Below are 57671 nucleotides of genomic sequence, written 5' to 3'. Positions count from 1 at the left end.
AATCGCTAACAGTTCCATAAAACGATCTACGTGCTCAACAGCGTTGGCTTCACCGGATTCATTAGCCTTGATAATATCAATCGCTTTCTTTTGCTCGCCATAATAATGCGCGTAAAGTAACTCAAAGCCACGGCCAGAAAGATAGTTATCAATACAGCCTTTATTACCGCAACCACATTCAAGCAACGGGGCTTTGTCACCTAAATGGAACCATGCATCTATTGGCAAACGAGAATGCCCTACCTCCCCTGCAACATGGCTGTAACCAGAGAATGCTTTACCATCAAAGATCAACCCACCACCAAAGCCTGTACCTAAGATTAGCCCCATTACTGACGGTGAATCTTTAAATTCTTCATCCCACGCTTCTGATAAAGCAAAACAGTTGGCATCGTTATCAATTTTTACTGAACGACCGATTTTTGCTTCTAAATCTTTTCGTAAAAATTGGCCTTTAGCAGCAGGAACATTACTTGTTAATAGCGCCCCTGTCTTAGCATCTTCCATTCCTGGAATACCTAAACCAACCTTGCCTTCAACACCAAATTCAGCGTCATATTTTGCAATTAAGCCTGCAATGTCATCAACTAATAATGCGTAATTTTCTGTTTGTGTTGGTATTCGTTCAGTAGCAACGCGCTCTAATTTCTCATTAAACGCACCAAACTCAATCTTTGTGCCGCCTACATCAAAACCGTAGTACATAAGGTATCCTTGTCCTAATCTATTTAAATTTTCATGGTGTTATTTTACCTAATTTATATAAATACAGACTGTGACCTAGGCGGAATTACCCTTTATTTTGTGTGAAATGAACCTCAAAATCCCATTAGATTTGGTTGCTTTCTTTCAGTTCTGTACGAAACTCCATCAGATTTTTTAAACCCATTCCTCGTTCAGCCCCTTTTACTGGTCGCTTACTGTAAAGATAATGCTCTCGGAATAATTCAAACCAGCACTCAAGGTGTCTTGCGTTCTCTTTTTCACCAAATAAATCCAATACCAAACTTGCCACTTCAACCGTTGATAGCTGGTGATCTTTTGAGGCCTTACGCATAATGTAACTAGATAAATGCTCACGATTAAAAGACAAGACAGGTAATTGATGTAGGTAAGTGCTTTTACGATACATGCGCCCTGCTTCACGCCAACTTCCATCAAGTAAAATGAATAAAGGCGTTTTTCCTTCTGTCATCACTATATCATTAGTGACCAGCGCTTTATTTTCAATCTGCTCTTCAGGGAAAATAACAAACGCTTGGTATGATTCATCTTGCAATAACGCTAACATATCTGGATTTGGCTCTGTACGAGACCAAAGATAAGCATGAGTTTCAGGGACTAAATCAGCAATGAGTTTGCCAGTATTACTTGGCTTTAGCACTTCGGTATCAAACATGATCAGCAAGAAAGCAGCATTAGAGTTAACTGCAGGCTGATGCTCACAAATACAGTAATCTTTATGGACTTGGCAATACTCACAACGGTTTACATTAGCACCACGCGCATTAAAGGGTTTTGTAGAACGTGCTAATCTTTCTTTATGTAATTGATGAACTTTGTGAATACGCATTTGCAATAACCAAGCTATTTATATGGAAAAAAAAGCGCATTTTACTTACAGTATAAGTAATAACAAGTTCTATAAGAGAATTCCTAATGGAAATTAACTGGATTGAATACAGTGATCCCCTTCGTTTAGGGTGTTTTATCGTTGCATTCATCATTTTTGCTGTGGCTGAATACCGATGGCCGCGCAAACCTTTGACTCAAAAAAAATCGACTCGCTGGTTTAATAATATTGGCTTAGTCTTTTTTAATAGTTTAATTCTACGCCTAGCTCTGCCCTTATTAGCGGTTGATGCTGCTGTAATTGCAAATCAAGAACAGTGGGGACTATTTAATTATTTAAACACGCCATCATTTTTAACTGGGCTCTTATCCATCTTACTGTTGGATTGGCTGATCTATTGGCAGCACCGTGCTTTTCATCGTATCCCTCTATTGTGGCGATTACATCGAATGCACCACTCAGACCAAGATATTGATGTCACAACAGGCACACGCTTTCATCCTGTTGAGATAATTTTCTCTATGCTTATTAAAATTGCAGCCATTGGATTATTAGGCATCCCTGTTGAGGCCGTGATCTTATTTGAAATTATTCTAAACGTAAGCGCTATGTTTAATCACAGCAATTTATTTATTCCAAAATGGTTAGATCGCTATGTACGAGTATTATTAGTGACTCCTGATTTTCATCGGGTGCATCATTCCGTTCATATCTCTGAAATGCATAATAACTATGGATTCTTTTTATCCATTTGGGACTATTTTGGTAAAACCTATTTAGTAAAACCGCAAGATGGTCATGAAGAAATGAAAATTGGCCTTGGTTTTTTCAGAAAAGAAAAAGAGCAACGCCTAGATAAAATGCTGACGCAACCATTTAGAAATAAATAAACCATCGTAATGAGGTGTTCATCGCACCTCATTCTTATTTGCTAAATTGAGTTTACTTCTTCTTTAGTTAAGTAACGCCATTGACCTTCGTTTACATCAAGCCTGATCGATCCAATCTTCTCGCGGTGTAAAGAGACGACTTTATTACCAATCGCTGAAAACATTCGTTTTACTTGATGAAACTTACCTTCCGTAATAGTAAGTAGAACCTCTTGGGGTGTAATAACATCAAGCTTTGCAGGTCGCGTAAGTTGTAATTCACCTTGTAACTGCACTCCGGCTGCAAATTGTTTCTCTGCCTCTTCTGCTATTGGTTTACGTAAACCCACTCGATACACTTTTTCACATTTTTTATTTGGTGTAATTATATTGTATGACCAACGTCCATCATCAGTGATCAACACTAATCCTGTCGTATCTGCATCCAAGCGCCCTGCAATATGCAACTCTGCATTATTCCCTTCTTTTATATAGTTAAATAAAGAGGGGTACGCTTCATCAACATTAGAGCAAATCGTATTCGCAGGCTTATTGATTAATAAATAACGAAAAGGTCGAGCCAGTAGCTCTTTTCCATCCAGTGTAACTTGATTATTTTCATGAACTTGGATCGACTCAAGTGTGACAACGTCACTGTTTACTTTTACCCTTCCCTCAAGAATCAACTCAACCGCTTGAGTTTTCGTTAATTCTGTACTTTTACAAATAAACTTATCAAGGCGCATAGAACCACACATCACCATTCATCATGCTGCCATTATCCTTGCTCTACTCAAATAAGCAATCGCATTACAAAAACCAACGTTCAAAAAAAGGCGACCCGAAGATCGCCTTTTAATTTATATATACTTAGAACTCATTATGTACTCAGTGCTAAGTGCTTATTCGATTAACCGTTATGGCGTGTAGTATGTTGCAGCTCCTGGGCCAACAGGGAGACCAAATACGAATACCCATAGGTAGAACAAGAGGCTCCAACCAAACATAAAGCAGATTGAATATGGCAGCATAGTTGCAATCAGAGTGCCGATACCCAAATTCTTCATATAACGAGTTGCTACAGCAAGGATAAGACCAAAGTAGCTCATCATTGGTGTGATGATGTTCGTTGTTGAATCACCAATACGGTAAGCTGCTTGAATTGTCTCTGGTGCGTAACCTACTAGCATTAACATTGGAACAAAGATTGGTGCGGTTACTGCCCACTGTGCAGATGCAGAGCCGATCATTAAGTTAATGAAGCCACACATTAAGATAAATGCGAAGAACAACATAGGACCAGTAAGACCGATATCTTGTAGGAAGTTCGCACCACCAACCGCAATTACCTGACCAAAGTTAGTCCACTTAAAGAAAGCAACAAACTGTGCAGCAAAGAACACAAGAACAATATACATGCCCATTGAAGACATTGATGTTGCCATTGCATTGATCACGTCACGGTCATTCTTCATCGTGCCTACGACTTTGCCATAAACAAACCCAGGAATAGCGAAGAATACAAAGATAAATGCCACAATACTCTTAAGGAATGGAGAGCCTGCAACCGTACCTGTTGCTGAGCGTAATACGCCATCTTCAGGAACAATCGTCCATGCAAGTAATGCACTCACAATAAGAACAGCCACACCTGCGAATTTAAGACCTTTCTTCTCAATGGCAGTTAGCTTACCCATTTTATCGTTTGATAGATCTTCAGACGCTTCTTCATCATTGTATTTACCCAATTTTGGTTCAACAATTTTCTCTGTGACAAAAGCACCAATGATTGCGATAAAGAAGGTTGATACAAACATAAAGTACCAGTTTGCTTCAGGACCAACCGTATAAGTTGGATCAATCATTTGTGCTGCTGTTTCTGTAATGCCAGAAAGCAGTGGATCAACCGTACCGATGAGCAGGTTTGCAGAATAACCACCTGATACACCAGCGAACGCCGCAGCAAGACCCGCTAACGGGTGACGACCTAGTGAGTGGAAAAGCATTGCAGCTAATGGGATAAGCACTACGTAACCAAGCTCAGATGCGGTATTAGAGATAATACCTGCAAATACAACCGTTACTGTAACCATGCGCTTAGATGCGCCCATTACCATGCCACGCATAGCAGCAGATAACATGCCTGAGTGCTCTGCGATTGCAACACCAAGCATTGCTACAAGAACAGTACCTAATGGGGCAAAACCAACAAAGTTTTTCACTAAGTTAGTAACGATAAGTTGTAAGCCTTCAGCATTAAATAGGCTAACCACGTGGATCATGCCATCAGCAGCACGACCTTTTGCCCCTTCAGGACGAGGATCCATTACTGATACATCAAAGTAACCCGCAATGCCTGATGAAACTAAAATTGCCACACAAAAGATTGCAAAAAGGGTAATTGGGTGTGGTAATAGGTTTCCTAAATATTCTACCGAATCAAGAAAACGTGTGAACAACGGCTTTTTAGGCTGTTGTTGATTCTGTTGTTGCGATGCAGACGAACTCATCTGTAACTCCTTGTTTTTGTCTTTCTTTATAATTAAAACACCCCATTCTGTATTAAATGGTTAAAAAGCAAGTGATTTAGTTAAAAGTAAGTACTTCCAAAATTCACACAAAGGTTACACGATTGTAAAAATCATTAAAGAGTCAAAATGTCACAAAATATTTCATTTGCAGTATTTATAACCACTTTTTAACTAAAATGTAAAATTTATCGCTAACATTAAACGTAAGTCATTCACAACACCAATGATTGTATAATCTTGTTTTTATTAAAATTGCTTTTAGCTATAAAAATAAGTCAGAATAGTAAGGTTGGTTTTATTATCTAGGATTGAACATGACTCGCCATTTTATCTCTATTTTTGCCTTACTCACTTTATTTGGTTGTGCCTCCCCTTCTGAGCCGCAGCTTACAAAACAAGAAATTAGTACTCAACACCCTCAATTATCGACATCTGATGGGTATCAAGGCTATTTTCAAGAATGGCAAGGTGTTCCATACAAATATGGCGGTACAAGCAAGCAAGGCGTGGACTGTTCGGCTTTCACACAAGATGCACTAGCTAGTTTGCATCAACAATGGCTTCCAAGAACAACGCAGTATCAAGTTGAAACTGGCGTAAAGATCCCGTTATCGAATGCAAAAAAAGGCGATCTTATTTTCTTTAAAACTAGCGTAAAAGTAAGACATGTAGGCGTGTATATTGGCAATCGAGAGTTTATGCATGCATCTACATCGAAAGGTGTGATCATTTCAAGCCTAAATAACCCTTATTGGAAAAAAGCATTCTGGCAAGTAAGACGAGTTCTGTAAGGCGTTATTGAAAAGATATAAGTAAAAAGCCAAATAAAACAATGACCATTTTAGTCTTATTTTATTTGGCTTCATAATCAATGCATTTATGCGATTAAACGTTATTTGAAAGCGCTATCAAATAGATTTTTAATCAGGCCGATGTAATCATCGAGAAACATCACTTGCTCATTAGTCGCTTTTTGAACCCAAGCACCAGCAAGTACTTCACCTAAATCTGCTACTACCGCATCAGCTTCACGTAACAACGTAAATCGTACACCTGGATCCAATTCTGGATTTTGTGAAAATACCGTCATTAAATTAGAAGCAATTAAATCGGTTACAATATCTTCCACTGTCTCTTCACCAGTATCACCTTGCTGATTTGCAAAAATCGCTAAATGTTCTGTTAGATACTCGATAAGAGCATGGTAACCTTCTGTATTGACAATCATTATCTGTCCGTTAGTAATAGTTCGTTATAATTATAAATGCTTATTTTTCACAAGCTCTTATTGGTAATTTATCAAAATAGAGAATAAGTCTCAAATACTTTCCTTTTGCATTGACAATCAAAACCCAAACATACCGACAGTTACCTTCCTTGCAAATTTATTGATTTATCTTATTACTATAATATTGAAAGTGATTTTTTGCCTTACTTCACAGATATTAATTAAGAATACACTATGCTTAGTTAGATAATTTTCAGATATTCAAGAGAGGCAATTATGTGGCAAGCTATCGCTCAACAAATCACTGATGTGACAGGTCGCCCTTTTATCATTTCTGAACGCGAAGCTGTAAATGGTGGAGAGATTAATGATTGTTACATGATCAGTGATGGTGCTCAGCGCTACTTTATTAAAGTCAACGAGCGCGCAGAACTTCCCATTTTTGAAACCGAAGCGGAAAGCCTCAATCAGCTTGACCAATCAGACCATATGCTTGTGCCATCGCCCCTTCATGTTGGCACAACAAAGGAGCACTCGTTTTTAGTTCTCAACTTTCTACCTACAAAGCCTATGGATCAACTCACCTCATTTGCTCTCGGCGTTAATCTTGCTAACCATCATTTATGGGGAGATCAGCTTGAATACGGCTTTGATTGCGATAATTACCTAGGAAATGTATTACAGATTAATACTTGGCACCGCCGATGGGATTGTTTTTTCGCCGAGCAACGTATTGGCTGGCAATTGCAACTCTTGCATGAAAAAGGCATGGCGTTGGGTGATATAGAAACCTTAATTAAAAATTCAAAACACATATTACGTAATCATCAACCTAAGCCCGCATTATTACATGGTGACTTTTGGCACGGTAATATTGCACTGAGTGTTAAAGGCCCAATCAGTTATGATCCTGCTTGTTATTGGGGAGACCCTGAATGTGACCTGGCAATGGCTAAGTTATTTGGTGGGTTCCAAGACAGTTTTTTCGAAGGCTATCAATCTATCACCCCTATAGCAGAAGGCTTTGAAACTCGTCAGCATTTATATAATCTTTACCATGTACTAAATCACTGCTCTATGTTCGGTGGAGAGTATATGATCCATGCTCAGCAGCTGATTGACAAACTTGACCTAAATAAAAAATAGACCATGCAATACATGAGATGGTACTCGCCATCTCATTTTTTATTAATCTAAACTAAAAAAGGTCGATATCATCAATCTTTTTACTTAATTCACTTCAAAAAACAACTCTCTTTTCTACTATGAATGAAGATACACCAAAGTACATGTTCGTAATTGCTGAACAATAATAAGGAGTTTGTTGTGAATAATTACACAAATCAAAATATACAGTGCCCAAACTGTCAACACGCTATTAATATGCTTATTGACCAAAAGCAATCAAATAAAACCGTTTATGATGACTGTCCATCTTGTCACCGCGCAATTGAATTCACGATGGAGGTAAACCCTCACAATCAATCTATAAATCTAATGACGAGTAATGAGGAAGATGGACTGTTTTAAGTTATTTCCAACTCATTATTGATTCGCTAACACTCGCTCTACGGTGTCTACTATTGCTTGTGTTTGCGGATCGATTTCTAAATTAATTTTATCACCAATACTGCGCTGGCTTAGATTGGTTCTTTCTAACGTTTCAGGGATCAAATTAACGTTAAATCCTTTCTCATCCACATCACCAATAGTTAAACTAATGCCATCAACGCCAATATAGCCTTTATGCAATATATATTTAGTCCACCGTGGTGCGACATCAAACCAAATTTGGCAATTTTCGGTGGTCTGGTTAATCTCCCTCACTGTCATCACATCCACAATATGGCCAGACATTGAGTGACCACCAATTTCATCACCAAAACGAGCTGCTCGTTCAATATTAATACGCTGCCCTACTTCCAATAAACCAAGATTGGTTAAACGTAGTGTTTCTTCGATTAAATCAAAAGAGATAAGATGCCCATTAATATTGGTTACCGTTAAACAGCAGCCATTATGAGCAACAGAAGCACCAATTTCTAAACCTTGATGATATGGCGCAGGTATTTTTACCACATGAGTTTGAAATCTATCTTTCTTTGTTATTTCAATAACTTCTGCCGTTGTCGCAACAATCCCAGTAAACATCATTCACTCCTATCAATACCATCAAATACATTGAATCGTTTAATTTCATTTTAGCTATTTTAAAAATAGCTACGATACGTTGAATATTTCATTTTGTGAAGTGCCTCTTATATCTATATACTGTCCACTTTCTGCTTACCTTTAACAGTTTTCTCTGTTCAAAGCACTCAATCAGACCCCATTTTCTTTTGCGATAGCTACTAGCGCAGAATGAACTCGCATTTATGCTCTTTAATACATTAATGCCCTTTTTATACTAAAAATTTGTACGGTGAATCAGTGCACAGATACCAAAAAGAAATCGTTCGATTAATTAAATTATCAACACCAGTCCTAATTGCGAGTGTCGCTCAGACAGGCATGGGGTTTGTTGATACCGTTATGGCTGGTGGCGTCAGTGCGACCGACATGGCAGCCGTTGCTATTGCTGCTAGTGTTTGGCTTCCATCTGTCTTATTTGGTGTCGGGTTATTAATGGCGTTAGTGCCTGTTGTTGCTCAATTGAATGGCTCAGGAAAATCTAAAAAAGTTCCATTTGAAATCCATCAAGGTATTTACTTAGCGTTAATTGTTTCTGTACCAATTATGCTTATCCTCTATAACGCGGGCTTTATTATTGCGGCTATGGATGTAGAACCTGAGTTATTTGAAAAGACCCAAGGGTATTTACATGCGGTGCTATGGGCCGCTCCTGCGTTTTTATTATTCCAAGCGCTACGTAGTTTCTGTGAAGGCTTGTCTTTAACCACGCCAGCAATGATTATCGGCTTTATCGGCCTTGCAGCTAACATTCCGTTAAACTGGATGTTTGTCTATGGTGAAATGGGTGCGCCTGCATTAGGTGGTGTGGGTTGTGGGGTTGCAACGGCAATCGTATATTGGTTAATGTTTATTAGCATGGTTATTTATACGTTTATTGCCCCTAAATTACGTCGTGTGAATTTATACGAAACATGGAATAAACCACAAGCGAAAGAAATTTATCGTCTTTTCAAATTAGGTTTACCTGTTGCTCTTTCTATCTTCTTTGAAGTGACATTATTTGCCGCGGTTGCCCTACTTGTTTCACCATTAGGATCAATCGTTGTTGCTGCGCACCAAGTCGCAATTAACTTCTCATCGTTGATCTTCATGGTGCCAATGAGTATCGCCATTGCCGTTAGTATCCGTGTAGGACATAAACTCGGTGAAAACGATCTTGAAGGCGCTAAGATTGCAAGCTTCTGTGGACTGGCTTTTGGTTTACTAATGGCATGCTGCACTGCCATGTTAACTTTATTGTTCCGTGAGCAGATCGCATATCTATATTCTGACAATAAAGAAGTAGTAGAATTAGCGGTAAGTCTTATGCTTCTTGCTGCTATTTATCAATGTACTGATGCTGTACAAGTGGTCGCCGCTGGTGCACTTCGTGGCTATAAAGATATGACGGCTATCTTTAAGTGTACGTTTGTCTCTTATTGGATTGTAGGGTTACCTGCGGGCTACATTCTTGGAATGACCGATTGGGTCACTGACCCTATGGGTGTTTATGGTTTCTGGTTTGGCTTTATTGGCGGTCTAACAACATCTGCGGTTTTATTAAGCTTACGTTTACGTTGGCTACAAAAGAACCCAACTAAAATCAATATGGAAGTGGATGAACTGCAAATAGTGCATTAATTCAAACAAGTATAATCCCGTAGGAGGAGGTCTCGCGGCCTCCGTCCTCTCACACTATCGTACAAGCGTAGGTCGCATACAAGGGTTCCAATTATTCGTTTAATGGGCTTTGTTAGTTGCAAGCATGTGCATCTAGCGACGAATGCACGTAGTGCAACCACTGCACGCTGAACGAGTATGGGGATCTAATCGCCCTCTTTGGATCTTACAATATGCATTTTTAATTGCACGACGAGCCGAAAACCAATCATCAGGCTTAGCAAGCAGTAAGTAACCATTACATCGTTTCATTAATGGCTCTCGATATTCATCAATAAACTTACTGTCAAAACCAATATCAAAATGCTCAAGAAGCTGCTCTACTGAAGTAAAGCTAGCAATGATTTTTTGAATTTCAGCTTGGCTCATCGTAAATCCTAATGCTTAAACATATTCATTTCATTCGCACTGGTTGCAGTAAGATCACCAGTAGGGTTTAATAAATGTGGTAAGATCTTAGGTAAATTTAACGTAATGTCTTTATCTTCTACAGCATAAATCACTTCGTTGTACCAACCTAATAACCCCATTGATGCATAACCAATTGCATCATTATCTTCTCGATGCTCAATGATGATTTGTAGAAAGCGTAAAATCGCTTTGTCGTTTGATCCAGCTTGCTCACGAGTTGAGTGAAAAATCTTTGTTGCTTCAACTACTAACCCTGCATATTCAGTTTCAACTGAAACTTGAAAAGAACCACCATCAACAGAAATTTTCATAAGATTTATTGCCAATTCATTATTCTAATAAAGGCGCATAATATCGAATAAATATCACCTTGTCGTTAGCCACAATAAAAACCACTTGATCTAAATAAAAAAAATACTCTTCATGATTAGTTTTTAATCTTCCCGACACTTGTTATTAGCATATGCCAAAAATAGTTATTGGCATATGCTAATAATGAACTTATACTTTGCTTGTATTTAATGGAGAGCATTATGGCTAGACCTAAAAAGTGTCGTCGTATTTGTAGTAGAGCACCATACAGTTGCTTTAAACCTAATGGCGTACCAACAACAGAACTACCGCAAGTACAACTACTTGCTGAAGAATTAGAGGCATTACGATTGGCTGATTTTGAAGGATTAAGTCAACAAGACGCTGCCGATCAGATGATGGTATCTAGACAAACCTTTGGTAACATCGTTAAACAAGCAAGATTCAAAGTCGCAAGCTGTTTAGTGCAAGGAAAAGCCTTAATGCTTCAAGCGGAGATTGAAGAATGAGTACTCTATTAATAACATTCAGCGTGTTTATACTTGTTATTTTATTAATGGCACTGGGCGTCATATTTGGGCGAAAAGAAATACAAGGCAGTTGTGGCGGGTTAAATACCGTAGGAGTCAATAAAGTGTGTAACTGTGAAACAACTTGCGATGATCATAAGTTGTATCAAATATCTGAGCCTTCCGAAAAATAAATAAAAAAGCATCCATAATTTATGGATGCCCTTTTCTTCGTCTAAAAAGCTATTTAGTCTGGCTTACATTCTCTTCTGGTTGCTCACACAAATAAGCATTACCAAACATAGTCACTGAACTTGAAAAATCCAAAGACTGGTATAGATACAATGTATCCGCCCCTAAAGCCGCGGCTTTAATACGCATTTGGTTTAACGTACCCCAAACCATATCTTTGTCTGCGTGTAGCCAATAATCATAAAAATGGCCTTCTGACCCAAAGACGACACCCAGACGTTGACAGCCTTTTACCACTTCAACCTCATCCCAGATCACATCTACTTTTTCTGATTCTTGTGTGGGGAAAGTTACGCAGCCTGTTAATATCATTGACGATGCCAGCATAGTACTAGCTATTAGCGTTTTCATTAATTAATCACTAAATAAATAAATATTACGCGATTCTAGTGAAAAATTAGCCGCTGGCAAGTAATAATCTAAATATTCTACTCTTTCATTATCGCCACTTATTCACTTTCGCTTCTGCATTAGCACGACGAGCAGCCGCAGCAACTTCTTTATCCACAATTGTCTGACCAATAGGCGCAATTGAGATCACGGCAAGCTTTAAGTGCTGAATCGCAAATGGAATACCAATGATGGTAACAAAGCAAGCAACTGCTGACATTACATGACCAATCGCTAACCAGAAACCTGCAAAAATAAACCACAGAACATTACCAATAAAACCAAGACTCCCTGTGCCTATGTCTTCGTTTTGGGTTAATTCATCACGATAAATCGCTTCTTTACCAAATGGGAAAAAAGAAAAGCCAGCAATAACGAAACACGCTCTTCCCCATGGAATACCGATGATACTAATAAAGGCTAATACGCCAAAAAAGCACCATGCTAGTCCCATGAATACGCCACCAAAAAGAAACCAAATTAAATTACCAATTGCACTCATTTTATTTCCTTATTTTACATTCGATTACTGATAATCGATGAAATCTTAAATAAGATCACAATAATTAGTCGTCAGCACCACACTTTACACAACGATCATAAGTTCTCTCACCTTCACTAATGACTGTGTATTTACCTACACAGTTTTCACACAGTGCAAGTACAGGATAGGCTTCTTTTTGTTTTTTGGAAGAAGTATTCCCTTCCGTTGTATAAATTTTTCTCATATTAGATCCTGATACCAATGTAATTAAATAATTACTGTAATTTGTATAAGCTCAATACATAGAAAAAACACTCAACAAGTTTAATTGTCGAGTGTTTTAATTATATCAATTCAATAAACTTGCTGTGTTTCTTACCAGTTATCTGGGTATTTTCTTTTATTCTTCTTACCAGTACCTTCTGGTTTTGCGACTGGTTTAATCGCTTCTAATAACGCTTCTGTGATCTCTTCATCTACTTCAAAACCCTCTACTTGTTCACGCTCAAGTCGGATCTTGTTTTTCTTTTCAATAATTTTAAAGTGATGGTAATCTTCAAAATCAATTAATGATAATGCTAGACCTACCTCACCAGCACGGCCACTTCTACCAATACGGTGCATGTAATCAGCAGGACTTCTTGGTAAGTCAAAATTAATCACTACAGGTAGCTTTTCAATATCTAAACCACGAGCCGCAATATCAGTCGCGATGAGTACATCAATCTCACCCGCTTTAAAGCCTTCAAGTACACGACTACGAGCGCCCTGACCTTTATCACCATGGAATACTTCGGCAGTAATACCACGTTTAGATAGTTTATCCGCTAAATGATTACAGCTGTTTTTCGCATTAACGAAAATAAGCGCTTGGCGCCACTGTTGTTGATGGATTAAATGCGCTAATACCGCTGTTTTTTCACCTTTATTAACGGTAAATACGCGCTGTACTAACGTACTTGCATCTGCACTTTGTAATTGAAGTTCTACCGGATTATTAAGTAACGCTTGAGTTAATCCCTCAACTTCTTCAGGAAACGTTGCAGAGAATAATAATGTTTGCTTCTGTTTGGGTGCTAACGCAAGTAATTCATTAAGCTCATCAGTAAATCCAAGGCTTAGCATTCTATCTGCTTCATCAAGCACTAAGGTTTTTACTTTATCAAGTTTAATCGCGTTACTTGAGATCAAATCTAATAATCGGCCTGGTGTTGCCACTAAAATGTCTGCGCCACCACGTAGAGCTAACATTTGCTTGTTAACTGAAACACCACCAAACACTGAAACCGTTTTAATCGCACCATTAAAATGCGCAGAATATGATTTAATACTATCAGCAACTTGCTGTGCCAATTCACGAGTAGGAACCAACACTAGCCCCGTAACATAGTTACCTTTATTGCTTTGTGGTTTACCTGATTGCTGTTCAAAAATTTGCTGCAACATAGGTAATGCAAACGTGGCTGTTTTACCTGAACCAGTATTCGCCCCAGCAATTAGATCACGGCCAGCTAATACACTTGGGATAGCTTGTGCTTGAATAGGCGTTGGTTGTTGATATTCCAACTCTGTTAATCGTGCTAACAATGGTGAAATAAGACCAAGTTCTGAAAAATTGGCTGGTGCTGTAGTAGTGGTCATGAATATAAATGGCTCAAAGCTAAAATAATAGCCGACTATTTTATCCTATTTTTGCTTTTTAAAGTGAATTAAATCAGCCCTACGGCACTCTCAATTAATAATAAATAGTACGCTGAATACAACAACGCCCCATTTAAAACGGGGCGTTTAGATAATCAGACAATAAAGTAGGCTTAAAGTAGCTGCCTAAGTTTATGCTCAACTAAAGGATCATTTGGCACTAATTGCTGAGCCATTTCCAACAATTTGATCGCATCTTTAGGGTGATCATCTTGATGTCTAAGTGCAATATCAATCAGTGGCTGCACATTAATTTGTGCTTGATGTTCTTGCACATGCGCCTCTTTCTCATCAATCAAAATATTGTGTGCTTTGCTTAGTAAGCCTAAACGGTGCTCAGAGCTCGCATTCACTTTACTAAGGCGAGTGTAATAATCTTCTTTAAAACGCAATGTTCTCGTTTGTTGACGGAATTGTGTAATATCAATCTGTTGATTACGAATGAAATCTACTGCTACTTGCTTATAAAAGCCAAATTTATTCAAGTACGTAGCATGAGTTCCATGCCCCATACCAAAAACTCGTAAATGGGTCAGTTCTGGATAACGTTTCGCATGCAAACGGTCAATACGATTGGTTGGATCATAAATGATATACCCTTTCGCTTTACCTAAATCGAGATCGTGATAGTCCCCTTCCCAATCAAACTGCTGTGCAATTTCGGTACTAGATCTATCATCCCAAGGGGCTGTTTTTTGGTTTTTAGTGCTCACTGGATGAAACAGTAATACTTGATCAAGCTGCAATAAATTTGCAAAAGCACCAACAGCAAAGCCACCGCGACTTAGGCCATAACCTAAGCGATAACTAAAAGGTTCTAGTAGCGTAGCTAATTGTTCTAAAAAGAAAATTAGATTACGGCTACGAAACCAATTACTTTTTCCTAAGTGTTGAAAAGAGATAACATTTACTTTTTGTTTTTGCGCTAAGTAGTAACCCCAAGGCGCAAAATCTTCATTCAGATCTTGCTCTTGTACGTTAGTCCCAGCTGGTGAAAAAGTGAATAATAGCGGCTTGTTCACATCAACAAAGTTATATTTAACATACACATTGTCTAGCAAGTCTCCGCCAGACATTGGTAACTGTGCTTGTTGCTCTAAACGTGAGTTGGTTAACCACTCATCTAACCAATATAATAATTTCATTTAATCTTCCATCAAAAACAAGCGCGAGATTGTACCAAAGATGGCTGTTAAACGAAAATATTAGTTTGAGTACTAATAATTACAGTTGGAATGAATTCGATGCAAAAAAATGCCAAGTCGTAGTTACAACTTGGCATTCAATTTTATTTATTATTTTCACCATAGTGAATTTAGATTGCTTCTAACTATTATATTAGACTCACCGATGACTATAATTTTTTACTGTTTTTCCAATATAAGTACAAACCAGAGATATCTGACGAACACAGTAAGTCCATTGCACCCTTAATTTTCTCATCACTCCACTGCCACCACTTCATTTCTACTAGTTGAGCAATCTCTGTCTCTGTAAAACGAAAGCGGATATGCTGTGCAGGGTTTGAACCCACAATGGAGTATGGTTCTACATCTTTCGTCACTACAGCACGACTTGCAATGATTGCCCCATCACCCACAGTGACGCCACTCATGATCATTGCTTCTGTACCAATCCATACATCATTGCCAATAACGGTATCACCAGCACGCTCAAAGCCATCTTTGGCATCAGTAAAATTATCGTTATCTTGATAGAAAAATGGAAAGGAGCTTACCCATTTATGTTGATGCCCTTGGTTTCCTGCCATCATAAAAACCGCTCCCGACCCAATAGAGCAATAACTACCAATAATTAGCTTATCAATGTCCGTTCTATCTGGCAGTAAATAGCGAGCACAATCATCAAAGCTGTGATTATGGTAATAACCAGAATAGTAACTGTGCTCACCAACGATAATATTCGGGTTAGTTACTTGTTCTTTTAATGATTTACCAACAAATGGACTTTCAAAATAATTGTTCATAATTGAGTCTCTCTTTGATAGAAAACTAGATATTATCTAACATAAAAAAGCATTATAAATACCTATGCTTAATACACCAAATAATCCCCATTACTTGATGTGTTAAAATTTATCAGCATCAATTTCAAAAAGCATTAAATCACTTCTGATTGGTTTATATTCCACTGGGGGATCAATCAAAAAGACGTTATCAACACCTAATTTATGTAAAGCAGATATTGAGTAGTACCAGCCATCATAATCTTCTTCAAACTGAGAGAAATCATCACTTTGACCTAATGTTGTGATTCTCTGATCAACCTCAATCATGGAATAAAAAGCATCTTCACGTTTTACTGAGTTCTTCATATACTCAGCCATTTCATTTAATGTCGCTTCACGTTGCTCAATGGATACACTAGCTAACTCTTTTTCGAACTCACTATCATCAAACTCGGTACTGCTTGCCCCACCATGAAAACCAATAACAGCACGGTTACTTATTAATTTTCTTTTTCCGCTTGGAAATACATAATTTGCGCATGATGAAAAACAATACTCGTTCACTTCAACGGTTAAGTTATTTTTATAAACAAACTCACCGAGATCCATCCCAAGGTTAATTTCTCCACCATAACTCTTAATTTCTAATGTTTTGATCTGCTCATTATTTTTATATAACGACAACAGTGTTTCATTCGCATCACCAGAGATATCCCCTTCATAGATGAACTTATCTCCCTTAACGACCACCGTCGTCTCTAACTCAGCCATGGCTGAGGGTGCATTACATAAAACAAAACCTAAATAAAGACAATTGGTTACACGCATTATTCAACCTCAATATTTAATATCTAAAATAATAAACGCCAATCTATTCGTTATACTGATGTATAAGTAGTCATTCGATATTTAATTGATGTTTTAGTTCCTAAAGGCGACACATTTAAAGGCAATATCTTTTTCACCCATCATCGAAGCGTAACCAAAGCCAATTATATGTTGATTAAATAGTAATAATTAACCGTCAATAAGAAGCTGACGGCTAGATAATGAGCTGATTCTTGGCGTATTTTTCAGACTCTACACTTGATCCGAAAATTTAGAATACAACTCTGGCTCTTTGCTTAACAAGTTAAGTACCTTACTGGCTAAACCTGTCGGGTTACGTCTTCCTTGCTCCCAACTTTTCACTGTATCAACGCTAACATCAATTGCCATTGCCAACTCTTTTTGCGTTACATGTAACTGTTCTCGGATAGCCTTTACGTCAGCAATTTCATAACGAGTAATGTTACCTTCTAAATTTCCTTTTTTTATTTCAACTGCTTGCTCTAGTGATTTGATGATGTCATCTGCAATACTACTCATGGTTGTACCTCATTTTTCAATATAGAAACTAGCTTCTTCATTTGATTGCATGGCTAATAGCCCTATCCTTCTTGATAGTAAAATGAGGTACATAGTACCCCTTCAATTGTGAGTATACATGAGATTAAAAATAGAGCAATTTAGAGATAATTATCCCATCCACTCTTTGCAAGTTGAGCGTTTAGTAAAAAATGGGTAATTATTGCTTTCTCTTTCTATTCTTCTTTATCTATATTAAAAACTTACGGATAAATGAAAACTTATCTTTTTCAGGTGTTAAAGGGGCATTCGCTGCCACATATTCCCATTCAATACGTAACGTCTTTAATTTTCCTTTAAACTCGGCTTTATCTTGAAGATTAGGACAAGTAACTTGTAAAAATTCTAGTTGTCTACGTAGTTTCCCATAACGACCAGCTGTAATTCGATGCTCATTAGCTCGTTCACCAAAACGCCCAAAAGTCACGATACCTGATAGCGCAGCAGCTATAGCACTGGCAATTCCCATATAGACCTTAATTTGAGCTTCATGCGTTTTCACCTCAGGAGTAAAAAAAATAAAAGCAGTAACTCCTGTTGTTAGAATAATAAGAAGTACACTTAACCAATGATGCACCTTATTCAAATATTCAGTCTCAATATAATGCCCTTGCTGTGCCGCACTTAATTTCCCTAACCATTGCTCAACAAGTTCTTTCGCCATTTCTGAGTCTAAAACTAACTTTTTATCTTCATTTGTATTATTTGTCATTTGATATTTTTCTTTTCCATGCACTTGAGTATTCAGCACTTTTTGATGTTGGTTTAATATTTGGAGTTTTCATTTTCACTGTCATTGGGAATGGGAAATCAATTCCTAATAACAAAGCTTCGCCTTGGCTTAATGTTGGTAGAAAAGAAGCTGAGCGCTGATCCATTGACCCTACAGCTCTTTTTACAACTTCTTGGTCATGAAAGTTTGTTAGTCTATGTACAATCAACGACCCGATCTGGCTTAACACATCTTCTGGAATATCACGTGGGCGTTGTGTTGCAATAACCACATTCAAACCGTATTTTCGCCCTTCTTTCGCTATATTCCCGAAAGAATCTAATTTAATAGTACTCGCTTCATCTCCAACGCTTTTATTCAAAAATTGATGTGCTTCATCTATAAAAACAAGTAACGGATTATCATGGCTAATCTCTCTAGCCCTAGCTAAACCCATTAACTTTCGACCAATAGCATTAACTAGAATTTCACGTCCATTAGCTTCAAAAGAAACTGCTGATAAATCCAACCTTAATATTTTATTAGGAGCTTCATTTTTTGAAAAATTTTCTAATATAGATGGAATATCTTGATGGTCCTTTTCTGGGTCAAAAAGCCACTTTAAGTATGTGTTAGATGAGTAGGACTTTATACGAGAAATTAAGCTTATACAGTAGCCAAGATCTCCCTCATGATAGCCACCAAAGAGAGCTTCATTAAACTTTCCAGTTGGCCAAATACATTCCTGCTCAATTTGAGCTGCTAAATTTTTGAAACTCCACCGTTTACAAGAAGAACTCGATTCTAATAACTTAACAGCACCATAATATGACCTTTTTTCTTTATCTGCTTTAACTAGCGAGTGACTCTCATTAAGAGTTAAGTTCATCTCTCTTCTTTTTTTCCAATGCTCAATGACTACTTTTTGACTTAAAATAGCAGCAGATAATTTTGGCATTTGAGTCTGTGCAGACGGACGTAAAAAAGCAACGATATCTGACTCTGGTAGTTTCCAATGCGGGAATGTTACCGTATTTTCATTTGTTGCCTTGTCATGATTACCAACGTAATAAGTCTCACAATCTAAATCAGCATATTCTCCTGTAGGATCTAGCAATAATGCTTTACCACCGTTATCTTGTACTTCTTGTAACAACCTAGACATTGTGTAGCTTTTACCACCCCCTGTCGCACCAAGAACAGCACAATGTCTTGCAAACAACTTATCTGGAGTAACCGTAATATTTACCGTTGAATCATTGGGTAACTCTGCAATATCTAACTTAATGTCATCTTCTTTGGTATCGCCTTCAGCCAAAATCGAAATCAATTTCGGATGAGCTGAGTATATTTGACTACCAAGACGAGGATGATTTGTTATACCTTTTGAGATCTTTCCTGTAGCTGAATTAATACTAGTTAAAAGTTGAATGATACCTATTGGATTATTTAAACCATTAGCCATAGATATCGCATCAACAGATAATCTTTCAGCTCCATCCAGCCAAACTTTAACTAATCGTCCTAATACAGCAGTCTGTCCGCAATCAATAAATACAAATTCATTAACTTCGCCTGCAGCAACTCGATCCCCTAAGTGCCATTTAGCTTCACCAGAACCGGCATCAGACAAATTTGCCGTAATTTCTGTTGGTGAAATATTTATAGTGCTGCCGATACGACGATTTGAATCAAAAGGCGTGAACCAACAATTAGAACTCATCTATAGAATCCTTTCGATTTTGAATTTTTTCAGCTAGTGTTTCAAAGGTTTTAAATAGCGCTTCTTCAGGAGTTTCCTTTCTACGCTCTTGAAGCAAATTAGCAAACTGAGAAAAAACACCATCAATAATAGAGATTCGTCGGTCTCCTCCATCAATTGCAGCTACCAATAAATCTCTAATATCAGTATTAAATGAACCGCCTTTCTTAAATGGTTCTTTTGTTCCGACTAACAGATTAAATTCTGGATTTGTACGTAAAGCCATTGTTACCGCATTATTTATATGCTTATCGTTGAATCCAAAGCCTAAACAAATTAATGCTGTTTTAGGTTGTTGTAGACAATGTAAAAACGATGCCATCATATCCAGGTACGGTGAATCATAAGAGGTTTGATACTTAGAGCTACTAGGATAAATGAAAACTGGTTCACTATTCTTCACTTGATAATCAATCTTTTTAACTCGACCATTTCCTTCGCGGGTCCAGTTTACTGAACCATGCATTTTATAAAGATGGAATACATTCGAAATATACGAACTAGACGTTTTAGATTGATCACTACGATCTACAATATCATAACGATACCAAGCAGGATTAAAATAGCTTGGAGATGAAAACTCAAAACCATCTACTACGACAAATCCTGTGTTCGCAGCTGAACGTTCAAACGCTAAATCGTAGTTAGTTGTAAATAATTTAAAACGTTGTTGCTTTGGACTTCTACGCCCTAGTGTTCTGATAAATTTATCATGAGCGGCCCAATCTCCTTCTTCAACATCATCTGTAAAATTAGTCGCTTTTAAAATCGTTTGTTTTGCTTGATCTATAAAAGAAACGAGTTTTTCTTTTTTCTCAAGATCATATGCTAACGCCTTATGTTGATCACATAACGACAAAAGCAACTCTATATCTTCTTTTGATTGATCTATATCGTAACGAACAATATCTAAAATCTCATTAAACAGCGTTTCATCTTCATTTCTACATTTACTCCAGATATCTTTCATACTCGGAGCGCATTTAAAAGTAAGAGAGGTTCCTGATCCCGCAAGTACGATTAAATTATCAAAATCCAATACATTGTTAATTGTATTTAATAGTGTTTGATAATTAGGATCATCACTAATATTAGAATCATTTAAATCAAGAGATGCTGGCGATTTTTTATCGCCCTCTCTTGTAACAAAAGTAGAAAGAAAATTTATTTTATTAGTCATTATTATGCACCTTTAGCCAACTAATCGTATTCTATCTTATTTGTATATAAGCCACTATTTTTATCTAACACATAGAGCATAACGTCCATTTCCTCCTCTAACCTTCTACCACTAAAATTTGACTAAGATCTCTTATTTAGTCTTTCATCAATTAGATTCCTTCGCGTGGATCACACTTAGTTACATTCCTGGGTGCAACGTGCTATTTATTGCTCTAAATTCACCATCGAAACGTTTACGCAAACGTTTCGATGGGCATTAAACAAGCAGTATGTGTTCATAATTAATTAACTAAAGGTATTCTCATGAAGAAAAATACACTACTAAACGCAGAGTTATCGTATGTAATCGCCACGCTTGGCCATACCGATGAAATCACTATTTGCGATGCTGGCCTGCCGATTTTTGAAGAATCACAACGCATCGATTTAGCCGTAGTTCAGGGAATACCAACCTTTATTGATACCGTAAAAGCGACACTGTCTGAAATGCAAATTGAAGGCGTAATTGTTGCAGAAGAGTTCAAAACCGTTAGCCCACAACTGCACGATGAGCTGATGACACTTATTGCTGCTGAAGAAGCACTGTGTGGAAAGTCAATTACCGTCTCTTACGTGTCTCACGAGGCATTTAAAGTACACACACAGCAAAGCAAAGCGATTGTTCGCACTGGTGAATGCACTCCTTATGCTAACGTGATTTTCCAATCTGGCGTTGTATTTTAAATAGGACACGTTATGACTCAAGCTATCTTAGAATTAAACGGCATTGAGAAAGCTTTCCCCGGTGTAAAAGCACTGGATGGCGCTTGTCTTAATGTCTACCCCGGCAAAGTAATGGCCTTAATGGGCGAAAATGGCGCGGGTAAATCAACATTAATGAAGTCATTAACTGGCATCTACGCAATGGATGCAGGTGAAATCCGTTACGAAGGTAAAGCGGTTAACTTTAATGGCCCTAAGCACTCTCAAGAATCTGGTATCAGTATTATCCACCAAGAGCTGAACCTTATTCCTGAGCTGACCATTGCAGAAAACATCTTCTTAGGCCGAGAGAAAACCAATGCATTTGGTGGCATCAAATGGGCTGAAATGTACAGTGATGCCGACGCCCTACTTAAGCGTTTGAATGTAAAACACCACTCTCGCCAACTATTAGGTGAACTGAGTTTAGGTGAGCAACAAATGGTTGAGATTGCCAAAGCGCTGTCGTTCAAATCCAAAGTTATCATCATGGATGAACCAACGGATGCCTTAACGGATACTGAGACTGAATCTCTATTTAAAGTGATTAATGAGCTTCGTGATGAAGGTTGCGGCATTGTTTATATCTCACATCGTCTAAAAGAGATCTTCGAGATCTGTGATGATATTACTGTCCTTCGTGATGGCAAATTCATTGGTGAACGTGTTGTCGCAGATATTGATGAAGACACATTAATTGAAATGATGGTAGGCCGCCGCCTTGATGAGCAATACCCTCGCATTGATGTTCAACACAATGAAAAATCACTAGAATTGTTCGATGTTTCTGGTCCTGGTGTTCACAATGTTAGCTTCTCATTAGACCGTGGGGAAATCCTTGGGATCTCTGGTTTAATGGGTGCAGGTCGTACTGAGTTAATGAAAATCATCTACGGTGCAGCCCCAATGACCTGTGGTGCAATCAAACTAAACAACAAGATGATTAACCCAATCTCTCCTCGTGATGGTTTGGCAAATGGCATTGCTTATATCTCTGAAGATCGTAAAGGTGATGGCTTAATATTAGGCTTATCAGTGAAAGAGAACATGTCTTTATGCTCGTTAGATCAGTTATCAAAAGGCATTCAGATTGATCATCATGCTGAAATCACCGCAGTAGAAGATTTCATTCGCTTATTCAATATTAAAACCCCGACTCGCGACCAAATCATTGGTAACTTATCTGGTGGTAATCAACAAAAAGTAGCGATAGCTAAAGGCTTAATGACTCGTCCTAAAGTCTTAATTTTAGATGAGCCTACACGTGGTGTTGATGTCGGCGCGAAAAAAGAGATCTACCAATTAATTAACCAATTTAAAGCCGAAGGCATGAGCATTATTTTAGTCTCATCAGAAATGCCTGAAGTGTTAGGAATGAGTGACCGCATCTTGGTTATGCATGAAGGCCGTATCAGTGGCGAATTTATGGCAAAAGATGCCGATCAAGAAAAATTATTGGCTTGTGCAGTAGGTAAAACTGTTGAGCAAAACATCGAGGTAATAGCATGAGCACTAAATCAATGACTTCATCACAAACACAACAAAAGAAAGGCGGCATGTTCTCTAAAGAATGGTTGATTGAGCAAAAATCATTAATCGCATTGTTACTTTTGATTGTCGTGGTTTCCTTTTTAAACGACAACTTTTTTACTGTCGACAATATCTTAAACATCCTGCGCCAAACTTCAGTTAACGCGATTATCGCCGTAGGTATGACACTGGTTATCTTAACCGCAGGTATCGACTTAAGCGTTGGTTCTGTATTAGCACTCTGTGGTGCCTTTGCTGCCACCATGATAGGCCTTGAGATCCCAGTAATGATTGCGGTTCCTACCGCGCTACTTGCGGGTGCGGCTCTAGGTGCAATCAGCGGTATTATTATCGCAAAGGGTAAAGTTCAAGCATTCATTGCAACGCTAGTAACCATGACGTTATTACGTGGTGTAACCATGGTTTACACCGAAGGTCGCCCTATCTCAACTGGTTTTACTGATGTAGCTGATAGCTTTGCATGGTTTGGTACAGGTTACGCGCTTGGCATCCCAGTTCCAATCTGGTTAATGGTTATCGTGTTTGCATCGGTATGGTACTTACTAAATCACACACGCTTTGGTCGCTACGTTTATGCTCTAGGTGGCAATGAATCTGCAACTCGCCTATCTGGTATCAATGTGGATCGCGTTAAGATCGGTGTTTACGCTATCTGTGGTCTACTTGCTGCACTGGCTGGTTTAATCGTAACGTCTCGCCTTTCTTCAGCTCAACCAACAGCAGGTATGGGTTACGAGCTAGACGCAATCGCAGCGGTTGTACTTGGTGGTACAAGCCTAGCAGGCGGTAAAGGTCGTATCATGGGTACGCTAATTGGTGCTCTGATCATCGGCTTCTTAAACAACGCACTTAATTTATTAGATGTTTCTTCTTACTACCAAATGATTGCCAAAGCGGTGGTTATCCTACTGGCGGTATTAGTGGACAACAAAAGCAAGTAATTCCCATTATTTATAACACTTAATAATGTATACGAATAAGAGTCACCCCTAGACATTCGTTTGCTATTTAAAACAAAAAATAGGCACAACCAGATGTATCATGTTTGAATTGTGCCGCCCTACACTCTACAAGGAATATAGAATGAAAAAGTTAGCAACCCTAATCTCTGCAGCCCTACTTTCTAGCTCTTTCGCATCGACAGCTGCGGCTCAAGATACAATGGCAATGGTCGTGTCTACATTGAACAACCCATTTTTCGTCACCATGAAAGAAGGGGCTGAAGCAAAAGCAAAAGACCTAGGCTACAAACTGATTGTTCTGGATTCTCAAAATGATCCAAGTAAAGAGCTTTCAAACATTGAAGATCTTACGGTTCGTGGTGTAAAAGCAATCCTAATTAACCCAACAGATTCTGACGCGGTATCAAATGCGATTCGTATGGCTAACCGCTCTGGCATCCCTGTATTAACGCTTGACCGTGGTGCAAGCCGTGGTGACGTAGTGAGCCATATTGCCTCAGATAACGTTGCTGGTGGTGAGATGGCGGGTAAATACATCATGGAAAAAGTAGGCGAAAAAGCACGCGTTATCCAACTTGAAGGTATTGCTGGTACATCGGCTGCGCGTGAGCGTGGTGAAGGCTTCATGAAAACAGTAAACAGCGGTGATCTTACTCTACTTGGTAGCCAACCAGCTGATTTTGACCGAACTAAAGGTCTTAACGTGATGGAAAACATGATTGCAGCAAACCCTGATGTTCAAGCGGTATTTGCTCAAAATGATGAAATGGCGTTAGGTGCTCTACGTGCTGTTCAAGCCTCAGGTAAAGACGTTCTAATCGTTGGCTTTGATGGCACAGAAGACGGTATTGCCGCGGTTAATCGTGGCCTACTTGGTGCAACGATAGCACAACAACCCGATCTAATCGGTGCTCTTGGTATTGAAACAGCCGTTAAGGTGTTGAAAGGTGAAACGGTAGAAAAATTCATTCCAGTGGATCTAAAAGTTATTACTAAGTAATCGACTCATAACATAATAAAACGGGAGCATTGATACGCTCACAACTAAATTGTATCGATGCTCCACTCTTTTCCCACATAAAAATACAGAAAACATATCGTTAAATGAATGAAACTATAAATAAGTTAGTCACCCATTTACCCATATGTTTTAAGACCGATAATTTCAAGGTCATTTCCAGATAAGAAACAAAGGCGCATTATGAATAAATTAGTTGTTTTAGGTAGCGTAAACGCAGACCACGTTCTTCAAGTTGCTTCTTTCCCACGTCCAGGGGAGACGTTACACGGCCACAGTTATTCCGTTATTCCGGGAGGAAAAGGCGCAAACCAAGCCGTTGCTGCAGCCCGTTTAGGCGCTGATATCGCATTTATCGCCAGCGTAGGTGACGACAGCTTTGGTCACCAAATGATTGAAGCCTTTAACATCGATGGCATCAACACTGAAGCGGTAATGATTGAAGAAAACACCCCAACCGGCATTGCTATGATCCAAGTAGCAGCAACCGGCGAAAACAGCATTTGTATTTCAGCAGAAGCAAATGCACGATTAACCGCAGATCGTATTGCGCCTCATCACGGATTAATCCAAGCAGCTGATACCCTATTAATGCAGCTTGAAACACCGATTGAAACCATCGAAAAAGCAGCGCAAATTGCAAAAGCAGCAGGCACTAAAGTGGTTCTAAACCCAGCACCTGCTCATCAATTAAGTGATGACTTATTACACCTTGTTGATATGATTACGCCTAATGAAACAGAAGCTGAATTGCTAACGGGCATTGAAGTAACAGACACGGCAAGCGCTCAACAGGCGGCTGACGCACTTCATGCCAAAGGTATTGAAACGGTGATGATCACTCTAGGTAGTAAAGGCGTGTGGATTAGCCAAGATGGCAAAGGCCGTCAAGTTGAAGGCTTTAGAGTTCAAGCAACTGACACTACAGGTGCGGGTGATACCTTTAATGGCGCGTTTTTAACAGGATTACAATCTGGCCGTAAATTGGATGATGCGATTAGATTTGCTCATGCTGCGGCGGCAATCTCAGTGACTCGAATGGGTGCTCAAACCTCTATCCCTTCTATTACAGAAGTCGAGCGTTTTCTACTAGAGCATTAATAGCGACTTTCGTGTCTTTATGAGCTAAATACCTTCGTGGCTTACTCATAAAGACATAAATAAAGGACTGAATTTATGGCAACAATCAAAGATGTAGCCAAACATGCTAGTGTATCTACCTCTACGGTAAGTCATGTTCTAAACAAAACACGTTTTGTCAGTGATGATATTTCTGAACGTGTAATGACCGCGGTATCTGAGCTTAATTATGCCCCCTCTGCGCTCGCTCGTAGCTTAAAAGTCAACCATACAAAAACCTTTGGAATGCTAGTTACCACCTCTACCAACCCTTTCTTTGGTGAAGTCGTAAAAGGCGTTGAGCGACGTTGTTATGAAATGGGTTACAACCTAATTTTATGCAATACCGAAGGCGATGCAAAACGTGTCCATTCAAGCTTAGACACCCTACTGCAAAAGCGCGTTGATGGCTTATTGCTGATGTGTACCGAAATTGAAAACCAAGTGCTTGAGTTATTCTCTCGTTACCAAGCTGTACCAACCGTGGTAATGGATTGGGGCCTGATTGATTTTCCAAGCGATAAAATCCAAGATAACTCCCACCACGGTGGTTATTTAGCAACAAAACACCTAATTGAACAAGGTCATACTGAAATTGGTTGTTTAACTGGCCCTCTTAATAAGTTACAAGCACAACAACGTTTAAGTGGCTTTGTGCAAGCAATGGAAGAATCAGGATTAGAGATCAATAAAGAATGGATTGCCTCTGGTGACTTTGAATGTGAAGGTGGTGAAGCCGCTTTTAATGAACTTCATCGTCGAGGGAAGTTACCTACCGCACTCTTTGTATCCAATGACATGATGGCAATGGGTGTAATTAATTGCGCGAGTAAAAAAGGCATTTCAGTGCCTAATGACATTTCAATTATTGGTTATGATGATATAAAAATGGCCAAATACATTACGCCGTCATTAACCACTATCCACCAACCAAAGCACCGATTAGGGCAACAAGCTGTTGATTCATTGTTAGAGAAAATCCAAACCAAATCACAATCGAATCACGTAATACAGTTAGAACCGACATTAATGGTTCGAGACAGCGTTAAAAACTTGAATACTTATAAATAAATCGAACGAGATCACATGGAGTTTATACTAACGATGAGCTCCATTAATCCCTGTAAATCATTCTGTATTAATAGCCTTCTCGCACTGCAAGATAACGGGCAAACTTGGGAATACCGCTATCAGTATAACCATTGTAACGATACGTCACTTTTTGACCCAATTTTGGTGGTTCTTCTCTGATTGCCACACTCAAGCCACTGCCCACTTTAAACTCTTTTCCATTTGGCATTTGCAATATTAACGCCCCAACCATTCCTGTGTACTTCCCTTTTCCAGCGGTATAACCCACCACTATCGCTTCGTTATCTTGATGCTTTTTCAATTTAATTAAATCATCACTGCGGCCCGGTCGGTAAATACTATCGAGCTTTCTTAGCATGAGTCCTTCACCGTTTCTGGCTGATATATCTTCCAATGTTTCAAACAGCATTTCATCTGTACTGTTCGGGTATTGCTCGACTAATTTAACATGCGGTTTATCCAGTGCTTTCACCAATACTTCTAATTCGTAATAGCGCTTAGGAAACATACCAACAGAGAAAGGTAAATCAAACGCCATGAATGTAATCTTACGCCACTGCTCTTCATCTGGTTGGCCATCTAAAACAGTTCTGGCTACTTGTTGAAATCCGCCTCTTCCCGCCCATAACTCACCATCCATCGCGTGTTCAGGTAAAGGATCAGTAAACCAATCTGGCGCAGCTATCTTATGGCCTGTTCGCGTTAATAACTCAGATCCAGTCCAGTATGCTCTTATCCCATCCAGTTTTTCACTTAACCAATACCCATCAATATCGAGATCGTTACTATATTCTTTGGCTAATAATACGTCGATTGATGCCGTATTAGGTTCATCGTGAGAGTGCACATTCGTGGAGATCAAACCTAAGGTTACCAGTGCAGACAAAGACAGTATTTTCATTCATGCCACCTATTTTATTCTCTAAATTTAACTCATCATGGCGTTTATAAACTGGTATTACGATAGCTTTCTATTTCAAATTCATTCAATTACGGTTCATATCAATTATCTATGTAACTATCATCTTTAATGTTTTCAGCTCATTATTTATTTCCCATAACACTGTTTAAATACCCACGATTACGATTTTTGTTAGTAAATTGACGCCTGCCAAATTTATAGCGTTACAACACTGCTCAACCTCACATTATTCATGCAAAAGTAATGTTTATGCCATATCAATATGAGAGCGTTGAATTATAGATAAAGAAAATGAACTACCTCAATTCATATAACATGACTATGGAAAGCTGTGAAATGAAAAAAACTCAATTAAAAACCTCTTTAGCAATGGCTGTCGGATTAGCCCTCTCTGGTAATGCATACGCTGATATTATTATTTCTCAATATATTGAAGGTGGAAGTTACAATAAATCATTAGAAATCAGTAACACCAGTGACAGCTCAGTATCACTTGCTGGTTACGTTCTTAAATCTAAATACAATGGATTGAACGAATGGAAAAATGATCTCGACCTATCAGCCATTACCTTAGATGCTAAAAGTGTCTATGTAATTTCAAACAGTCGTGCCTCTGATGCAATTAAAGGCGTGACAGATAGCATTGAAAGTATCGTTAACCATAATGGTGATGAGACTTACATGTTATTTAAAGATGGTGCAGAGCATGATCGAATTGGCGTTGACGGCGATATTGATTGGGGTAAAGACAAAAGTTTTGTTCGAGCGGATTTAACACCTAGCACAACGTTTGATGCTGCTATGTGGCTTGAAAAGCCAAAAGACAACATTGAAGGGCTTGGTGAATATCAAGAAGGCGTAACGCCACCCCCTCTATTTATTTGTAAAACTGAATCAGGCTCCTCTCCAACTTTTACTGAAATAAACCAAATTCAAGGAACAGGCAGCAAATCGCCTCTAGTAACCAGTGGGTTTATTTCTGAAGAAGAGTACTTTGTTCAAGGTATTGTCACAGCACGTGGTGAAAATTTATTAAAAGGCTTTTATCTGCAAGGCTTGAATGATGATTTTGATCCAAATAGCTCAGAAGGTATCTTTGTAAGTACAGGCAGCATACCCTCTCAAGAGATCCAACCCGGTGCAATTGTGTGTGTAAAAGCCAAAGTTCAAGAGTACTACAACCAAACACAATTAAAACCAGATACCCACAACTATATTGTTCAAAGGACTGAATCCCCTGCCCAAGTGAATGAATTAATCATTAATGAAGGTGAAATACTGGCAGATGCATTAGAGCGTCATGAAGGGATGAAAGTACAGCTAACATCGCATTCAGATCTGCGCATTACACGAAATTTTAGCTTTGATTATGGTAGCAAACGTAACAATATGGTGTTATCCCATGGTGACCCACTATTTAAACCAACACAGCTATTTGCGGCAGAAAGCCCTGAAGCGATTGCATTAGCAGAACAAAATGCAAAACGCCAAATTACCATTGAATCAGACAATAAAGCAGCGAACGGAAAAGTCCCTTACTTCCCTGATTTTGGAACAGATATTGATCAAGATGGCAGTGCGGATTCTTATCTTCGTTTAGGTGCTCGTATTGAAGGTCTAGAAGGTGTTGTTGCTTATTCTTACGGTCAATACCGTTTAGTTGCTTCAAATACCATTACTCAAGACAATATTATTACTCAAGTACTTAATGGTGATGGTTCGACCTTATTTAACGTTGAGAGAACAGACACACCAAGCATTGATGATGAAGATTTAACCATCACAAGCTTTAACGTATTAAACTACTTCACCTCAGTAGCGACTGGTGGTGATGTAAACCCTACAGGACAAAACCGTGGTGCCGTTAATGCGGATGATTTTGCTGTTCAACAAGCAAAAATCTTATCTGCGCTTGTTGCTATTGATGCGGATATTATTGGTTTAATGGAAGTTGAAAATAATGGCTTTGGTGAAAACAGCGCCATTAGTGATTTAACAACCGCTTTAAATTCTAAATTTGACGATGAAGAGGATCACTACAAATACGTAGAGATTAAAAACAAAGACAAGTATCAAGGTGAATATCTAGGTTCAGATGCCATCATGGTTGCCCTACTGTATCGCCCAAGTGAAGTGAAACTCAAAGGCAAAGCGCGTATTATCAAAACACCAGAGCAACACGTAGCTGAAAATACCATAACTCGTGATAATAATGGCACCATTGAATTCAATCCAGCCTATGACAAATATCAACGTCACAGTCTAGTTCAAGAATTTATGGTTAAAGAAGCGAATGAGCCATTAACAGTCGTGGTTAATCATCTAAAATCAAAAGGCTCTGAATGTATCGAGCAATGGCAAAACTTTGAAGAAAACAGCGATCCCGCCGACCTACAAGGCAACTGTAACCGCTTTAGAGTATCTGCTGCAAAAGCCATTGGTGATGAGCTTGAAACCGTTAAAGGCGATATTCTAATCCTAGGTGATATGAACGCCTATGGCATGGAAGATCCACTACTAACATTAACCGATTACAGCCCAGAGAAATACAACCGAGATATCTTTACCGCAGCTTATACAACGCTAGATACAGATAAAAATGGTAATCCACTTCCTTATGAAGAAACTGGCAGCCAAATTACACAAGGTTATGGTTATATTAATCTAAACACGCACCTACATGGCACAGAGACCTTCTCTTATACCTACTCTGGTGAACTAGGTAATCTTGACCATGCATTAGCCAATGAGTCACTGGCTGAACGTGTGACTGAAATTGAAGATTGGCATATCAATGCTGCAGAAAGTAACTTATTTGAATACAGCTCAAAATACACGGGGGATATGGTGAAATACAACGACATGTATTCCGCATCCGATCACGATCCTATCGTGATTTCACTTAAGTATGAAAAAGCCGCCTCATTTAACTTTTTTGCGTTAGCTTCATTGTTTGGATTTGGTTTTTTACGCAGAAAACTAACTAAACAAAAATAATACGAAAATCTAAAACAAAAATGGTGGCCTTGTATTTATACCATGCCACCACTTTGCAAAATCAAAGAAACGAAGACGCAATAAACCGATGAAAATAATTAATAATACAAAACAAGCGTATAAAAAAACCACAACAGTGTGTGGTTTCTTTTTATTGAATATGGAAATTTACATTCCTAAATCTTCGCTAATACGATCAATTTCTATAATATCCATTTGCAGAAGTTGCAGTTCATCATTGTATTGAGTTATGAGGTTCTTCGCTTCTTCTTGACGTTTACATACATCGGACTTCACGTCCCAGCTTTTCCCCTCAAGGTACACCTTACACTCTTTCGCTAACTGCTTTTCATTTGTCGTTGTCACTTCAACTTTTATCTGAAGAGCACTTGCTTCTTCTTTTAACTGTAGTTGACGTTGAAATAATTGTTTAGCACGAGACAACATAGTTAGCTGTAGGTCAACTTGATTCGTCAATTGAGTGATTTGCTTATCTTGCTCTTCTACTTGCATACCCAATGACGCGTTATGAGATTTTAATACCCCAACTTCTTTGGTTATCGATGCGCGTTTTTTAGCTTCAGCGGCAATCGCTTGTGCTTTATCTTCCTCATTTACTTTCTTTTGCTCTTTTAAAGCTTGCTCTTTTTCTGTCAAAATCAACGCATCAAGCTCTGTACTTTTTACGCCAGCTTGTTTCAATTCTGCTTGGTATTGCTTCGTTTTCACTTCAAGTTGAGCATAAGCCTCAGACCATTTATTGTCAGACACACTCGAGCCAATTAGCCCGCCAGCAATAGCCCCAATAATTAAGGTAACCCCAGCAACCCAATGACTTGTTTTTGATTTTTCTTCAATAATGATAACGTCTTCGTCATGATCGTCAGTCGTTCTGGTTTGATTTTCTACACTCACGCATTAACCTCAAGCATTCATATATAAACAATAGATAGTATAGATGCATTCTCTACACATTTTATAAATAACAAAACAGTTTATTTGATCAGTTCTGAAATCATGATGTATGCCACATAAATAACAACACCAATCACTGACGTATAAACCACCGATTTTTGAATTTTTTCATTTGCTCTGTATTTAAACAATAATGCCGCAAGGGCAAACAATAAAATAATGACAGCAACTCGTAACATAGTACACCTCGCTTTTCTTATACTTTAGCACATTTTTACACTCTAAATACTTGAGTTATCGTTGTTATTTTGAACAAAGAAACCGTTTTCGATCAATTTTTATCTATTTTGTAAATAAAATGCATGACAAAAAAATGTGACTTGTCTAACATACTCAACTTAGCTACTGCGTAGCTTACAATTTGTTGATCCGATGAAGACTGCAGGAGAGCGGCAACGCCATTTTTGGCAACGCCCACCGAAGAAGTAAATCTTTCAGGTGCCTAGTTCATTTTAATGAATAAGGTGAGGACTGTAGTTGGAGGAATCTCTGGAGAGAGCCGTTAAATCGGCCGCCGAAGGAGCAAGCCCTTATCTGAAAAATGATAACGGTGAAACTCTCAGGCAAAAGGACAGAGGAGAAAGTGATCCGATTAATCTCGGCTCTATACTATTGCCTATTTTTTTAGTTTTAGTACACCACTCTCTCTTCTCCTTTCTATATGTTTTATTAAGGGGAAACCATGAACACTTTTCACAACACGCTTGTTACTATCGATAACTTCATTTGGGGTCCACCTCTATTGATCTTATTAGTGGGTACAGGTATCTACTTTACGTTCCGACTTCGTATTTTCCAACTTCGTCATTTACCTACTGCACTAAAAATGGTCTTCTCAAAAGAAGAAAATCAAAGTACCGGTAAAGGTGATGTCTCTAGTTTCGCTGCATTATGTACCGCCCTATCTGCCACTATCGGTACGGGTAATATTGTCGGTGTTGCCACCGCAATAAAAATGGGTGGGCCTGGTGCTCTATTTTGGATGTGGCTTGCAGCCGTATTTGGCATGGCCACAAAATACGCAGAGTGTTTATTAGCGGTAAAATTCAGAAAAACAGACAGCAATGGTCAGATGATCGGCGGCCCGATGTACTATATCGAATACGGTATGGGTAATAAGTGGCTCGCTAAATTGTTTGCTCTATTCGCTTTAGGCGTTGCCTGTTTTGGTATTGGTACTTTCCCACAAATTAACGCTATTGTTGACTCAGCTCATCTTACAATGAACGCGCCTGCATGGTTAACTGGCGCTATCCTTACTGTTCTTGTTGCTGTTGTAACGCTGGGTGGCATTCAATCTATTGCGAAAGTAGCAGAGAAAGTCGTTCCAACGATGGCGGTTATTTATGTTGTATCATGTGCATCGGTATTATTATTCCAAGCTGAAGCACTGCCTGCCGCCTTTCAATTAGTCATTTCATCCGCCTTTACAGGTACAGCAGCAACGGGTGGCTTTGTCGGTGCATCTATCATGCTTGCTATTCAGTCAGGTGTCGCGCGTGGTGTGTTCTCAAACGAATCAGGCCTTGGTAGTGCTCCTATCGCTGCCGCTGCTGCAAAAACGGATTCTTGTGTAAAACAAGGTCTTGTTTCTATGACAGGAACCTTCTTTGATACCGTGATCATTTGTACTATGACAGGGTTAACGTTAGTGGTTACTGGTGTTTGGCAAGGAGATTCCGCAGGTGCACTAATGACAACTCAAGCATTTGCGATTGGCCTGGGCTCTGAACAACTAGGTCCTTACCTTGTATCGATTGGATTAATGTTTTTTGCCTTTACCACTATTTTAGGTTGGAACTATTATGGCGAGCGTTGTGTAACCTATTTATTTGGTACTAAAGGCGTTCTCCCATATAAAATTATCTTTATTGCTTTAGTTGCTTCCGGCGCTTATATGCACCTAGATACCATTTGGGTGATTGCTGATATTGTTAATGGTTTGATGGCGATCCCAAATTTGATCGGTTTAATTGCCTTACGCCACATCATTATAGAAGAAACACAACTTTTCTTTAATAAACAACACCTTAACAAAGAGCCCAACGTTTTAAACAATGTATAAAACTGAATAGCAGTAACAAAACAGAGAAAAACAAAGCAAGTTGCAACATTTATTTTACCAATAAACAAGATAAATGCTACACAACTTGCTATACTCACCTTGTATTCAAAGCGAGGTGATATATGGATATATTAACTCTTATATTTGGCTCAGTCTTATTAGTGATGACAATTGGGTTTTTTCTTTCCTTTTGTAAAGCGCTTATCACTGAGTTCAAAGAGCTTGATTAACAATCTGTTCAGTATGTTCTAGTAAAAGCAGCTTTCACGGCTGCTTTTTCATTTTTATGACATTCTCTAATAAAGTTCTTCTGCCACTTTCCTATATATTTCATTACAATAGGTTTAATACACTTCAACATCAGTAGAGGCACTATGCACTATCTTATTGGATTCTTTTTACTTTTCAGCACTATTACATTTGCAAATGAAGCTCAAAACCTGGCTGATTTAGATAAAATAAACAATGAAGTTGCTCGACTAAAACAAGAAGCCGCCTCATTTAAAGGAAGTGAACTTGCTGTTATTCGTGTTCAGCAACTTGGTAAAAATAACCAACTAAGAGCCGTTTTAGCTGATTTAATTAAACGTCACGATGAAACAACCACTCCTCTACTGGTTACTGAAGTAAAAAATCAAGTCGCTTATGCCAATCGTTCTATCGCCTATCTTGATAAAAGCATTAAAGAAAAAAAAGAAAAGCTAGATAAAGCGACGATTGAGCAAAAACTTACACTACAAAACACCTTAAAAGAATCAAAAGACTATTATTACTTCGCTTTAAACGATCAACTCGAAAACTATCAATGGCTCGCACAACTTGGTAGTCCTGAAGATAACAAATTGACTGAATTTACGCTGTTTATCGATCAAAAAATCAAATTCCTTTCAGCCTCTTTAAGCTTTGATAACAGTCGAGAGCAATTACTTTCAGAGCAACTTCAACGATCTTCTGATTCAGAAAAAACCTCTCTCACCTTAGAACATCTGATTTTTCAGCGCAAAGTCACAAACTCAACGAATAGCCTAAGACAACTCATCGCTATTGCTGATCAGTTAAACATCAATACCACCGATTATAAACGCCAGCTGTTTTTTACTACCGGAAATTTAACAGAAGACATACTCAACTTTCCTGTTATTGCTGCAATCTTAAGTAATTGGATTTCATCAGGTACTGATTGGCTTCTAAAGCACGCTCCTGATCAGCTATTAAAATTTCTGGTCTTTGTATTAATTTTACTTGCAGCTCGTATGGTTGCTCGGTTCGTCAGCAGTGTTGTTCTAAAAGCCGTGGTACAACCGCATTTACGAATGAGCAAATTAATGCAGGACTTTTTTGTCTCCATGTCGAGTAAACTGATTTACTTTATTGGTATTTTAATTGCGTTCTCAAAAGTTGGTTTAGATCTCGCCCCCATTCTTACAGGCTTTGGTGTTGCTGGTATTATTATTGGTTTTGCACTGCAAGACACCTTATCCAACTTTGCGTCAGGCATGATGTTACTTATCTATCGTCCATTCGATGTCGGGGATTTTGTTGAGGCTGGCGGTGTATCTGGCAAGGTAAGTTCCATGAGCCTTGTTAACACCACGATCAAAACCTTTGATAACCAAATCATTATTTTACCCAACAGTAAAATTTGGGGCGATGTAATTAAAAACGTCACTCATGAACGGTTACGTCGTGTCGATATGGTGTTTGGTATTGGCTATGACGACAGTATCGAGCACGCAGAGAAAATTCTTGCGGAAATAGTGGATGCCCACCCTGCCACATTAAAAAAACCAGAGCCGAATATTCGAGTTAATACACTTGGCGCTTCATCCGTCGACTTTATTGTTCGCCCATGGGTGAAAACCGACGATTATTGGGATGTATATTGGGATATTACCCGCGAGGTAAAACTACGCTTTGATAAAGAAGGCATTTCTATCCCTTTTGCGCAGCAAGATATACACGTACACTTTGCTCAGAAAGATAAAAAACCAAACGAAGAAAATACGATAGCTGAAGAAATCACTAACGTGATAGATTCTGCTCGCTCAAAAGAGAGTTAACAAAAAAAGAATGCTATTCATGAAATCAACAACATCCATGTATAGCATTCTTATTTAACCTGAGTTTTATTTTGAAACCAATAAGTTCGCACCTAATAAAACCAATACGGCTCCAGTCACTCTTTCTATACGTTTTGTTACTTTCTCGCTAGACATTAACTCTTTGGCTTTTTCAACCAGTAGCGCAATACCGCCCTGCCATATCATCGCTATCACAAAATGAATGCCCGCCATCAATAATGATTGAGCAAACGCATTGTATTCCGGGTTAATAAATTGTGGCAATAACGCCAAATAAAAAACCGCTGTTTTCGGGTTTAATATATTGGATAAAAAGCCCTCTTTAAATGATACTTTTAAAGACCGAGCTTCAACGTTCTTATTGCTATTCACGTCTATGGATTGTGAGTGACTAAAAGTACTTCTTATGGATTGTACACCAAGCCAGATAAGATAAATCGCACCTATGGTTTTCACTACGGTAAACAATTCAGCCGAACTCACCAAGACTACAGACAAACCAACCGCCGACATAGTTGCATGGACAAACAACCCACAGCAAATACCGAGACTACAAGTTATGCCATCTTTCCAACCACCACGTGTTGTATTACGAATAACCAACGCCGTATCCAAACCAGGTGTCATTGTTAGCAGCAATATAGCAATAAAAAACGCCCAAAAATCCATTATCATAAAATATCCATTTTTAATCTTAGCGAGCCTTTAAATATCGCTTCTTTCCATCAATATATTGAAGAATAAGCAGCAATACAATATTAACAATTAAGCATGGTTAATTTGGTCTCTCTCTGGCGCTTTGGAATTCGGATATAAGAGAACACATAATTAATTGATGCGTAAAAAATAACAGTATATCCAAGCAGCTCAGTGCCCTCTTCAACCATATTTTTCACTACTCTTAAATAACCATCGCCCATCACTTGCTGCCACATATCTCCCATTCCAAACAAGCGTGAGAATACGAGTAAAATAGCTAATCCTAAACACAACACAGGAAAGTGAGATTGCTTCATCATTTTAGCCAAACCCAATAGCACATTATTACGATCTGTTAATGCGTAACCAATAGTAATCAGAGCAACAGTAATAGCAGGTACTGCCCAGAATCCGTGATAAACAAGGTGATCAAAAAAGGCGTCAAGTTCACGGATTAGCATACAAGAAAAGAAAGCAGCAATTAAAAAGTTAGCACGACGATACTGCGCATTATCCCAGCCAATATAAGTAAAAGATAAGATGCTCGCAAGCAATAGAAGCTGCTCGACATACTCTGTTGCTGACTGCTCTGATATCGCATTTTGTAGTACTAAAACATCATAACGAATAACCAAAACAGGCAATGAAACAAGCACAAGTAAAAAGAAGAAGTTTATAAATTTGAAGCTAATAAATTTTAACGAGGAAGACATATTACACCACATCTTATTTTAATTGAGAGTACCTTTCATAGGCACTCTATTAATAAATGAATCAATTATTTCTTAAAAATAGGATACGGAAGCCAAAATAAGAGTGCAATTCAAATAACCGTCCAAATAAGTAAAATACTTTTACGAGAACTGACTTAATCCCCCCTTATCGCTTGTTATTGATTGATCAAATTTATATAAAATGTGTCATATAGAGATCTATTTGACCTTAATACGAAAGTTATTTGGTACGAAGACCGATAAAATGCACACATTAATTCAGGGGGGAGAGATAAGTAATGAAGCACGTAAAATTTGAATATCAAGTAATGGGGGTTGGTCACTGGATTTCAGCAACCGTTTCTCGCGACATTGCTGAAAAATTGGCTGAAGAATACATATCTTATGGTTGGCCAGTAAAAATCAGTTAACTCATTATCACTGTTTGTGATAATTGATGCCTCGATAAATGCGGGGTATTTTTTACCTGTTTAATGTCATTGATTAGTGTAAATATTTTACCTAGTGATAAACATAGAGTTACAATCATTAAACGTTAGAATAATTAAAATGAAGGTATATCTATGAGCCATTACCAAAAACTCGTTCAACACCATTTAAAAATCTCTCGTTTTGAGCATCTTTCCGCTATCTGTGGTTGGGATCAAGCGGCCGTAATGCCATCGGGTGGTAATGAAGCAAGATCTGAAGCCATGGCTGAGCTGTCAGTTCATTTGCATCAACTTGGTAATGCCCCACAGCTAGCAGAATGGTTTGATAAAGCAGGATCAGAATCTTTATCTACTAATGAACAAGCAAGCCTTCGTGAAATGAAATCACAATGGCAACAAACCACGGCTCTGCCTGAAAGCTTAGTAGAAGCGCAATCTCTTGCAGGCTCTAAGTGTGAGCATGCATGGCGCTCACAACGTAGCGAAAACGACTGGGAAGGTTTCAGCAAAAACTTTGCAGAAGTGGTTGCCCTATCTCAAGAAGAAGCACAAATTCGCGCAGAGATCACAGGCCTAACCCCTTACGATGCCATGCTTGATCTATACGAACCGGGAACCACCACTGAAAAACTGGATGTGGTGTTTAACGACGTAAAATCATGGCTACCAACGCTCATTCAAAACATTCAAGAGAAACAAGCAACAGAAGCAATCTATTTACCTGAGGGCAATTACCCAACAGAGCAACAACGCCAACTGAGTTTGGATGTGATGAAGTTTTTAAACTTCGATTTTAATCACGGTCGTCTTGATGTCAGCATGCACCCTTTCTGTGGCGGCGTACCGACAGATGTTCGTATCACTACGCGTTATGATGAAAACGATTTTGTGCAATCATTAATGGGAACTGTGCACGAAACAGGTCACGCACGTTACGAGCAAGGATTACCAAAAGAATTTGCAGGTCTGCCAGTAGGACAAGCTCGTTCAATGGGAATTCATGAATCCCAAAGCCTGTTTTTTGAGATGCAATTAGGTCGCAGTGCTGAGTTTATCTCTCAGCTCTCGCCATTAGTGCAAAAGAACTTTGTCAACGCAGATCAAAAAATCTTTGAGACCGATAACCTACAAAAGATCTACACCCGCGTAAACCCAGATTTTATCCGTGTCGATGCCGATGAAGCGACATACCCTGCTCACGTTATTTTACGTTATGAAATCGAGCGTGATTTAATGAACGGTAACATCAGCTATAAAGATATCCCTGAACTGTGGGATGCTAAAATGCAGCAGTACCTAGGTTTAACCACCAAGGGCAATTACAAAAACGGTTGTATGCAAGACATTCACTGGACAGATGGCAGCTTTGGTTACTTCCCAAGTTACACATTAGGCGCCATGTACGCAGCACAGTTTATGGCAGCAATGAAACAAACCGTAGATGTAGAGAAAGCGACATTAAGCGGTGATTTAAGCCCTATTTTTACTTGGTTATCAGACAATATCTGGAGTAAGGCATCACTATTCTCAACCGATGATTTAGTGAAGCAAGCAACGGGTGATGTGCTAAATGCGAGTTTCTTTAAAGCGCACTTAGAGAAACGTTATTTAAGGTAAGTACAACTAACTGCCAGTAGGTTACCTAGTTTAAGGCCTACTGGCTCATTCATACATATTTTTGAATTATTTACCTAAACCTTATAAAACTGATGTTACTAAACATCATAGATATAATTATTGATAAAATAGTTAAGAATTCACAAGACTGCTATTAAATTAAATATGTGAACTAGATCATTATTTTTATTATTTTTTGCTTTACGATAACGAAAACTTCCACATCAAAAAATTAAGTAATATTTCATGACAAAATACCCCACAACTGAAAACACCTCAACATTGAAACAAATTACACTCTCATTAGGACGATATCTACAACAAACTGATTGGATATTTAGTCTCATATTAGCATTCATTCTAAGAACATTAATTTTTTCATTTCAAATAAGTATTAGCATAGCGGTGCTCTACTTTCAATTTTCAAATATCGTTGAGTATCAAGATGGATCAGCAGATATATCAACAATTGAAATAATATTTTTCATCTCTTTTCTAATCTTATTTAAACGTTATTGGGCATACTCAAAGCAAACATCATTACACTGGTGGAATCTAGTTATTTCTCCTTTCCTATGGCATGGAAGATTTATTATTATTGCTTTAGTATGCGTTGTTTTAAGTGACAGTTCTCCTATTGAAAATTTTGAGATTATAAGTTTACAAGAACAACATCTTCTACAAATCATATCTTTAAGTTCAATACTATTAAGCTTATATATATCAGTTCCAAGTAGAACATTAATTATAAAAACAGAAATAAAACCACTAAACACAACAAAATCTGAAGAAATAAAAATAGAATCCGAGGTTAAAAATGTTCAATAAAAAATATTTACTTATAGCTTTTGTACTTACCTGTTTATCTACAACATCTAATGCTAAAAAACTTTCCTTAATCAATAGTTGTGTTGAACTGATAAATATTTATGATTCAAAAAACTCAACAAATCTATTCGCAGCACAAACTACATCACTTTCTGAAAGTTTACGCGCAGGGTATTGCCTAGGGGTAATTGAACAGTATGAAAGATCTACTTCTTATGGCTGTCGTTCTGATTGGTATGAGAGAGCTAAACTTATTGCTCGAGAGTCATTAAAAAATCCACCTTTATCTGAAAATAAGTTATTGGAGCTATCGTGTGAAATCTAATGAATACTACATATCTACACCCGATGCCATTTTACAGTTATTTAAAATAAACTTATCTGAGAATAAATCATTTAAAGATCTAGTATACCCTCTTGTTAGAAGTAAAAATTTTCTAAAAATTAAAAGAGAACAGATGGCTATAAATTCAAATAAAAGCCATATACTAATTTCAAGCGATAATTTAATTAAGTTCCACAATGCTGTTTTATTACAAGGTTTCTTTGCCGATACAAAACGTATCAAAGATATCTTTATTTCTCAGGAAAAACGAAAAGAATCAGCTGAGTTTTTAGATCTCGTTGTAAATGGCCGTCAGTCAATTCTTGCTATAGAAGTTCAATCAAAAGAACTCACAACATTAATAACCAAGCTCAGATCAAAAGAATTTGACCTGTGCAGTGAAAAACTTCCAAATCCTTTTAAAGAATTACCTCAGCTTTCTCTAAATGGTATAACCAATGTAATGCAAACATTACTTGCTCAAAGCGCCCTTCTGACACAAGCTGAATCCATGATGACGCATTTTTTCAATAATGACCTAGAAAAAGCTTATGCAAGTTCCTCTTTGTTAACGAGTAATGATCCCACATTGATCGCATATCAAACCCATATAAAACAACAATACAATGAAGCTATTGAGTTCGATAATTTATTAGATGATTTATTAAATTAGTTGTTGCGAGTGCAGTGCACTCATTCATCCTTGATAACAGTTCATCAAGGAGAGAAAGAATGACTTCAACTAAACACCTTATTGATACATTTCAATCTAGGCTTCCTAGATGCTATACAAAGAAAGCTTTCGACATTGAGAAAAAACTCAAAGAAGGTACTTTATATTCAGCACTAGGAGGAAGAAAGATCCAATCTTGCCCTACTTATATTAGATTCAAGTTAGGTAAAGGATTTAGGTTTATTTGGCATGTTGCTCCTGATGGATTTCACCCTAAGACAATTACAACTAGACAAGGATTTGAGCGAATTATAAACCAAATCCGGAAATCTAGTTACTAAGTAAGGATATTGATAATGAGTAAGAAAATTACACCAGCAAGTAATTCAGCAAACCAACAAAATTCCAATAAAGGTAGTAATGGAACTAACCGACAATATGACCAAAACCAAGGTAATCGCGGCAAACAATTAAATCCTAATCAAGGAAAAAAATAATATGCCTGATTCAAGTGATATGTCACAAGATGAACTAGATTTATGGTCTGATATCAACAATCCAAATAATGATAGTGATATGGATGACTGGGCTGATGCTCATAACCCTAATAATGATGATTATCTAGAAGACTAAATACTTAACAATTAAAGAGACATATTTTTAGATAAGAGCTAAAACATTATTTGTAGCTTTGAGTAATTAATAAAATGGATGTAGTTTTGGCTGCATCCATTTTTTGTAATTCGTTTTTGACTATCACTTTATCCCCGACAAGGGATAACACCTACTTTATCCTCGATCGGGGATATACATTGACTTATCCCCGATAGGGGATATATTATTAATTATCCTCTATCGGGGATATCACATAATATGATGGGGTGTATGATGATTTATAATCCAAAACAATTAGCTAACCACTTAAAGCTTATTAGAACCAAACACAATTTGACTCAAACAGAGCTTGCTAAAAAAGTTGGCGTAAAACAATCCACCCTATCTAGCTTTGAGAATCATCCTGAAACCACTCAGTTACAGACACTCTTTAAGATCCTTCATGCATTAGAAGTTCATTGCATTATTCAAGAGCAAACTCCAACAAGTCACGAAGACAATCTAGACGATGAGGCATGGTAATGGCTGTATTAATTGCATACATGAATGGTGAGCGTGTTGGAGAATTTACTAAACTCAGTAACGGTGCACATCAGTTTCAATACGATAAATCATGGATTGAAAGCACGGTAGGAAGACCTCTTTCATTATCCCTCCCCCTACAGTATCCAAAGATAACCAGTGATTGCGTTATTAATTACTTCGACAACCTATTACCTGATTTATCAGAAGTCAGAGATCGCATCGTTGCCAGATACCAAGCTAAATCTCGTCAAACGTTCGATTTACTTCATGAAGTTGGCAAAGACAGCGTCGGTGCAATTTCTTTATTAACTAACGATGAAGAACCAAATACCAAACAACTGGATTATGAAGTTTTAACTCCAGCACGGCTCAAACAAGTACTCTCAGCCTATCAGTCCAATATCCCATTAGGAATGTTAGAAGATGAATCAGACTTTCGAATTTCGGTTGCCGGAGCACAAGAAAAAACAGCGTTACTCAAAATAAATGATCAATGGTGTATACCGAAAGCATCAACGCCAACAACACATATAATCAAATTACCCATAGGTAAAATTCAACAACCTAATGCTACTCTCGATATGAGTGATAGTGTAGAAAATGAATACCTGTGCATCCAATTAGCGAAGAAGTTAGGATTCAATGTACCTAATGTTGAAATAATTCATAGTGATGGAATAAAAGCCATTGCTGTAGAACGATTTGATAGACGATGGATTAAAAATAACACCAAGCTATTAAGATTACCGCAAGAAGATATGTGCCAAGCATTTGGATTGCCATCATCAATCAAATATGAAGCAGATGGAGGCCCAAGTATAAAAATCATTATGGATCTTCTAATGGGCTCAAGCCAATCATTAAAAGATCGTGATGCTTTTATACGATTTCAGGTATTTCAATGGTTAATTGGTGCAACAGATGGACACGCAAAAAACTTCTCCATTTTTATTAATGCACAAGGCAGTTATCACCTTACGCCCTTTTATGACATTTTATCCGCCTACCCAATCTTAGGTGGTAAAGGGATGAATATCCGCTCATTAAAACTGGCAATGGGACTAACAGCATCGAAAGGAAAGAAATACCCTATTGATAAAATATACACACGTCATTTTATTGATACGGCTAAAGCAGTTGGGTTTGATACTGCAAGAATGGAGGAGATAATGAAAGAATTTGCGGTTGATATGCCTAAGGCCATTAAGGAATTAGAAGCAGAATTACCAAGCGATTTTCCAAAAAGTATCTCTGACAGCATCTTCAGTAATGCATTGAGAATGGTAAATAAGATCCGCTTAAACAAAGAATTATAATTTGAGTGATTAAAAAATGGATGCAGGTATTGTCGGCATCCATTTTTCTAGTTAGGTGACTTTTTTTGGACAAATTCGAGTCAAAGATTTCGTTAATTTAGTATCTACAAATAACTTAATATCCTAGGCTCTTTCCATGGGTTTGAATTATAGAAAAAGCACCATATCAATTCCTTTCTTACTTTATCTAATAAAGAATTAGTCACCCGCTACTCTGGTTTCCAGCCTTCTGATTACTTTTCTAGGGAGACGAATCAGATTAAAGCTATTTTCGTTTAATCCTGCTACTGAAGAATTGAAGGTATCTTCATTTTCATCAAATGATGCTGCAACAATACTTTGTAAACCACGACTATTTGCTAAAGTATCGAGCATTTGATTCACACTCTTTGTACTCATTGAGTGCTGAGCTGGCTCATCGAACAGTATTAACCCTGGGTGATTTCCCCCTTGAGATGCAGATACTTTATATAATGCAATTAAATAAGACCAAATAAGCCTTACAAAATCACTAGCTGATGAATCTGACTTAATATCTGTTATACTTGAACTTTGTTTTTGCTGAAGCTCTGTGGGTGTATCCACCTGCTCTCTGAGTTCTATATCACTAAGGTAAGGAAGAAGCGTTCCAGCCTTCACCTCTATCTCATCAACTTCAGCACTACGGTAACCAAATTTCGAAGCTAATAACTTAAACTCTGCAGAAAAAGTGCTTATCTTCTCCCAATCATGCCCTGTAAAACTATGTTTAGACAAGCGTGCAATATCACCATTTAATGTCTTATACCGTCTAGCTAAAATAACTAATGTTGTGATATACCCTTCCACTTTTTCTTCAAGATTTTTCAGACCTACTTGACGGTTTTCTATAACAATTTTCTTTCTAATATCTGCTTCTTTGATGCTGTTTGTTGATTTAATATCTCGTTTCAATGAAATAAGTTCTTTCCTAAACTCAATAATCTCACGATTTATTATCAAAAGTTGACCTTTATCGCGCTCAATTGTTTTTTGAAGGCCATCAATTAGCGATTTGGTCATCTTCTTCTGATTATCTAAGTGAATGATATTTTCTTCAAGTGACATAGGCATTGCAATACTATTTGGAGAAATCAAAATATCATCAATAGGATTTAGACAGGTATGACACTTACCCTTAGCCAAATCCAGATCTGCTTCGTCAACACCAAACTTGATTAGCTTCCTAGTGAGTTTATTGCCCTTCAAATCTTTTTCAATACTCTCTAAGCTTTCTACATATTGACCAAGTTGAGACTCATTAATCTTTATTTGGCTCCCACACATACTCTGCATGAGTAAGAGTTCATCAATCCTATTTTGAACTGATTCAATTTTAATTACTAAGTCTGGTGAATCACCTGAAAGCTGTGCCTTTTCATTTTGAACTACTTCATACATTTCTTTATTGAGTTCAGATTTAATCTGTTCAAAAGATCTCACCTCTAAACCTATTCGTTCACCTATTGTTACTAATTTCGGGTCAAAATCAACTGATGGTGTTTTACTTACTCCCGATACAGATAAATATTCATTCTCTACCGATACTTTAATTTCTGTGGCTGATTCAGACCACTCACTGATCACTTTCGCCCTTTGAGATTGTAGTTCATTGAGTTTTTTGGTATTCCTGAAGCTATCAAGATCGAGTAAAAAACTAGCAACTTTCTCTCTCATACCACTCACACCATAATATGGAATATTGGCAATATAATCAGTCCAACCTCTTTTCTGCTCAATAAGCAAAGCAGAAAAAACAGACTGTAAATACAACTTTGTTTCTTTGCCTTTATTATCCGACAAATTAGGAAGTTCTATACCCAAAAACCTCTCTAAATATGCGAAGAAACCTCGATTCTCATCTTGAGCTGAGCCAGGATCATGTAAAAAAGTATACTGACTTCGCAAGCTCGATAATGATTGATTGGTCAAGTATGCACCTTCAATAATTTGAATTAGCTTGCTGTCGATAGTTTCCGATTTTATAGCACGCTTCAGAGTTATCGTCTGTCCATATTTATTCTCTAATTCTAAATAAACCGTAGAACTCACAACTCGTTTCTCTACACCATCTAAATCAAATCTATCTTTTAATGCATATGGTAATGCAGCACTTCCCTTAGAACCTATAATTTCTTCCATACCAAGAGCGTAAATTAAAGAGTTTACGAAAGTACTTTTTCCTGAGGAGTTATCACCTCGAATAATATTTAATCCGGAGCTAAATGGAATTATATATCCATAATCCTTGTTGTCTGTTGCGGATAACTTTACAAATAATTGATTAAACTTCATCTACCCACCTTTTCGCTGCTTTAGTTACCATTGCTTCAGTAATTTTTTTTGCAATTATTTTCAATTCATTAGCTTCTGAATCAAAGAGTTCAATTAGCTTAGTTCCTGATATAAAGTTTTCAGACTTTGTAGTTAACTGATATGCTCCATTACTTGTTCTCGCAAGCAAACCTTCAGACGTCGCATAACTCAAAGCCATATTTAACGAGGGGTCGATCCCCCATACACCTAATACCAACTCTTTCTTTTCAGCAGAAAGCTGCAATGCCTTCATTCGCTGAGGTTCAAGCATCGCCCAATTAAATAAATGTAATTTTAATAAGCTAGCTTTACCTCCACTACAACAAAGTTTCAAAATAAGGAGCAACTTGCCAATTTTAAACATTGGCCTCAATTCAGGGATAACCGAAGCTTTTTTACGGTTAAATATTAGTTTACTCACGACTCAATCCTCATGGGACATTCCGCTATCCATCTAGCTATCATATGTTTAGTTATCGATACTAAATCTTCATGCTCGATTGTTGAGATATATGGCTCCTTTTCAAATCGATCAATTAGTTTTCCTTCAACTAACGAGATCAATTTTTGAGGGTTCCCCTCCCATGTCATCGACACTTCCTCTACCTCATCCTCAAAATTGTTTAAAAGCTTAGCTATACGTTCATATAGTTCTGGAGATTGATTAAAAATACGCCTTAAAATGTCATACCCTTCAAGATATTGCTTTTTCGTATTTTCGTTAAAACGCTCATGAACATTGGGCTTATAAATATCTTTTACAATGCTACGAATTTGGTTTTTTTCATTAATATTGTCATCATATTCAGTTGTTAATTCTGGCTCTGAAATCACTTGACCATTAGCACTCGTGAAACATAATTGCGTACCATTTACAATCTGCTGTTGCCTGATGTCTTGAATGAAGTAATCCAAATCTTTAACTAGTATTTGGAAATCATCAGCAATAAATGCTAATCCTTGAGCCTTAACTTCTGCTTCTTTCTTTCTCGCATGCGCATGAATATCATGCTTCCCAATACGAGGTGTAATAAATAACCACTTAGATATTTTGCAGTCTCCGATATGCTTTATTAGGTCGTCTTCGTTTTTAGCAAGCTTACCTATATCAGTCGTTATCTTATCCCGTTGTTTTTCATGCAAAATGCCAGCATTATACTCTTCATCAGGGCAGTAACATTGAATCATTATTCCTTCGTCAAGAACGAAACCTTCAATTCCTAAATCACCGGGAGAAGCAACCATGTCTTGATAAGTGTCATATCTTTTTTTAAAAACCGACTGGATTAACCTTTCCCATCTGTCACCATCTAACAGGCCAATATCAGTATGAATCATATCTTGAGCACCTATCACGTATAAATAATCCGCATCATACGCGCTCTGTGAGTATCAGTTAATCCTTATATAATAGAGGGTTACAGTTTATAACCATATATGTGACTAGAGTCACTGTACACATCGCATTAGTAACTTGTTTAGTATTTAAAAACTAAAAACAAGGGATAAAATAGCACTGTTTATAAAAACAGTACAATGATATAAAAATAATATCCAATCGAGATTTGAAAATAATATTATTAAGATTGATGCTAACGATCTTTTTAAGGAGAAACGATATACATAACTATATATTTATCAAAAAACCTACAGCCCCACAATATTCAACAGCAACTGCTCCGCTCTCTCTAAGATAACTTGCTGCTGCTCTGCTGATTTTTTCTTCCAATTTGCATAGACCATTCTGGTGCGTGGATTATTATTAAACTGCTCAATGTGTGTATGCATAAAATGCCAATACAGCGCATTTAATGGGCATGCTTTTGGTTCAGTTATTTGCTTCACGTTATAGTGACAATCAGAGCAATAATCACTCATTTTATTCACGTAGTTACCACTGGCAGCATAAGCCTTAGAGGCAACAATGCCACCATCTGCAAACTGGCTCATGCCTCGGGTATTTGGCATTTCAACCCACTCGATTGCGTCGATATAAATCCCTAAATACCACTCATCGACTTCGTCAGGTCTAATACCGGTTAATAGACAAAAGTTACCCGTGATCATTAAACGTTGAATATGGTGTGCGTAGGCGAAATCAAGAGACTGTTGTATTGCATGATGCATACAATTCATTTTTGTTTTCCCTGTCCAAAACCAACTTGGTAATGATAATGACGCTTCAAGTGTATTTAGGTTTTGATAATCAGGCATATTGCGCCAGTAGATCCCACGTACAAACTCTCTCCACCCTAGAATTTGACGAACAAAACCTTCTATCTGAGCAATGTCTATAGCATCTGGGCGTTGATTAAACTCCGTAATAGCAGTATCAATCACTTGCATAGGACTGAGTATTTTTGCATTAAGAGCAAAGGATAAACGGCTATGAAACAAACTCCATTGTTTTTGTCTGAGTAAATCATCAAGTTTACATGTCATTGCATCTTGAAACTTCCCAAACAACGGTAAGCAATAGCGACAGAAAAACACTAATAACTCACTCGCCTGCTGCCGATTTACAGGCCATAGTAGGTGATTATCCGCTTGGCCTATCATAGTTACATTATGACGTTCTAAGCGCTCAAGAATATCAGTGACATCGTTCGCGAATAATAAAGGCGTGGGCACACTATCAAACTCGCTCGGCTTTAATTTGTTTTGATTTGCACCATCAAAGTTCCACTTGCCTGCAACGGGCTCCCCCTCTTCCATCAGAATATTAAAGCGCTTTCTCATTTTACGATAAAAGGGTTCCATACGATGATGATGGTTCGGCTTAAACTCTTTTTCAATGTTCGCTTCAGAGAGAAAGAAGTGTTCACTTTCATAAGCTTGAGAAGATATGGCTAACGACAAACAGTATTTATCAAGCATGTTACGTAAACGGTATTCGTCAGGGAGTTGATACTCAAAATGGGTAATTTGGTGTTTAGTAATAAGGTGATTTAATAGATCGTCTATTTTTTCAAATGGCTCTGTATCGTCCAAGGTTAAATGCATCACTCGATGCCCTGCACTTTCTAATGCAGTTGCAAACCGAGTCATCGCAGCAAAAAAAGCACACACTTTTTGAACATGGTGTTTTACATAGGCCGTTTCTTGATGCATTTCTGCAATCACGTAAATCGTTTGTGGATCGCGGTGTTGAAACCATGAATGACTGGCATTTAATTGGTCACCTAAAATGAGTCGTAATCGGTCAGCGGTGTCGTTCATAATCATCCTTTATCTTAAGCATTGTTTGCAAATTTATTATTCACTTTGATGTCGTAAAGATCGGCAACGCCTAGAGCAATATTTAACCATAGGCCAGTCTCGCTCCCATTTCTTTCGCCAACTAAATGCTCTTTGACAAACAACGCATATCTTTTCTGGCAACTGTGATTTTTTCATGTTGCTCTCCATAGCGTCATTGAACGCTCGATACTAAGTACCGAATCATTAGCAACCTACAGAGAAATTACGCGGCAAAGCACTTTGTGGTTCACAAAAAAGATCATCTATTTCAAATCAGTTTATGTTCAGAGTGATCTAGGTACGGCACTCAGTCGTAGTTAGCTAGATAATAAAAACTACTCTCTCCCGTAGACAAGTCAGGAGTTTCACATGGATAACAGACTTACCACTAAAGAGTTTCTTAGAGTATTCGATTGCGTTCGTTCATCTGGAAAGTTACAGGATAATAGATATGTATTAGACGACATATCCGCATGGCACGATTACGATGGATATACCTGTTGGTTGGACTATAAAGATGTGACCGTCACGCTGATGTTTCATGGCTCTCTCAAAATCGAATTTGACCGCGCATCAAACTACTCTGATTTCACTAACCAATGTTTAGCAATGATCACGGAAAATCATAGTATTAAGGAAAGTTAGGATGAGTGAACAACAATTTGAAATGATTGATTTTACACAGCCCAATGAACATCAAAAATGGTTAGCCACAAATGACAACGTAATGGGTGGAATTTCAATTGGCCAGCTTTACTACGATGGGAAAACATGCCGATTTCAAGGTGAATTATCATTAGAAAACAATGGGGGTTTCAGCTCTATCAAGCGTTCTATTGAATCTCTATCTAAAGAGGTAAACACAATAGAACTGATACTTACGGGGGATGGGCATACCTATCAATTAAGACTTACCACATGGAAAAATGGTGAGCGTATTCAATACAAACACGATTTCACCACCATCAAAGGTAAACAGCAGGCAAAGACATTTCACTTACACAATTTTCAAGCTGTTTTTAGAGGGCAATTACTTAATCACGCTCCCGATCTTGTGGCGGACGATATCAAACACGTTGGCTTTCTCATTACAAATAAACAAACATCGCCCTTTAATCTAAACTTGGCTCAAATTCAGTTTAAAACACTCAAAAACCACCCCACTCCTCAATCCATTCCAGAATAAGCCCAAACACTTCTACCTCTGCTTTGCCGTAACAATAAAAGGCATTAAGGCCAAACGACACATTACTTCCTAACTCTTTTAGCTTCAATTCAACCAACTCGCCTCGCTCTACGTATGACGTCATGTAGTGCCTTGGCATAATTGTCCAGCCACTCTGTTTTACTAACTCACATAGGAGATCGTTATTACTGACGGTGTGCATTTTGGGCGAAACTTGAATCGAGGTTAAATTCAATTTTAAGGTCACGAAGTTCTCTGTGACGTATTGAGTATCTAGCATTAAATTTTCGATCTTTAAATCATCAATTAATGCCAGAGGTGAATTGACGCCTGCATAGCACCCAACTTGGATCGGTTTTATCGCCTTCCATGTGACTTCTTTCTCTGCAAACAATTGCCCACGATATGGCATGATGGCTATATCGCATTCACCTTCTTGCAATTTATCCATTGCTTCCTGCCGAGTGCGATGCTTCCAATTTATAATGATGTCTGAGTTGTAACCCATCACTCGTTTCTCTATGTATGTAATCAAACTTAGCGGGGTGATCACATCATAGTAAATCGTAATGGTATGGACGTTAGATTCATACAAGGCTTGGCTTTGCACAAACAGAGAGCGATTTTGTTTTTCAACTAACTTAGCACGGTGATACAAATGCTCGGCCCTTTCTGTGGGAATGGCTTTTCTGCCTTCTATCACAAACAGCGAATACCCTAACAGATCTTCATACGCCACCACATGTTCACGTACTGTGGTTCGGGATTTTTTAAGCTCTCTTGCTGCGCTGCTGTATGAGCCATGTTCATATACGGCAACAAAAGCGCTCACTTGCTCTAATGTATGCATTCAATTCCTTCTTTGATTTTATATACCACCCAATTTGTTAGGTATACCCTATCATAAGTGACTTATTTGTTTTGGTATTACATGGCAAAATCCTACTTAGTTCATAATTAAAAACAAAGAGGACATTATGAAGACGTTCCCATTGAGTTTACTTGCAGGCTTTCTTGTTTCACCTTTTGTGTTAGCTTCACCTGATCTGATTTTTACCAATGGTGACGTAATCACGGTGACGGGTGAATCTGATCGCGCAGAGGCTATCGCTATTAAAGATGGCATTATTGTGGCGGTAGGCAATAACCAAGAGATCCTTAAACAAAAAGGCACCACTACCCAAATAAGAGATTTAAAAGGCAAAACCCTTGCTCCGGGATTTATCGACAGTCACGGCCATTTTGCTCAATATCTGCCTTTAATTGAAAGCCCGTTTCTTTACCCTTCACCAATGGGGGATGTGAACTCGTTTGATGATATTAAACAAGTAATGGCAGGCTATTTTAATCACCCAAATCTTGATAAAAATAGTCTTCATGTGGCCTTTGGTTATGATGATGCCGAGCTAAAAGAGAAGCAACACCCAACTAAGCAGTTCCTTGATACGTTCAGTAAAGAGTACCCTTTCTGTGCCATACATATATCAGGACACCTTGCTACCTGTAATAGTAAAGGCCTCGACTTAATTGGATTTAGCAAACAAAGCGCGAACCCAGATGGCGGCGTGTTACGTCGTGATGATAATGGTGAGCTGACTGGTGTATTAGAAGAATCTGCCATTTATCCGATTTTAGGAAACCTACCTAAAATGACGCAAGAAGATGCGATTCGTCGTTTTGGTAAGGTTCAGGATTTATACGCAGGTTATGGCATTACAACCACACAAGAAGGTTTAGCGACGCTTCCTGCACTTAATGCAATGAAAACCATGGCAGAAAATGATTTGCTAAAAATAGATCTACTTGCTTATGCGAAATGGGTCGATTTAAAAGAAGCGGTAAAAGTAATGCCAATGAAATCATCCATTAATGGCTTAACGTTAGCTGGGGTTAAAATGGTGGGTGATGGGTCTCCGCAAGGTAAAACCGCGTATCTCTCAACGCCATATTTTGAGCCACCACACAGCCACGCTTATGATTATCATGGCTACCCTGTATTAACCCAAGAGGAGATGAATCAATGGGTAGATACCGCATATCAAATGAATGCTCAGGTTATTAGTCACAGTAACGGTGATGCGTCGGCAGATATTTTATTAAATGCGGTTGAGCTTGCTGATGCTAAATATGGTAAAGAAGATCGCCGAACGGTGGTAATTCACGCTCAAACGGCACGTTTAGATCAAATAAAACGCATAAAGAAGAATGAGATGATCCCTTCTTTCTTCCCAGCTCACACCTTCTTTTGGGGAGATTGGCATCGTGATTCAGTGTTAGGTCCTTGGCGTGCCTCTAATATCTCGCCTATGGGTTGGGCAAATTCAAATGAGTTGATGTTTACGATTCATATGGATGCACCAGTATTATTTCCAGATATGATGACTAATATGTGGAGTGCCATAAACCGTGTAACGCGAAGCAACCAGACACTCGGCGAGCATCATAAAATCACGCCATATCAAGCATTAGAAGCGATAACCATTAATGCGGCATATCAAAACTTTGAAGAGAAAAGTAAAGGCTCAATTGAGATTGGTAAACGTGCCGACTTGGTGGTTTTAAATGAGAATCTACTTGAGATTGACCCAATGAAGATAAAAGACATCGCTGTTTTAGAAACGATTAAAGATGGGAAAACGGTCTATCTAAATAGTGATTACTAGCCCAAGATAAATAACTCGCCACCTCTATTATTAAAGGTGGCAAGTTATAATATAAGCCTACTTAATCTTTTTCTTTATTGCCATTTCAGCCAGTTTTGGGGCTGCTGCTTTTAGGGCACTTGGTGCTACTTTCTTACCAACATTTACTGCACGTCCAAGTTGTTTTTTCAATGATGCACCTCTCTCCATTGCTTCTTTGCGCTGGCGATTGCGCTGTACGTTATAAGCCTCGGTGATCTTATCTACTAGCGTCTGTTTTAACTCTTCAACACCAAAATGCGTCTTATCTATTGAGATTGATAACGGTAAAACAAGATCGGAACACAACAGCTTTTTGTTGTATTCCATCGCTTGTTTAATCACTTTTGCTTTTGCTGCTGTTGGCTGTTCTAGATCGTAAGGTGGCTCCCACTCCCAAGCCGGATTTAATCTATCGACTTGGTTTACCACTGAAATAACGGTTGGTTTTTTACGAGAGATATTTTTTGGATCGGCATAATAGCGCTCAAATTTTTCATTTAATTGCTTATCAAGATCACGAGCCGATTGATTGGCTTTTAAGACCCACAACACTAAATCCGCTTGGGTCATCTCTTTTAGCATCTGCTTTTCAGTTTTTTCGTTACCGTCTAGTCCTTGTAAATCAACCACATTCACGTCGGCTTCATTGACCAGTGCGCTATAAACCGTCACGTTATCGGTAGATGGCAGTACATCCACCTCTGCGACAAATTCTTCTTTTAATGCATTAATAATCGATGATTTACCTGAGCTTGTTTGCCCGACCATCACAATGCGGATCGGCTCTAGCTCTGTCGCGACTCTCTTTTCATCTTGTTTTGAAATCTTTGATGCTTGTAAATCGCTCTCTTCCAAACTAAATCGACCACTGTATAAATCAATGGCAACCGCAGCGACTTCATCTAATAACGCTTCTTTAGCGGTTTGCTGCATATCAGACACCACCCCTCTGGTCATTGATGAGGTAGCTTGCTCTCGACTGAGATCAGAAATGACTTTTAGCGGATTATAATAAAGATTTTTTGCATGATTCGCCCAGATCGCGGCTTTTACTATCTTTTGACCAAGCTCGCCATATTTATCGTAAGCGTCATATCCCGCTTTAATATACGAGAGTTTTAAATACTCAATACCGGGAATGTGTTCTTGCACCACGACTTTGTATCGCTGACTGATCTCTTCAAACAGTTTTAATCCTTCAGGAATTGAGAAATCTAGCGCTTTTTTATCAAATTTTGTTGCCACAAATTCAAGAACGTCCAACCCTATTTCATCAAGGTTTCCCCACTCAACATTGTCTTTGAGTAACTCTCGTGAATAGTGCTGTGATTGCTTCCATATGGCGACTTCATTATGAGACCACTCTTCAGAGGCTTTAACCAGACCCTCCTTAATCTCAATTTTTGTTTCTGTTTCTGATGCTGCCACTTGAACGTGCTTGTTTTCTGTGCGGCTTAGAATAAATAGAGGAATACTGACCGCTAACGTACTGATAGCAATGGTAATAGACAGCTCTAATAGGTAGCCATATTTAACTGCAAGAAACAGAGCGAAACCCATCATAATGATGACAGGAAGCACTGAGGAGATAATGACTATCCCCCAGCGTCCGCCAGAGAGATCCGATAATAGACGATATAGGCGTTTAATCTTGTGCATAACCTGACGCTTCCTTACCTTTTTTCAATGCATTTTTATAGAGATTTTGCATGTCCTGAGTTGATACTTCTTCGCCTTTACTCTTATGATAAAAGTAGAAACAAGCGGCTCTGCCTAATCCATAAGTGGTTCCAAAGCTCATTGCAGCAGCGGCAACTGCACCCACAGTTTGACCATAAACAGGGATAAATTTAATCAATTGCCTTGCACCGAGCTTTACTCCATATTGCAACGCAAAACTGCTGCCCAATGTGCCTATCAACTCGCTGAAGGTTTTCTTGTTCCACTCAACGCTGTATTGATTGGCTAAGCTGTGTAACATTTTTGCTTGAATGGCAGGAACAGAGACTAATCCTACCCCAGGAATTAAATCACTCGCGCCGGCACTGCCTGAATACCAAAGCACTTCGTTTTCTACCTTATCAAAGTTCTTTTCTTCTACAGTGGCGTGCTCTTTATCATCTACCATCATACCGATAACAGGTAATATCTTAGTGAGTTTTTCTATTAACTCATCATAGTTATATACTGTGCCGTCATTCGTTTCAAAATCAACCGAGATTGCCTCAACATTTTTACCCCATACCTCTTTAACTTGCTGTTCGTTAAAGGTCGTTTGGCGATCACGATTTGCCTTTTCACTAAGAAGTACCGCGCTATGAATCAGCAATAAATGCTTAATTTTATTTTTCTTCTTTATCTGTTTTAGTGCCGCTATGACTGAAGATTGTTCTGGTTCATCGGCCTTCATGACAACAACAAGCGCATGACCTGATTGACCGATTTCTTCAAGATCGCCCTTGGGATCGTAATCGGCCTCACCTAACCCTCTGGTATCTAAAAAACGCATAATTGGCTTATCTTGCGGAAACTCATACGCCTCAGCAGTCATGGTGCAAGGAGCAAAGCCATTACCCACTTCCACAGATGAAAGCCCTGTTAACGTTTGAATGAAAGAAGATTTACCTGCACCTGTTTTACCGAGTAGCCATAAGGTAGGTAAATGCTTGCGCTGAAACTCGTGAGCTTGAGTTAAATCAGGATTTTTACTTGGGTTTATGAATGCTTTGATTTGATCGAACATATCATTCCAACTAATGGAAGAGAATAAAGTATCTCTCGATTATAACACCTAAAAGATCAATCATCATTGAAAGTGAATATCTGCATTAAAAATACAAGCCAAAAAAATAATCATTAAATTTTCTAATCAAAGTATTGACACCAAAGTTTCGGAAGCATATATTGATTACATGAATTGCCATTTGGAGTTCATTGATAACTGGTTCGCCTTATTATAGGGAACAGAACGTTATCAAAATGAAACTGCTCTACTGATTACTTATTTAAGAATAGTCGCGTTGTTTCTAACATTTAATCCTGAACCATATGTCATTAATGAGTCTATGTTGGCTCTGAATATGAGTTCTTTCTCCTCGCTTAGTGCGTCGAGAACTATTGCTTATTTTAAAGGATAGTATTATGCGTAATATCGATTTCTCTCCCCTGTACCGTCATGCCATTGGTTTTGATCGCCTGTTTAATCTTGTTGAGAGCAGCGCTAACAAACCATCTCAAAATGGTTACCCACCCTATAATATCGAACAGAAAGACGAGAACAACTACCGTATTACTATGGCTGTTGCTGGTTTCTCTGAAGATTCGTTAACAATTTCTCAAAACGAACATATGCTGATTGTGTCAGGTGACATTACTTCATCTGAAATAAAGCCAACTTACGTTTATCAAGGCATTGCAGAGCGCAACTTTGAACGAAAATTTCAACTTGCTGATTATGTAACCGTTTCTGCAGCAAGCATGGAAAATGGATTGCTTCATATCGATCTTGTTCGAGAAGTTCCTGAAGCTGTTCAAGCACGTAAGATTTTAATCAATCAATAACAGATATTGTCGTTACTGATCGGTGATAATAACGCATTGTATTTAGTATAAAAATACAGCCCTCACCTATTGATTAACGCGAATATAGATCATCATATTTCATTGAGAATGAGCGTAGCCACGTAAATAGACATTAGGTTTACGCTTATTAAACAACATCAAATTTAAATTTTTTGCATTAGAATAAATAATGCGAATTCAAAGGAAAAATTATTATGGGTAAAATCATTGGTATC

Annotated in this window: 62 protein-coding genes and 1 riboswitch (1 of these 63 running past the window's edge); of the genes, 30 read left to right on the top strand and 32 right to left on the bottom strand. The window is 38.1% G+C overall.

All coding sequences use genetic code 11. The features are described from left to right. Positions 1-705, bottom strand: partial view of an N-acetylglucosamine kinase gene (gene nagK / locus PVK62_RS02040; protein WP_274443214.1) — the 5' portion only. The gene continues 207 nt to the left of window position 1, outside the view; the window shows 705 of its 912 coding nt (coding positions 1-705); the start codon lies at positions 703-705; its stop codon lies off the left edge, out of view. Between the two features lie 124 nt (positions 706-829). Beyond that, positions 830-1573 (bottom strand): tRNA-uridine aminocarboxypropyltransferase, encoded by a 744-nt coding sequence (locus tag PVK62_RS02035; RefSeq protein ID WP_274443215.1) that lies wholly within the window; start codon positions 1571-1573, stop codon positions 830-832. Between the two features lie 86 nt (positions 1574-1659). On the opposite strand from PVK62_RS02035, the gene PVK62_RS02030 reads away from it, so the two are divergent. Then, positions 1660-2463, top strand: a complete 804-nt coding sequence (locus PVK62_RS02030; RefSeq protein ID WP_274443216.1) for a sterol desaturase family protein — start codon at positions 1660-1662, stop codon at positions 2461-2463. A 41-nt stretch (positions 2464-2504) separates the two neighbouring features. On the opposite strand, the gene PVK62_RS02025 is transcribed toward PVK62_RS02030, so the two are convergent. Both PVK62_RS02025 and PVK62_RS02020 read right to left on the bottom strand, forming a co-directional pair. After that, positions 2505-3188: a pseudouridine synthase gene (locus PVK62_RS02025; protein WP_274443217.1), complete on the bottom strand. Its 684-nt coding sequence runs from the start codon at positions 3186-3188 to the stop codon at positions 2505-2507. A 171-nt stretch (positions 3189-3359) separates the two neighbouring features. Then, complete coding sequence (locus tag PVK62_RS02020) at positions 3360-4952, bottom strand: AbgT family transporter (RefSeq protein WP_274443218.1); 1593 nt, start codon at positions 4950-4952, stop codon at positions 3360-3362. 335 nt (positions 4953-5287) lie between these two features. Between PVK62_RS02020 and PVK62_RS02015 the strand changes: the two genes are divergently transcribed. Beyond that, positions 5288-5764 carry a C40 family peptidase gene (locus PVK62_RS02015; protein WP_274443220.1) on the top strand — a complete coding sequence of 159 codons (477 nt, stop codon included), beginning with the start codon at positions 5288-5290 and terminating at the stop codon, positions 5762-5764. 101 nt (positions 5765-5865) lie between these two features. On the opposite strand, the gene PVK62_RS02010 is transcribed toward PVK62_RS02015, so the two are convergent. Continuing rightward, positions 5866-6201, bottom strand: a complete 336-nt coding sequence (locus PVK62_RS02010) for a DUF3802 family protein (RefSeq protein WP_274443221.1) — start codon at positions 6199-6201, stop codon at positions 5866-5868. Positions 6202-6477: 276 nt separating this feature from the next. On the opposite strand from PVK62_RS02010, the gene PVK62_RS02005 reads away from it, so the two are divergent. Then, complete coding sequence (locus PVK62_RS02005; protein WP_274443222.1) at positions 6478-7347, top strand: fructosamine kinase family protein; 870 nt, start codon at positions 6478-6480, stop codon at positions 7345-7347. A 180-nt stretch (positions 7348-7527) separates the two neighbouring features. Beyond that, positions 7528-7731, top strand: coding sequence for a CPXCG motif-containing cysteine-rich protein (locus PVK62_RS02000; RefSeq protein WP_274443223.1), 204 nt, complete (start codon positions 7528-7530; stop codon positions 7729-7731). 15 nt (positions 7732-7746) lie between these two features. On the opposite strand, the gene PVK62_RS01995 is transcribed toward PVK62_RS02000, so the two are convergent. Beyond that, entirely contained in the window at positions 7747-8352 is a 606-nt protein-coding gene (locus PVK62_RS01995; RefSeq protein ID WP_274443224.1) for a riboflavin synthase subunit alpha, read from the bottom strand. 279 nt (positions 8353-8631) lie between these two features. On the opposite strand from PVK62_RS01995, the gene PVK62_RS01990 reads away from it, so the two are divergent. Continuing rightward, the gene (locus PVK62_RS01990) at positions 8632-10014 is read left to right on the top strand and encodes an MATE family efflux transporter (protein WP_274443225.1); all 1383 of its coding nucleotides are present in this window, start codon (positions 8632-8634) and stop codon (positions 10012-10014) included. Between the two features lie 132 nt (positions 10015-10146). Here PVK62_RS01990 and PVK62_RS01985 read toward each other — a convergent pair whose 3' ends face one another. Both PVK62_RS01985 and PVK62_RS01980 read right to left on the bottom strand, forming a co-directional pair. Then, entirely contained in the window at positions 10147-10422 is a 276-nt protein-coding gene (locus PVK62_RS01985; RefSeq protein ID WP_274443226.1) for a nitrogen fixation protein NifW, read from the bottom strand. An 8-nt stretch (positions 10423-10430) separates the two neighbouring features. Then, a complete protein-coding gene (locus PVK62_RS01980) occupies positions 10431-10775 on the bottom strand; it encodes a hypothetical protein (RefSeq protein WP_274443227.1) in 345 nt (114 codons plus the stop codon). Between the two features lie 222 nt (positions 10776-10997). On the opposite strand from PVK62_RS01980, the gene PVK62_RS01975 reads away from it, so the two are divergent. Together PVK62_RS01975 and nqrM are read left to right on the top strand one after the other, a co-directional pair. Next, positions 10998-11285, top strand: coding sequence for a DUF134 domain-containing protein (locus PVK62_RS01975; protein WP_274443228.1), 288 nt, complete (start codon positions 10998-11000; stop codon positions 11283-11285). Then, on the top strand, positions 11282-11479 hold the full coding sequence (gene nqrM, locus PVK62_RS01970; protein WP_274443229.1) for a (Na+)-NQR maturation NqrM: 198 nt from the start codon (positions 11282-11284) through the stop codon (positions 11477-11479). Before PVK62_RS01975 ends, nqrM begins: the two co-directional genes overlap by 4 nt. 49 nt (positions 11480-11528) lie before the next feature. On the opposite strand, the gene PVK62_RS01965 is transcribed toward nqrM, so the two are convergent. The 11 genes from PVK62_RS01965 to PVK62_RS01915 all read right to left on the bottom strand — a co-directional run bounded on the left by PVK62_RS01965 (position 11529) and on the right by PVK62_RS01915 (position 21142). Next, positions 11529-11888, bottom strand: a complete 360-nt coding sequence (locus PVK62_RS01965) for a DUF4156 domain-containing protein (RefSeq protein ID WP_274443230.1) — start codon at positions 11886-11888, stop codon at positions 11529-11531. Between the two features lie 88 nt (positions 11889-11976). Beyond that, positions 11977-12429 carry a YccF domain-containing protein gene (locus PVK62_RS01960; protein WP_274443231.1) on the bottom strand — a complete coding sequence of 151 codons (453 nt, stop codon included), beginning with the start codon at positions 12427-12429 and terminating at the stop codon, positions 11977-11979. Between the two features lie 64 nt (positions 12430-12493). Continuing rightward, positions 12494-12655 (bottom strand): hypothetical protein, encoded by a 162-nt coding sequence (locus PVK62_RS01955; RefSeq protein WP_274443232.1) that lies wholly within the window; start codon positions 12653-12655, stop codon positions 12494-12496. Positions 12656-12786: 131 nt separating this feature from the next. Next, positions 12787-14052: a DEAD/DEAH box helicase gene (locus tag PVK62_RS01950; protein ID WP_274443233.1), complete on the bottom strand. Its 1266-nt coding sequence runs from the start codon at positions 14050-14052 to the stop codon at positions 12787-12789. A gap of 173 nt (positions 14053-14225) precedes the next feature. Next, entirely contained in the window at positions 14226-15257 is a 1032-nt protein-coding gene (locus PVK62_RS01945; protein WP_274443234.1) for a cytosolic protein, read from the bottom strand. A 209-nt stretch (positions 15258-15466) separates the two neighbouring features. Beyond that, positions 15467-16099 carry a type B chloramphenicol O-acetyltransferase gene (gene catB, locus PVK62_RS01940; RefSeq protein ID WP_274443235.1) on the bottom strand — a complete coding sequence of 211 codons (633 nt, stop codon included), beginning with the start codon at positions 16097-16099 and terminating at the stop codon, positions 15467-15469. A 102-nt stretch (positions 16100-16201) separates the two neighbouring features. Then, complete coding sequence (locus tag PVK62_RS01935; RefSeq protein ID WP_274443237.1) at positions 16202-16909, bottom strand: peptidase; 708 nt, start codon at positions 16907-16909, stop codon at positions 16202-16204. 252 nt (positions 16910-17161) lie between these two features. Continuing rightward, positions 17162-17449 (bottom strand): NadS family protein, encoded by a 288-nt coding sequence (gene nadS, locus PVK62_RS01930; RefSeq protein WP_274443238.1) that lies wholly within the window; start codon positions 17447-17449, stop codon positions 17162-17164. Positions 17450-17678: 229 nt separating this feature from the next. Then, the gene (locus PVK62_RS01925; RefSeq protein WP_274443239.1) at positions 17679-18200 is read right to left on the bottom strand and encodes an SLATT domain-containing protein; all 522 of its coding nucleotides are present in this window, start codon (positions 18198-18200) and stop codon (positions 17679-17681) included. Continuing rightward, the gene (locus PVK62_RS01920) at positions 18190-19923 is read right to left on the bottom strand and encodes an ATP-binding protein (protein ID WP_274443240.1); all 1734 of its coding nucleotides are present in this window, start codon (positions 19921-19923) and stop codon (positions 18190-18192) included. Before PVK62_RS01920 ends, PVK62_RS01925 begins: the two co-directional genes overlap by 11 nt. Further along, entirely contained in the window at positions 19913-21142 is a 1230-nt protein-coding gene (locus tag PVK62_RS01915) for an SIR2 family protein (protein WP_274449331.1), read from the bottom strand. The genes PVK62_RS01920 and PVK62_RS01915 overlap by 11 nt, the downstream gene beginning before the upstream one ends. Before the next feature lie 305 nt (positions 21143-21447). On the opposite strand from PVK62_RS01915, the gene rbsD reads away from it, so the two are divergent. From rbsD to PVK62_RS01885, 6 genes are all read left to right on the top strand, one after another. Continuing rightward, complete coding sequence (rbsD, locus tag PVK62_RS01910) at positions 21448-21867, top strand: D-ribose pyranase (protein WP_274443242.1); 420 nt, start codon at positions 21448-21450, stop codon at positions 21865-21867. A 12-nt stretch (positions 21868-21879) separates the two neighbouring features. After that, entirely contained in the window at positions 21880-23394 is a 1515-nt protein-coding gene (gene rbsA, locus PVK62_RS01905) for a ribose ABC transporter ATP-binding protein RbsA (RefSeq protein WP_274443243.1), read from the top strand. After that, positions 23391-24377 carry a ribose ABC transporter permease gene (rbsC, locus tag PVK62_RS01900; RefSeq protein ID WP_274443244.1) on the top strand — a complete coding sequence of 329 codons (987 nt, stop codon included), beginning with the start codon at positions 23391-23393 and terminating at the stop codon, positions 24375-24377. Before rbsA ends, rbsC begins: the two co-directional genes overlap by 4 nt. Before the next feature lie 142 nt (positions 24378-24519). Then, the gene (gene rbsB / locus PVK62_RS01895) at positions 24520-25398 is read left to right on the top strand and encodes a ribose ABC transporter substrate-binding protein RbsB (protein WP_274443245.1); all 879 of its coding nucleotides are present in this window, start codon (positions 24520-24522) and stop codon (positions 25396-25398) included. Positions 25399-25599: 201 nt separating this feature from the next. Further along, a complete protein-coding gene (rbsK, locus tag PVK62_RS01890) occupies positions 25600-26517 on the top strand; it encodes a ribokinase (protein WP_274443246.1) in 918 nt (305 codons plus the stop codon). Between the two features lie 75 nt (positions 26518-26592). Next, the gene (locus PVK62_RS01885; RefSeq protein WP_274443247.1) at positions 26593-27606 is read left to right on the top strand and encodes a substrate-binding domain-containing protein; all 1014 of its coding nucleotides are present in this window, start codon (positions 26593-26595) and stop codon (positions 27604-27606) included. Positions 27607-27673: 67 nt separating this feature from the next. Here the strand turns inward: PVK62_RS01885 and PVK62_RS01880 are convergent, their stop codons facing one another. Next, complete coding sequence (locus tag PVK62_RS01880) at positions 27674-28528, bottom strand: DNA ligase (RefSeq protein ID WP_274443248.1); 855 nt, start codon at positions 28526-28528, stop codon at positions 27674-27676. A gap of 357 nt (positions 28529-28885) precedes the next feature. Between PVK62_RS01880 and PVK62_RS01875 the strand changes: the two genes are divergently transcribed. Then, a complete protein-coding gene (locus PVK62_RS01875; RefSeq protein ID WP_274443249.1) occupies positions 28886-31546 on the top strand; it encodes an ExeM/NucH family extracellular endonuclease in 2661 nt (886 codons plus the stop codon). Between the two features lie 168 nt (positions 31547-31714). Here PVK62_RS01875 and PVK62_RS01870 read toward each other — a convergent pair whose 3' ends face one another. Further along, the gene (locus PVK62_RS01870; protein WP_274443251.1) at positions 31715-32461 is read right to left on the bottom strand and encodes a hypothetical protein; all 747 of its coding nucleotides are present in this window, start codon (positions 32459-32461) and stop codon (positions 31715-31717) included. An 80-nt stretch (positions 32462-32541) separates the two neighbouring features. Continuing rightward, the gene (locus PVK62_RS01865) at positions 32542-32700 is read right to left on the bottom strand and encodes a hypothetical protein (protein WP_274443253.1); all 159 of its coding nucleotides are present in this window, start codon (positions 32698-32700) and stop codon (positions 32542-32544) included. 300 nt (positions 32701-33000) lie between these two features. Then, positions 33001-33106, top strand: a riboswitch (glycine riboswitch). 97 nt (positions 33107-33203) lie between these two features. Between PVK62_RS01865 and PVK62_RS01860 the strand changes: the two genes are divergently transcribed. Then, positions 33204-34586 carry an alanine/glycine:cation symporter family protein gene (locus tag PVK62_RS01860; RefSeq protein WP_274443255.1) on the top strand — a complete coding sequence of 461 codons (1383 nt, stop codon included), beginning with the start codon at positions 33204-33206 and terminating at the stop codon, positions 34584-34586. Between the two features lie 374 nt (positions 34587-34960). Beyond that, positions 34961-36646, top strand: a complete 1686-nt coding sequence (locus PVK62_RS01855; protein WP_274443256.1) for a mechanosensitive ion channel family protein — start codon at positions 34961-34963, stop codon at positions 36644-36646. A gap of 66 nt (positions 36647-36712) precedes the next feature. Here the strand turns inward: PVK62_RS01855 and PVK62_RS01850 are convergent, their stop codons facing one another. After that, a complete protein-coding gene (locus PVK62_RS01850) occupies positions 36713-37342 on the bottom strand; it encodes a LysE family translocator (protein ID WP_274443257.1) in 630 nt (209 codons plus the stop codon). Between the two features lie 83 nt (positions 37343-37425). Beyond that, positions 37426-38079 (bottom strand): hypothetical protein, encoded by a 654-nt coding sequence (locus tag PVK62_RS01845; protein ID WP_274443258.1) that lies wholly within the window; start codon positions 38077-38079, stop codon positions 37426-37428. A gap of 299 nt (positions 38080-38378) precedes the next feature. Here PVK62_RS01845 and PVK62_RS01840 point away from each other — a divergent pair, with 299 nt between their 5' ends. The 10 genes from PVK62_RS01840 to PVK62_RS01795 all read left to right on the top strand — a co-directional run bounded on the left by PVK62_RS01840 (position 38379) and on the right by PVK62_RS01795 (position 44430). Continuing rightward, the gene (locus PVK62_RS01840) at positions 38379-38510 is read left to right on the top strand and encodes a hypothetical protein (RefSeq protein WP_274443259.1); all 132 of its coding nucleotides are present in this window, start codon (positions 38379-38381) and stop codon (positions 38508-38510) included. 153 nt (positions 38511-38663) lie between these two features. Next, on the top strand, positions 38664-40148 hold the full coding sequence (locus PVK62_RS01835; RefSeq protein WP_274449330.1) for a carboxypeptidase M32: 1485 nt from the start codon (positions 38664-38666) through the stop codon (positions 40146-40148). Positions 40149-40394: 246 nt separating this feature from the next. Next, the gene (locus tag PVK62_RS01830) at positions 40395-40976 is read left to right on the top strand and encodes a hypothetical protein (protein WP_274445394.1); all 582 of its coding nucleotides are present in this window, start codon (positions 40395-40397) and stop codon (positions 40974-40976) included. Continuing rightward, on the top strand, positions 40966-41301 hold the full coding sequence (locus tag PVK62_RS01825; RefSeq protein ID WP_061028762.1) for a hypothetical protein: 336 nt from the start codon (positions 40966-40968) through the stop codon (positions 41299-41301). The genes PVK62_RS01830 and PVK62_RS01825 overlap by 11 nt, the downstream gene beginning before the upstream one ends. Then, positions 41291-41974, top strand: coding sequence for a hypothetical protein (locus PVK62_RS01820; protein WP_274445395.1), 684 nt, complete (start codon positions 41291-41293; stop codon positions 41972-41974). The genes PVK62_RS01825 and PVK62_RS01820 overlap by 11 nt, the downstream gene beginning before the upstream one ends. Positions 41975-42033: 59 nt before the next feature. After that, positions 42034-42315, top strand: coding sequence for a hypothetical protein (locus PVK62_RS01815; RefSeq protein ID WP_274445396.1), 282 nt, complete (start codon positions 42034-42036; stop codon positions 42313-42315). A gap of 15 nt (positions 42316-42330) precedes the next feature. Next, on the top strand, positions 42331-42471 hold the full coding sequence (locus tag PVK62_RS01810; RefSeq protein WP_274445397.1) for a hypothetical protein: 141 nt from the start codon (positions 42331-42333) through the stop codon (positions 42469-42471). Between the two features lies 1 nt (position 42472). Beyond that, on the top strand, positions 42473-42607 hold the full coding sequence (locus PVK62_RS01805; RefSeq protein ID WP_274445398.1) for a hypothetical protein: 135 nt from the start codon (positions 42473-42475) through the stop codon (positions 42605-42607). A gap of 240 nt (positions 42608-42847) precedes the next feature. Then, on the top strand, positions 42848-43111 hold the full coding sequence (gene hipB, locus PVK62_RS01800; RefSeq protein ID WP_065641284.1) for a type II toxin-antitoxin system antitoxin HipB: 264 nt from the start codon (positions 42848-42850) through the stop codon (positions 43109-43111). Next, positions 43111-44430, top strand: coding sequence for a type II toxin-antitoxin system HipA family toxin (locus tag PVK62_RS01795; RefSeq protein WP_274445399.1), 1320 nt, complete (start codon positions 43111-43113; stop codon positions 44428-44430). The genes hipB and PVK62_RS01795 overlap by 1 nt, the downstream gene beginning before the upstream one ends. A gap of 198 nt (positions 44431-44628) precedes the next feature. Here PVK62_RS01795 and PVK62_RS01790 read toward each other — a convergent pair whose 3' ends face one another. The 5 genes from PVK62_RS01790 to PVK62_RS01770 form a co-directional block, all read right to left on the bottom strand. After that, the gene (locus PVK62_RS01790) at positions 44629-46743 is read right to left on the bottom strand and encodes a hypothetical protein (protein ID WP_274445400.1); all 2115 of its coding nucleotides are present in this window, start codon (positions 46741-46743) and stop codon (positions 44629-44631) included. Continuing rightward, entirely contained in the window at positions 46733-47185 is a 453-nt protein-coding gene (locus tag PVK62_RS01785; RefSeq protein ID WP_130049317.1) for a hypothetical protein, read from the bottom strand. Before PVK62_RS01785 ends, PVK62_RS01790 begins: the two co-directional genes overlap by 11 nt. Next, positions 47182-48102, bottom strand: a complete 921-nt coding sequence (locus PVK62_RS01780) for a hypothetical protein (RefSeq protein ID WP_130049318.1) — start codon at positions 48100-48102, stop codon at positions 47182-47184. Before PVK62_RS01780 ends, PVK62_RS01785 begins: the two co-directional genes overlap by 4 nt. A gap of 309 nt (positions 48103-48411) precedes the next feature. Further along, on the bottom strand, positions 48412-49983 hold the full coding sequence (locus PVK62_RS01775; RefSeq protein WP_274445401.1) for a cryptochrome/photolyase family protein: 1572 nt from the start codon (positions 49981-49983) through the stop codon (positions 48412-48414). Between the two features lie 36 nt (positions 49984-50019). Then, positions 50020-50160, bottom strand: coding sequence for a DUF2256 domain-containing protein (locus PVK62_RS01770; protein ID WP_338000112.1), 141 nt, complete (start codon positions 50158-50160; stop codon positions 50020-50022). Positions 50161-50373: 213 nt separating this feature from the next. Between PVK62_RS01770 and PVK62_RS01765 the strand changes: the two genes are divergently transcribed. Both PVK62_RS01765 and PVK62_RS01760 read left to right on the top strand, forming a co-directional pair. Continuing rightward, complete coding sequence (locus tag PVK62_RS01765; protein ID WP_274445403.1) at positions 50374-50649, top strand: DUF3081 domain-containing protein; 276 nt, start codon at positions 50374-50376, stop codon at positions 50647-50649. A gap of 1 nt (position 50650) precedes the next feature. Further along, on the top strand, positions 50651-51190 hold the full coding sequence (locus PVK62_RS01760; protein WP_274445404.1) for a CIA30 family protein: 540 nt from the start codon (positions 50651-50653) through the stop codon (positions 51188-51190). Here PVK62_RS01760 and PVK62_RS01755 read toward each other — a convergent pair. Next, positions 51153-52040, bottom strand: a complete 888-nt coding sequence (locus PVK62_RS01755) for a LysR family transcriptional regulator (RefSeq protein ID WP_274445405.1) — start codon at positions 52038-52040, stop codon at positions 51153-51155. The genes PVK62_RS01760 and PVK62_RS01755 overlap by 38 nt on opposite strands. A 127-nt stretch (positions 52041-52167) precedes the next feature. On the opposite strand from PVK62_RS01755, the gene PVK62_RS01750 reads away from it, so the two are divergent. Next, positions 52168-53853: an amidohydrolase gene (locus tag PVK62_RS01750; protein ID WP_274445406.1), complete on the top strand. Its 1686-nt coding sequence runs from the start codon at positions 52168-52170 to the stop codon at positions 53851-53853. Between the two features lie 57 nt (positions 53854-53910). On the opposite strand, the gene PVK62_RS01745 is transcribed toward PVK62_RS01750, so the two are convergent. Beyond that, positions 53911-55533 carry a GTPase family protein gene (locus tag PVK62_RS01745; RefSeq protein WP_274445407.1) on the bottom strand — a complete coding sequence of 541 codons (1623 nt, stop codon included), beginning with the start codon at positions 55531-55533 and terminating at the stop codon, positions 53911-53913. Continuing rightward, positions 55520-56617 (bottom strand): YcjF family protein, encoded by a 1098-nt coding sequence (locus tag PVK62_RS01740; protein WP_274445408.1) that lies wholly within the window; start codon positions 56615-56617, stop codon positions 55520-55522. The genes PVK62_RS01745 and PVK62_RS01740 overlap by 14 nt, the downstream gene beginning before the upstream one ends. Before the next feature lie 398 nt (positions 56618-57015). Between PVK62_RS01740 and PVK62_RS01735 the strand changes: the two genes are divergently transcribed. Next, entirely contained in the window at positions 57016-57435 is a 420-nt protein-coding gene (locus tag PVK62_RS01735; RefSeq protein ID WP_274445409.1) for an Hsp20 family protein, read from the top strand. Positions 57436-57671: the final 236 nt, after the last annotated feature.

This window comes from Aliivibrio sp. S3MY1 (assembly GCF_028765575.1).
In the GTDB taxonomy this organism is placed as follows: domain Bacteria; phylum Pseudomonadota; class Gammaproteobacteria; order Enterobacterales; family Vibrionaceae; genus Aliivibrio.
Note: the sequence above shows the minus strand (reverse complement) of the source record. Positions and strands in the feature narration are given on the sequence as shown.

What these genes read in the sequence shown, in the direction of transcription:
- PVK62_RS02035 (WP_274443215.1), bottom strand. Translation starts at nt 1,573, where the DNA reads ATGCGTATTCACAAAGTTCATCAATTACATAAAGAAAGATTAGCACGT.
- hipB (WP_065641284.1), top strand. Translation starts at nt 42,848, where the DNA reads ATGATGGGGTGTATGATGATTTATAATCCAAAACAATTAGCTAACCAC.
- PVK62_RS02025 (WP_274443217.1), bottom strand. Translation starts at nt 3,188, where the DNA reads ATGCGCCTTGATAAGTTTATTTGTAAAAGTACAGAATTAACGAAAACT.
- rbsC (WP_274443244.1), top strand. Translation starts at nt 23,391, where the DNA reads ATGAGCACTAAATCAATGACTTCATCACAAACACAACAAAAGAAAGGC.
- rbsK (WP_274443246.1), top strand. Translation starts at nt 25,600, where the DNA reads ATGAATAAATTAGTTGTTTTAGGTAGCGTAAACGCAGACCACGTTCTT.
- PVK62_RS01750 (WP_274445406.1), top strand. Translation starts at nt 52,168, where the DNA reads ATGAAGACGTTCCCATTGAGTTTACTTGCAGGCTTTCTTGTTTCACCT.
- PVK62_RS01825 (WP_061028762.1), top strand. Translation starts at nt 40,966, where the DNA reads ATGTTCAATAAAAAATATTTACTTATAGCTTTTGTACTTACCTGTTTA.
- PVK62_RS01865 (WP_274443253.1), bottom strand. Translation starts at nt 32,700, where the DNA reads ATGTTACGAGTTGCTGTCATTATTTTATTGTTTGCCCTTGCGGCATTA.
- PVK62_RS01805 (WP_274445398.1), top strand. Translation starts at nt 42,473, where the DNA reads ATGCCTGATTCAAGTGATATGTCACAAGATGAACTAGATTTATGGTCT.
- PVK62_RS01995 (WP_274443224.1), bottom strand. Translation starts at nt 8,352, where the DNA reads ATGTTTACTGGGATTGTTGCGACAACGGCAGAAGTTATTGAAATAACA.
- nadS (WP_274443238.1), bottom strand. Translation starts at nt 17,449, where the DNA reads ATGAGTAGTATTGCAGATGACATCATCAAATCACTAGAGCAAGCAGTT.
- PVK62_RS01925 (WP_274443239.1), bottom strand. Translation starts at nt 18,200, where the DNA reads ATGACAAATAATACAAATGAAGATAAAAAGTTAGTTTTAGACTCAGAA.
- PVK62_RS01960 (WP_274443231.1), bottom strand. Translation starts at nt 12,429, where the DNA reads ATGAGTGCAATTGGTAATTTAATTTGGTTTCTTTTTGGTGGCGTATTC.
- PVK62_RS02005 (WP_274443222.1), top strand. Translation starts at nt 6,478, where the DNA reads ATGTGGCAAGCTATCGCTCAACAAATCACTGATGTGACAGGTCGCCCT.
- PVK62_RS01755 (WP_274445405.1), bottom strand. Translation starts at nt 52,040, where the DNA reads ATGCATACATTAGAGCAAGTGAGCGCTTTTGTTGCCGTATATGAACAT.
- PVK62_RS01980 (WP_274443227.1), bottom strand. Translation starts at nt 10,775, where the DNA reads ATGAAAATTTCTGTTGATGGTGGTTCTTTTCAAGTTTCAGTTGAAACT.
- PVK62_RS01945 (WP_274443234.1), bottom strand. Translation starts at nt 15,257, where the DNA reads ATGAAATTATTATATTGGTTAGATGAGTGGTTAACCAACTCACGTTTA.
- PVK62_RS01915 (WP_274449331.1), bottom strand. Translation starts at nt 21,142, where the DNA reads ATGACTAATAAAATAAATTTTCTTTCTACTTTTGTTACAAGAGAGGGC.
- PVK62_RS01780 (WP_130049318.1), bottom strand. Translation starts at nt 48,102, where the DNA reads ATGATTCATACTGATATTGGCCTGTTAGATGGTGACAGATGGGAAAGG.
- PVK62_RS01765 (WP_274445403.1), top strand. Translation starts at nt 50,374, where the DNA reads ATGGATAACAGACTTACCACTAAAGAGTTTCTTAGAGTATTCGATTGC.
- PVK62_RS01775 (WP_274445401.1), bottom strand. Translation starts at nt 49,983, where the DNA reads ATGAACGACACCGCTGACCGATTACGACTCATTTTAGGTGACCAATTA.
- PVK62_RS01880 (WP_274443248.1), bottom strand. Translation starts at nt 28,528, where the DNA reads ATGAAAATACTGTCTTTGTCTGCACTGGTAACCTTAGGTTTGATCTCC.
- PVK62_RS01815 (WP_274445396.1), top strand. Translation starts at nt 42,034, where the DNA reads ATGACTTCAACTAAACACCTTATTGATACATTTCAATCTAGGCTTCCT.
- PVK62_RS01745 (WP_274445407.1), bottom strand. Translation starts at nt 55,533, where the DNA reads ATGCACAAGATTAAACGCCTATATCGTCTATTATCGGATCTCTCTGGC.
- PVK62_RS01875 (WP_274443249.1), top strand. Translation starts at nt 28,886, where the DNA reads ATGAAAAAAACTCAATTAAAAACCTCTTTAGCAATGGCTGTCGGATTA.
- catB (WP_274443235.1), bottom strand. Translation starts at nt 16,099, where the DNA reads ATGAACAATTATTTTGAAAGTCCATTTGTTGGTAAATCATTAAAAGAA.
- PVK62_RS01790 (WP_274445400.1), bottom strand. Translation starts at nt 46,743, where the DNA reads ATGAAGTTTAATCAATTATTTGTAAAGTTATCCGCAACAGACAACAAG.
- PVK62_RS01965 (WP_274443230.1), bottom strand. Translation starts at nt 11,888, where the DNA reads ATGAAAACGCTAATAGCTAGTACTATGCTGGCATCGTCAATGATATTA.
- PVK62_RS01975 (WP_274443228.1), top strand. Translation starts at nt 10,998, where the DNA reads ATGGCTAGACCTAAAAAGTGTCGTCGTATTTGTAGTAGAGCACCATAC.
- PVK62_RS01830 (WP_274445394.1), top strand. Translation starts at nt 40,395, where the DNA reads ATGACAAAATACCCCACAACTGAAAACACCTCAACATTGAAACAAATT.
- PVK62_RS01985 (WP_274443226.1), bottom strand. Translation starts at nt 10,422, where the DNA reads ATGAGCCAAGCTGAAATTCAAAAAATCATTGCTAGCTTTACTTCAGTA.
- PVK62_RS01760 (WP_274445404.1), top strand. Translation starts at nt 50,651, where the DNA reads ATGAGTGAACAACAATTTGAAATGATTGATTTTACACAGCCCAATGAA.
- PVK62_RS01850 (WP_274443257.1), bottom strand. Translation starts at nt 37,342, where the DNA reads ATGATAATGGATTTTTGGGCGTTTTTTATTGCTATATTGCTGCTAACA.
- PVK62_RS01810 (WP_274445397.1), top strand. Translation starts at nt 42,331, where the DNA reads ATGAGTAAGAAAATTACACCAGCAAGTAATTCAGCAAACCAACAAAAT.
- PVK62_RS02010 (WP_274443221.1), bottom strand. Translation starts at nt 6,201, where the DNA reads ATGATTGTCAATACAGAAGGTTACCATGCTCTTATCGAGTATCTAACA.
- PVK62_RS01770 (WP_338000112.1), bottom strand. Translation starts at nt 50,160, where the DNA reads ATGAAAAAATCACAGTTGCCAGAAAAGATATGCGTTGTTTGTCAAAGA.
- rbsA (WP_274443243.1), top strand. Translation starts at nt 21,880, where the DNA reads ATGACTCAAGCTATCTTAGAATTAAACGGCATTGAGAAAGCTTTCCCC.
- nqrM (WP_274443229.1), top strand. Translation starts at nt 11,282, where the DNA reads ATGAGTACTCTATTAATAACATTCAGCGTGTTTATACTTGTTATTTTA.
- PVK62_RS02030 (WP_274443216.1), top strand. Translation starts at nt 1,660, where the DNA reads ATGGAAATTAACTGGATTGAATACAGTGATCCCCTTCGTTTAGGGTGT.
- PVK62_RS01735 (WP_274445409.1), top strand. Translation starts at nt 57,016, where the DNA reads ATGCGTAATATCGATTTCTCTCCCCTGTACCGTCATGCCATTGGTTTT.
- PVK62_RS01860 (WP_274443255.1), top strand. Translation starts at nt 33,204, where the DNA reads ATGAACACTTTTCACAACACGCTTGTTACTATCGATAACTTCATTTGG.
- rbsB (WP_274443245.1), top strand. Translation starts at nt 24,520, where the DNA reads ATGAAAAAGTTAGCAACCCTAATCTCTGCAGCCCTACTTTCTAGCTCT.
- PVK62_RS02020 (WP_274443218.1), bottom strand. Translation starts at nt 4,952, where the DNA reads ATGAGTTCGTCTGCATCGCAACAACAGAATCAACAACAGCCTAAAAAG.
- PVK62_RS01835 (WP_274449330.1), top strand. Translation starts at nt 38,664, where the DNA reads ATGAGCCATTACCAAAAACTCGTTCAACACCATTTAAAAATCTCTCGT.
- PVK62_RS01855 (WP_274443256.1), top strand. Translation starts at nt 34,961, where the DNA reads ATGCACTATCTTATTGGATTCTTTTTACTTTTCAGCACTATTACATTT.
- PVK62_RS01885 (WP_274443247.1), top strand. Translation starts at nt 26,593, where the DNA reads ATGGCAACAATCAAAGATGTAGCCAAACATGCTAGTGTATCTACCTCT.
- PVK62_RS02015 (WP_274443220.1), top strand. Translation starts at nt 5,288, where the DNA reads ATGACTCGCCATTTTATCTCTATTTTTGCCTTACTCACTTTATTTGGT.
- rbsD (WP_274443242.1), top strand. Translation starts at nt 21,448, where the DNA reads ATGAAGAAAAATACACTACTAAACGCAGAGTTATCGTATGTAATCGCC.
- PVK62_RS01920 (WP_274443240.1), bottom strand. Translation starts at nt 19,923, where the DNA reads ATGAGTTCTAATTGTTGGTTCACGCCTTTTGATTCAAATCGTCGTATC.
- PVK62_RS01740 (WP_274445408.1), bottom strand. Translation starts at nt 56,617, where the DNA reads ATGTTCGATCAAATCAAAGCATTCATAAACCCAAGTAAAAATCCTGAT.
- PVK62_RS01955 (WP_274443232.1), bottom strand. Translation starts at nt 12,655, where the DNA reads ATGAGAAAAATTTATACAACGGAAGGGAATACTTCTTCCAAAAAACAA.
- PVK62_RS01950 (WP_274443233.1), bottom strand. Translation starts at nt 14,052, where the DNA reads ATGACCACTACTACAGCACCAGCCAATTTTTCAGAACTTGGTCTTATT.
- PVK62_RS01840 (WP_274443259.1), top strand. Translation starts at nt 38,379, where the DNA reads ATGAAGCACGTAAAATTTGAATATCAAGTAATGGGGGTTGGTCACTGG.
- PVK62_RS01795 (WP_274445399.1), top strand. Translation starts at nt 43,111, where the DNA reads ATGGCTGTATTAATTGCATACATGAATGGTGAGCGTGTTGGAGAATTT.
- PVK62_RS01845 (WP_274443258.1), bottom strand. Translation starts at nt 38,079, where the DNA reads ATGTCTTCCTCGTTAAAATTTATTAGCTTCAAATTTATAAACTTCTTC.
- PVK62_RS01935 (WP_274443237.1), bottom strand. Translation starts at nt 16,909, where the DNA reads ATGCGTGTAACCAATTGTCTTTATTTAGGTTTTGTTTTATGTAATGCA.